General features: G+C 41.1%; 53 protein-coding genes and 1 other RNA gene. 14 read left to right on the plus strand and 40 right to left on the minus strand.

Annotation, left to right across the window (positions count from 1 at the left end; translation table 11 throughout):
* Both FTT92_RS11495 and sbmA read right to left on the minus strand, forming a co-directional pair.
* Positions 1–1,334, minus strand: a 1,334-nt coding sequence (locus FTT92_RS11495) for an Ig-like domain-containing protein (protein ID WP_180172177.1), incomplete at its 3' end; no start/stop codon positions are given.
* A 718-nt stretch (positions 1,335–2,052) separates the two neighbouring features.
* Complete coding sequence (gene sbmA, locus FTT92_RS11500; RefSeq protein WP_180172178.1) at positions 2,053–3,249, minus strand: peptide antibiotic transporter SbmA; 1,197 nt, start codon at positions 3,247–3,249, stop codon at positions 2,053–2,055.
* Between the two features lie 459 nt (positions 3,250–3,708).
* Between sbmA and FTT92_RS11505 the strand changes: the two genes are divergently transcribed.
* Positions 3,709–3,903 (plus strand): hypothetical protein, encoded by a 195-nt coding sequence (locus tag FTT92_RS11505; RefSeq protein ID WP_078193067.1) that lies wholly within the window; start codon positions 3,709–3,711, stop codon positions 3,901–3,903.
* Between the two features lie 294 nt (positions 3,904–4,197).
* On the opposite strand, the gene FTT92_RS11510 is transcribed toward FTT92_RS11505, so the two are convergent.
* From FTT92_RS11510 to FTT92_RS11570, 14 genes are all read right to left on the minus strand, one after another.
* The gene (locus tag FTT92_RS11510; RefSeq protein ID WP_180172179.1) at positions 4,198–5,250 is read right to left on the minus strand and encodes an AbrB family transcriptional regulator; all 1,053 of its coding nucleotides are present in this window, start codon (positions 5,248–5,250) and stop codon (positions 4,198–4,200) included.
* 46 nt (positions 5,251–5,296) lie between these two features.
* Entirely contained in the window at positions 5,297–6,796 is a 1,500-nt protein-coding gene (locus FTT92_RS11515) for a tripartite tricarboxylate transporter permease (protein ID WP_180024037.1), read from the minus strand.
* A 13-nt stretch (positions 6,797–6,809) separates the two neighbouring features.
* Complete coding sequence (locus tag FTT92_RS11520; protein WP_180172180.1) at positions 6,810–7,256, minus strand: tripartite tricarboxylate transporter TctB family protein; 447 nt, start codon at positions 7,254–7,256, stop codon at positions 6,810–6,812.
* A 54-nt stretch (positions 7,257–7,310) separates the two neighbouring features.
* Positions 7,311–8,366, minus strand: a complete 1,056-nt coding sequence (locus FTT92_RS11525; RefSeq protein WP_180172181.1) for a tripartite tricarboxylate transporter substrate binding protein — start codon at positions 8,364–8,366, stop codon at positions 7,311–7,313.
* A gap of 35 nt (positions 8,367–8,401) precedes the next feature.
* On the minus strand, positions 8,402–9,553 hold the full coding sequence (gene tcuB / locus FTT92_RS11530; RefSeq protein ID WP_180172182.1) for a tricarballylate utilization 4Fe-4S protein TcuB: 1,152 nt from the start codon (positions 9,551–9,553) through the stop codon (positions 8,402–8,404).
* Between the two features lie 3 nt (positions 9,554–9,556).
* The gene (tcuA, locus tag FTT92_RS11535) at positions 9,557–10,951 is read right to left on the minus strand and encodes an FAD-dependent tricarballylate dehydrogenase TcuA (protein ID WP_180024033.1); all 1,395 of its coding nucleotides are present in this window, start codon (positions 10,949–10,951) and stop codon (positions 9,557–9,559) included.
* Positions 10,952–11,050: 99 nt separating this feature from the next.
* Positions 11,051–11,983 carry a LysR family transcriptional regulator gene (locus FTT92_RS11540; protein WP_180172183.1) on the minus strand — a complete coding sequence of 311 codons (933 nt, stop codon included), beginning with the start codon at positions 11,981–11,983 and terminating at the stop codon, positions 11,051–11,053.
* Positions 11,984–12,208: 225 nt separating this feature from the next.
* Positions 12,209–12,316: a DUF2474 family protein gene (locus tag FTT92_RS11545; RefSeq protein ID WP_111886050.1), complete on the minus strand. Its 108-nt coding sequence runs from the start codon at positions 12,314–12,316 to the stop codon at positions 12,209–12,211.
* An 11-nt stretch (positions 12,317–12,327) separates the two neighbouring features.
* Positions 12,328–13,332, minus strand: coding sequence for a cytochrome d ubiquinol oxidase subunit II (cydB, locus tag FTT92_RS11550; protein ID WP_180172184.1), 1,005 nt, complete (start codon positions 13,330–13,332; stop codon positions 12,328–12,330).
* A complete protein-coding gene (locus tag FTT92_RS11555; protein ID WP_180172185.1) occupies positions 13,325–14,755 on the minus strand; it encodes a cytochrome ubiquinol oxidase subunit I in 1,431 nt (476 codons plus the stop codon). Before FTT92_RS11555 ends, cydB begins: the two co-directional genes overlap by 8 nt.
* Before the next feature lie 259 nt (positions 14,756–15,014).
* Positions 15,015–15,428, minus strand: a complete 414-nt coding sequence (locus tag FTT92_RS16765; protein ID WP_257231703.1) for a DUF2946 domain-containing protein — start codon at positions 15,426–15,428, stop codon at positions 15,015–15,017.
* Between the two features lie 207 nt (positions 15,429–15,635).
* Complete coding sequence (locus FTT92_RS11560; protein ID WP_180172186.1) at positions 15,636–16,508, minus strand: MBL fold metallo-hydrolase; 873 nt, start codon at positions 16,506–16,508, stop codon at positions 15,636–15,638.
* A 2-nt stretch (positions 16,509–16,510) separates the two neighbouring features.
* On the minus strand, positions 16,511–16,927 hold the full coding sequence (locus FTT92_RS11565) for a DUF6691 family protein (protein WP_180121190.1): 417 nt from the start codon (positions 16,925–16,927) through the stop codon (positions 16,511–16,513).
* A 1-nt stretch (position 16,928) separates the two neighbouring features.
* On the minus strand, positions 16,929–17,345 hold the full coding sequence (locus FTT92_RS11570; RefSeq protein WP_180108036.1) for a YeeE/YedE family protein: 417 nt from the start codon (positions 17,343–17,345) through the stop codon (positions 16,929–16,931).
* 125 nt (positions 17,346–17,470) lie between these two features.
* Here FTT92_RS11570 and FTT92_RS11575 point away from each other — a divergent pair, with 125 nt between their 5' ends.
* Positions 17,471–17,782 (plus strand): metalloregulator ArsR/SmtB family transcription factor, encoded by a 312-nt coding sequence (locus FTT92_RS11575; RefSeq protein WP_120367942.1) that lies wholly within the window; start codon positions 17,471–17,473, stop codon positions 17,780–17,782.
* Positions 17,783–17,822: 40 nt separating this feature from the next.
* On the opposite strand, the gene FTT92_RS11580 is transcribed toward FTT92_RS11575, so the two are convergent.
* The 4 genes from FTT92_RS11580 to dsbD form a co-directional block, all read right to left on the minus strand.
* Complete coding sequence (locus FTT92_RS11580) at positions 17,823–18,185, minus strand: YidH family protein (RefSeq protein ID WP_180172187.1); 363 nt, start codon at positions 18,183–18,185, stop codon at positions 17,823–17,825.
* 88 nt (positions 18,186–18,273) lie between these two features.
* Complete coding sequence (gene dsbG / locus FTT92_RS11585; RefSeq protein ID WP_180172188.1) at positions 18,274–19,026, minus strand: thiol:disulfide interchange protein DsbG; 753 nt, start codon at positions 19,024–19,026, stop codon at positions 18,274–18,276.
* A gap of 21 nt (positions 19,027–19,047) precedes the next feature.
* Positions 19,048–19,890, minus strand: coding sequence for a TlpA disulfide reductase family protein (locus tag FTT92_RS11590; protein ID WP_180172189.1), 843 nt, complete (start codon positions 19,888–19,890; stop codon positions 19,048–19,050).
* Entirely contained in the window at positions 19,887–21,818 is a 1,932-nt protein-coding gene (dsbD, locus tag FTT92_RS11595) for a protein-disulfide reductase DsbD (RefSeq protein WP_257231698.1), read from the minus strand. Before dsbD ends, FTT92_RS11590 begins: the two co-directional genes overlap by 4 nt.
* Positions 21,819–21,984: 166 nt before the next feature.
* Between dsbD and FTT92_RS11600 the strand changes: the two genes are divergently transcribed.
* Both FTT92_RS11600 and FTT92_RS11605 read left to right on the plus strand, forming a co-directional pair.
* Entirely contained in the window at positions 21,985–22,674 is a 690-nt protein-coding gene (locus FTT92_RS11600; RefSeq protein ID WP_078193085.1) for a response regulator transcription factor, read from the plus strand.
* The gene (locus FTT92_RS11605) at positions 22,653–24,014 is read left to right on the plus strand and encodes an ATP-binding protein (protein ID WP_180172191.1); all 1,362 of its coding nucleotides are present in this window, start codon (positions 22,653–22,655) and stop codon (positions 24,012–24,014) included. The genes FTT92_RS11600 and FTT92_RS11605 overlap by 22 nt, the downstream gene beginning before the upstream one ends.
* Before the next feature lie 128 nt (positions 24,015–24,142).
* Here the strand turns inward: FTT92_RS11605 and FTT92_RS11610 are convergent, their stop codons facing one another.
* On the minus strand, positions 24,143–24,352 hold the full coding sequence (locus FTT92_RS11610) for an Arm DNA-binding domain-containing protein (protein WP_257223732.1): 210 nt from the start codon (positions 24,350–24,352) through the stop codon (positions 24,143–24,145).
* A gap of 159 nt (positions 24,353–24,511) precedes the next feature.
* Positions 24,512–24,871: a transfer-messenger RNA gene (gene ssrA / locus FTT92_RS11615) on the minus strand.
* A 128-nt stretch (positions 24,872–24,999) separates the two neighbouring features.
* Between ssrA and glpK the strand changes: the two genes are divergently transcribed.
* The gene (gene glpK, locus FTT92_RS11620) at positions 25,000–26,484 is read left to right on the plus strand and encodes a glycerol kinase GlpK (protein WP_180172192.1); all 1,485 of its coding nucleotides are present in this window, start codon (positions 25,000–25,002) and stop codon (positions 26,482–26,484) included.
* 69 nt (positions 26,485–26,553) lie between these two features.
* On the opposite strand, the gene FTT92_RS11625 is transcribed toward glpK, so the two are convergent.
* The 3 genes from FTT92_RS11625 to FTT92_RS11635 all read right to left on the minus strand — a co-directional run bounded on the left by FTT92_RS11625 (position 26,554) and on the right by FTT92_RS11635 (position 29,998).
* Entirely contained in the window at positions 26,554–28,080 is a 1,527-nt protein-coding gene (locus tag FTT92_RS11625; protein ID WP_180102393.1) for a DHA2 family efflux MFS transporter permease subunit, read from the minus strand.
* Positions 28,081–28,086: 6 nt separating this feature from the next.
* Positions 28,087–29,238: an efflux RND transporter periplasmic adaptor subunit gene (locus FTT92_RS11630; RefSeq protein ID WP_180172193.1), complete on the minus strand. Its 1,152-nt coding sequence runs from the start codon at positions 29,236–29,238 to the stop codon at positions 28,087–28,089.
* Positions 29,239–29,500: 262 nt separating this feature from the next.
* Entirely contained in the window at positions 29,501–29,998 is a 498-nt protein-coding gene (locus tag FTT92_RS11635; protein WP_111885257.1) for a thioesterase family protein, read from the minus strand.
* Between the two features lie 107 nt (positions 29,999–30,105).
* Here FTT92_RS11635 and hemB point away from each other — a divergent pair, with 107 nt between their 5' ends.
* Both hemB and thiO read left to right on the plus strand, forming a co-directional pair.
* Entirely contained in the window at positions 30,106–31,119 is a 1,014-nt protein-coding gene (gene hemB, locus FTT92_RS11640) for a porphobilinogen synthase (RefSeq protein ID WP_180010032.1), read from the plus strand.
* Positions 31,120–31,256: 137 nt separating this feature from the next.
* On the plus strand, positions 31,257–32,381 hold the full coding sequence (gene thiO, locus FTT92_RS11645) for a glycine oxidase ThiO (protein WP_180172194.1): 1,125 nt from the start codon (positions 31,257–31,259) through the stop codon (positions 32,379–32,381).
* 21 nt (positions 32,382–32,402) lie between these two features.
* On the opposite strand, the gene FTT92_RS11650 is transcribed toward thiO, so the two are convergent.
* The 3 genes from FTT92_RS11650 to FTT92_RS11660 all read right to left on the minus strand — a co-directional run bounded on the left by FTT92_RS11650 (position 32,403) and on the right by FTT92_RS11660 (position 35,193).
* The gene (locus FTT92_RS11650; protein WP_180172195.1) at positions 32,403–33,338 is read right to left on the minus strand and encodes a TIGR01777 family oxidoreductase; all 936 of its coding nucleotides are present in this window, start codon (positions 33,336–33,338) and stop codon (positions 32,403–32,405) included.
* A gap of 66 nt (positions 33,339–33,404) precedes the next feature.
* Positions 33,405–33,854: an ABZJ_00895 family protein gene (locus FTT92_RS11655; protein ID WP_180172196.1), complete on the minus strand. Its 450-nt coding sequence runs from the start codon at positions 33,852–33,854 to the stop codon at positions 33,405–33,407.
* Between the two features lie 394 nt (positions 33,855–34,248).
* Complete coding sequence (locus tag FTT92_RS11660) at positions 34,249–35,193, minus strand: GGDEF domain-containing protein (protein WP_078193095.1); 945 nt, start codon at positions 35,191–35,193, stop codon at positions 34,249–34,251.
* Between the two features lie 671 nt (positions 35,194–35,864).
* On the opposite strand from FTT92_RS11660, the gene FTT92_RS11665 reads away from it, so the two are divergent.
* Both FTT92_RS11665 and FTT92_RS11670 read left to right on the plus strand, forming a co-directional pair.
* Positions 35,865–37,118: an exonuclease SbcCD subunit D gene (locus FTT92_RS11665; protein WP_180172197.1), complete on the plus strand. Its 1,254-nt coding sequence runs from the start codon at positions 35,865–35,867 to the stop codon at positions 37,116–37,118.
* Positions 37,119–37,127: 9 nt separating this feature from the next.
* Positions 37,128–40,724, plus strand: coding sequence for an AAA family ATPase (locus FTT92_RS11670; protein ID WP_180172198.1), 3,597 nt, complete (start codon positions 37,128–37,130; stop codon positions 40,722–40,724).
* A 48-nt stretch (positions 40,725–40,772) separates the two neighbouring features.
* On the opposite strand, the gene FTT92_RS11675 is transcribed toward FTT92_RS11670, so the two are convergent.
* Both FTT92_RS11675 and FTT92_RS11680 read right to left on the minus strand, forming a co-directional pair.
* Complete coding sequence (locus FTT92_RS11675; protein ID WP_078193098.1) at positions 40,773–41,573, minus strand: thioesterase family protein; 801 nt, start codon at positions 41,571–41,573, stop codon at positions 40,773–40,775.
* Positions 41,574–41,765: 192 nt separating this feature from the next.
* Positions 41,766–42,452: a YggS family pyridoxal phosphate-dependent enzyme gene (locus tag FTT92_RS11680; RefSeq protein ID WP_180172199.1), complete on the minus strand. Its 687-nt coding sequence runs from the start codon at positions 42,450–42,452 to the stop codon at positions 41,766–41,768.
* A 125-nt stretch (positions 42,453–42,577) separates the two neighbouring features.
* Between FTT92_RS11680 and FTT92_RS11685 the strand changes: the two genes are divergently transcribed.
* Positions 42,578–43,615 (plus strand): type IV pilus twitching motility protein PilT, encoded by a 1,038-nt coding sequence (locus tag FTT92_RS11685; protein ID WP_078190026.1) that lies wholly within the window; start codon positions 42,578–42,580, stop codon positions 43,613–43,615.
* Positions 43,616–43,642: 27 nt separating this feature from the next.
* Positions 43,643–44,764: a PilT/PilU family type 4a pilus ATPase gene (locus tag FTT92_RS11690; RefSeq protein ID WP_168379063.1), complete on the plus strand. Its 1,122-nt coding sequence runs from the start codon at positions 43,643–43,645 to the stop codon at positions 44,762–44,764.
* A 77-nt stretch (positions 44,765–44,841) separates the two neighbouring features.
* Here FTT92_RS11690 and fur read toward each other — a convergent pair whose 3' ends face one another.
* Complete coding sequence (gene fur / locus FTT92_RS11695) at positions 44,842–45,279, minus strand: ferric iron uptake transcriptional regulator (protein WP_078193101.1); 438 nt, start codon at positions 45,277–45,279, stop codon at positions 44,842–44,844.
* 112 nt (positions 45,280–45,391) lie between these two features.
* Here fur and FTT92_RS11700 point away from each other — a divergent pair, with 112 nt between their 5' ends.
* Positions 45,392–45,790, plus strand: a complete 399-nt coding sequence (locus FTT92_RS11700) for an outer membrane protein assembly factor BamE (RefSeq protein WP_078193102.1) — start codon at positions 45,392–45,394, stop codon at positions 45,788–45,790.
* 43 nt (positions 45,791–45,833) lie between these two features.
* Here the strand turns inward: FTT92_RS11700 and FTT92_RS11705 are convergent, their stop codons facing one another.
* The 9 genes from FTT92_RS11705 to FTT92_RS11745 all read right to left on the minus strand — a co-directional run bounded on the left by FTT92_RS11705 (position 45,834) and on the right by FTT92_RS11745 (position 55,394).
* A complete protein-coding gene (locus FTT92_RS11705; RefSeq protein ID WP_111885267.1) occupies positions 45,834–46,160 on the minus strand; it encodes an RnfH family protein in 327 nt (108 codons plus the stop codon).
* A complete protein-coding gene (locus tag FTT92_RS11710) occupies positions 46,160–47,242 on the minus strand; it encodes a hypothetical protein (RefSeq protein WP_180172200.1) in 1,083 nt (360 codons plus the stop codon). Before FTT92_RS11710 ends, FTT92_RS11705 begins: the two co-directional genes overlap by 1 nt.
* 142 nt (positions 47,243–47,384) lie before the next feature.
* Positions 47,385–47,840 (minus strand): bacteriohemerythrin, encoded by a 456-nt coding sequence (locus FTT92_RS11715; RefSeq protein WP_078190032.1) that lies wholly within the window; start codon positions 47,838–47,840, stop codon positions 47,385–47,387.
* A 263-nt stretch (positions 47,841–48,103) separates the two neighbouring features.
* The gene (locus FTT92_RS11720) at positions 48,104–48,952 is read right to left on the minus strand and encodes a class II glutamine amidotransferase (protein WP_111885279.1); all 849 of its coding nucleotides are present in this window, start codon (positions 48,950–48,952) and stop codon (positions 48,104–48,106) included.
* A gap of 209 nt (positions 48,953–49,161) precedes the next feature.
* Positions 49,162–50,070 carry an acetylglutamate kinase gene (gene argB, locus FTT92_RS11725; protein ID WP_078190033.1) on the minus strand — a complete coding sequence of 303 codons (909 nt, stop codon included), beginning with the start codon at positions 50,068–50,070 and terminating at the stop codon, positions 49,162–49,164.
* 10 nt (positions 50,071–50,080) lie between these two features.
* On the minus strand, positions 50,081–51,505 hold the full coding sequence (locus FTT92_RS11730) for a phosphomannomutase/phosphoglucomutase (RefSeq protein ID WP_180172201.1): 1,425 nt from the start codon (positions 51,503–51,505) through the stop codon (positions 50,081–50,083).
* Between the two features lie 562 nt (positions 51,506–52,067).
* Positions 52,068–52,520, minus strand: coding sequence for a dUTP diphosphatase (dut, locus tag FTT92_RS11735; protein ID WP_111885270.1), 453 nt, complete (start codon positions 52,518–52,520; stop codon positions 52,068–52,070).
* Positions 52,521–52,584: 64 nt separating this feature from the next.
* Positions 52,585–54,624 carry a UvrD-helicase domain-containing protein gene (locus FTT92_RS11740; protein WP_078193107.1) on the minus strand — a complete coding sequence of 680 codons (2,040 nt, stop codon included), beginning with the start codon at positions 54,622–54,624 and terminating at the stop codon, positions 52,585–52,587.
* A gap of 137 nt (positions 54,625–54,761) precedes the next feature.
* Positions 54,762–55,394 (minus strand): OmpA family protein, encoded by a 633-nt coding sequence (locus FTT92_RS11745; protein WP_078190036.1) that lies wholly within the window; start codon positions 55,392–55,394, stop codon positions 54,762–54,764.
* Between the two features lie 247 nt (positions 55,395–55,641).
* Here FTT92_RS11745 and FTT92_RS11750 point away from each other — a divergent pair, with 247 nt between their 5' ends.
* Positions 55,642–56,565, plus strand: coding sequence for an acyltransferase (locus FTT92_RS11750; RefSeq protein ID WP_180036149.1), 924 nt, complete (start codon positions 55,642–55,644; stop codon positions 56,563–56,565).
* 15 nt (positions 56,566–56,580) lie between these two features.
* Entirely contained in the window at positions 56,581–57,645 is a 1,065-nt protein-coding gene (locus FTT92_RS11755) for a preprotein translocase subunit SecA (RefSeq protein ID WP_373684117.1), read from the plus strand.
* The last annotated feature ends 26 nt before the right edge of the window (positions 57,646–57,671 follow it).

Raw genomic sequence — 57,671 nt, forward strand, 5'->3', positions numbered from 1 at the left:
TCTGCAGTACCAGTACCAATCACATTACCATCTGCATCTTTTACTTCGACTGTTGCTCCAGGTTCAGTTCGACCGATCACGCTTGTGCCATCTTCGCTGACTGTTGCTTCTGGTGCTTCTGGTGCAACATTGTCATCAAGCGTAGCTGTGCCTGTGCCTGTGTTTCCAGCAGGGTCCGTTGCTTCTACGGTATATGCACCCTCTGGGGCTGGTGCTGGGACAGTTGCTGTGAAGGTGCCATCTGGATTAACCGTCACTGGAACTGGATTACCCGCTGGATCTTTAATGACTACTGTTGCACCTGGTTCAGTTTTACCTGTTACAGTCGCTGTGCCATCTTCATTTGGCGCCGCGACAACATCACTGACTACAGGGGCTGTTGTATCTGGCGCAGTTGCTTCTGTTGGTTCAGATTCATTGCCAGCTGGATCCGTTACTGTCGCTTCAATGGTTTCACCATTGGTTAACGGTTCTTCAAGTTCAACACTGAAATCACCATTGCTATCCACTGGGCCTGTGCCAATCACGTTGCCGTCTTGGTCTTTGATTTCTACCGTGGAGCCGGGCTCACCTTTACCTGTAACTGTTGTACCGTCTTCTGATACCGCTACATCGGTTGGTGCTTCTGGTGCTGTTGTATCTGGCGCAGTTGCTTCTGTTGGTTCAGATTCATTGCCAGCCGGATCCGTTACTGTCGCTTCAATGGTTTCACCATTGGTTAACGGTTCTTCAAGTTCAACACTGAAATCACCATTGCTATCCACAGATCCTGTACCAATCACGTTGCCGTCTTGGTCTTTGATTTCTACCGTGGAGCCGGGCTCACCTTTACCTGTAACTGTTGTACCGTCTTCCGATATCACTACATCGGTTGGTGCTGATGGTGCAGTGGTATCTTTAGGTTTTGAAGAACTTCCTGAATCATGACCAGCCCAAAGTGCAATTCCAGCTGCTGTCACCACTGGTGCAAGCCAAGCCCATAAACCAGCCGAACTATCGTCATATAATAATGGGTCTATTTCATCTATTGGATTATAATTTACCGTTAATTGCCCAACTGAATCATTTGCAGTTTCAAGTAAATATAATCTGTCATTCTCCTCCAAAACAACATCATTTAAATCAAGATTATCTGAAAAATAGTTTTCAATAACTAATTGCTGACCATCGTGGGTTTTAATAATTAATGAATTACCCACTCGCTCAACGCTTGCAACATTTTCTCTGGATGTGTGAATAACAACAACAGAAGCCTCTTTCAACACAACATTACTTGTTTGCAAATTCTCAAGTATTGTGTGGTGCTCTTTTGATACTATTTGCACCTGCAACATGGAATTTCTCCTTATTGGGCTTAATTTTTGAAAGCTTTTTTTAATCTATAAATTGTTTTAATAACACTTAAGAAAGGCATTTTCACCGTTCCTAGATTTCACTAATTATGTATATAAAAAACACACATTAGTGCCAAACAGTTCACCAAATTTTGCAAAAAATCTCTGTTTTTTTTTATTACGACTCAAATATTAAAGCTAATGTTAATTAACATAAGAAAAAATGTATTTTTTTTGACAATATTTGTTATTTTTGTGACTTAATTTGCAATTTAACTAAACAAAATGCCAATAAAATGTTATTAAAGGTATCCAAATTGTGCTTAAACATTAATAAAAACAAACCTAACGAACAATAAATATACATAAAATGCACAATATTTACACAAGTAAACAATTATTGGTTTTTCTTGAAAGATTTGTTTTGATCAAAGATTTGATACATACAACCTAGGTATATGACTCAAAATTAAATAGCAACTTGGGCATAAGTTTGAACTCATTTTATAAATTTATTTAAGGCCACTTCAGGGGCATAAATCTCATTGACTTGACTGTTAAAATTCCAAGTACTGAAGGTATACCCTAATAATTTAATTCAATACATATTGATTATGCGGTAAATTCTAGCTAGAGGCCTCTTCATTTGGAAATTAGATCGCTAAAGAAGCCCTTAGGAATTACTTTGTGCAACTAGGCCTATTTTAAATTTATAAACTCAATTTCTAATTTTTTCTTCAAATGCTCTTAAACGTTTATAAATAGAAATCAGTTCAATAATGGTTGTCCACGAGGAAATCAGGTATTGGAAAGAATCACGTACACGCCCAAAGACATTTAAAATTTGCATTAATATACCGAGCGTGATTGTTCCCGCTGCAATACTTGGAAACAATACAAAGAACCCATAAATATTATCAAGCTGCATATACCAAATACGAACGAGGTTGAAATAAGCATAGTGAAAATACAGTCTAAAATAATTAAATCGGACTTTACCAAATAATTCTTTTAATGTGAGAGGGTCTGCTCGATCGGCATAATCTTCACCATAAACTAATTCTTTACGATATGCTGCTTCGACTTTTTGATTATTAAACTCCAAACCCGGTAGTTTATAACCCACAAGCATTAAAATAACCGTCCCTAATACTGCCCAAAGGACTGCCGCCCAAACCAATGCATAGGTGATTTCCCCCACGACAGGTAATTTCTTTACATGTGTTGATAAAGTTAACAACACAGGTAGAAATGCAATTAAGGTCATCACCGATTCAACCAAGCTAACCCCAAGTCCTTCTGTGGTTCTCGCAAAACGCATCGTGTCTTCTTGAATACGCTGTGAGGCACCTTCGATGGTTCTCAGTTTTTTCCAATGCGCTGTATAAAAGTCATTCATCGCGGTACGCCAACGAAAAACATAATGACTGACGAAAAACAGGTTCAATACCGCCAGTGTGACATACACCATGGCCACATAGAGAAAAGTCAGCGTCTCTGAATATAGCGTCGCCACTTCGCCCCCACCACCTGAAAGCATCTTCTGGATCAGATCATAGAATGGGTTATACCAAGCATTGATTACGACATTACATTCCACACTAAACCAAACATTAAACAGGATAAATGCGGTTCCCCACACAGACCATCGTTGCCAAGGATTATCTGATTTAATCTTCCAAAAGGCTGCAAAGAGTGCCGTTGCTACAAAAAACCAAGCATAGAACCATAAAAATTTGGGGCTCCAAAATCGGCTAATACCAATAGGCAGCTCTGCTTGATGATAATTTGCAGGTAAACCAAACATCGTACCCCAACTATTGCCACCGCTATACCACAAGACAATATTGATCACGAACCATATAAGGAATGATCCAAAAAACCATTTTGGATTTGGAAAAAAAGATTTAAACATTGGTCCTACATTTCCCTGAATCTTTGTTTTTAGATTGAGTTGCTGATAATAAGTTTTATTTCATTAATTTTCTTGTTCAGATTGAATATTTAACGCTGTTTAATCTGAAATTTAACAATCAAATACAAGACGACACATCTTTCGGTTAGCTTAAGGATGAAAACTGAAGTTCACCTTAAATTCATTATTGATCATGCCCTTTTGATGATCTGGTCATTATTTGTGGAACAAAAAACACATCTTAGGACATATAATTAGAGTTAAAAAGTTTGTCATATTTTAAAATTTTTTTTGATATCAACAGATTAAAAAACTATAATTTATTTAACCATTATTTAAACTTAAGTTATGGAAATCTCTAAAATATTTTCTGCGATGGAGCTCACGTCATTTACAAAACATGTTTCTTCACCAATAATATGCTAAGTTCAATTAACAACCTATGCTTGGGGAAGTAAAATGGAAAGTGCAATTGTTGAATTACTCAAACCAATTACATTAAATAAAGAAAATTGCAGTCCTTTGGTTTTTGAAACTGGTACCGTTCTGAAAGTGATTATGCAAACGCCAGAAGGCCTTTTGGTAAGTAATGATGATAAATTTAACTTTATGATTTCATTCAAAGATAAGAATGATGTTTGGCGCGAAATTTAATTTTGACGTTAAATCTTTAAATCTTTAAATCTTCGAATTTTGCATAATAATGAAATTTAAAATTTACTGATCTAAAACGGCATTAAAATAATAAGGGACTGACGAGAGCAGTCCTGAATCAAATTGATCCCTCTTGCTCATCTTCAATTTCAAACCATCATTTAAGACCCTTTTCTCAACTATCTTTCATTAATCTCATTTTTTTCTAACTTCTACTCCACTTTATTTCAAATGCAATCTATAGAAAGTGTTCTATTTAATTCATCTGAATCAAAGATCGAATTGAGTGGACGATTAAGGCTTATCTGTTGTTTTAAAAAATATTTTTTTGCTTAATTGATAGAAATAATTGGTGGTCAATATCACAAAAATCAGCCGTGATAGTTGAAACGCAACCACGATAGGCACAGCTAATCCAAGGGCTTTTGCCATTAAAGACATTTCTGCAATGCCGCCGGGAGATAAGCCTAAAACTAAAATCTTCCCATTAGCATGACTGATATACATCAAGAACAATGCAAACAGGATGGATAATCCTAATGCCAACAAATTCAAAATGGTCGTGATGGCGATGAATTTTTTATGGCTTTTTAAAAAGCCAAAAGGAAACTTTGTGCCTAATGACCAGCCTATACATATTTGTCCAAAGGCCGTAAACCACGTCGGAAATTTTAATTCCAATGCTCCGAAAAATGAAAGTAATCCCACTATAACTAATGGTCCGAGAACCCATGCATTTAATACGTTGAATTTTTGAAATATTTTCGCTATCAAACAGGCCAAAGCAAATAAAAGAAAAATTTGGACAATTCCAAAGTGATCAATGATGTGTGGGTCTAGACTCACCCAATGAATATCAAATAATGCTGCTAAAACGATTGGTACAAGCACCACAAGTGCCACGATTCTCAAACTATGCGCAGCAACAACTTTATCCACTTGCGCATGATGATGTTCTGCGATATTCACCATTTCACTGGCACTGCCGATTGCAGAAGAAAACCACGCCGTTGCCCAATCTAAACCATTGATACGATATTGTAATCCTGCGATAAGTGTTCCCAAAATCAATGACCATAAGATGCCGAGTACGATAAATATCCAATAGGCAGAAATAGCATGGACTAGCGCTGGGGTAAAATATAGTCCCAAAACCATACCAATAATGACTTGTCCCACTTTACGCCAATGCGGTGAACATGTGAGTGGTTGGCCTATACAACCAAACAATAAAGCCGCGAGTAATGGCCCGAGCAACCACGGTAAAGGGAGATGAAGTAAATTTGCGATGAGCGCACCGATCAGTGCGCATACCAATCCTTTGGCATTTAATTTTATTATTTCCATATGATCTAACAGCAATGGTCAGACTCGCTGACCATTGCTTCTCCATTTAAGCTTTTTGCTTCTTAATGAATAGATATTTACGGACGATTGGCAAGATCAACAACAGTGCTGACATGACCCATAGTCCCATACTGATGTTACTGCTCCACAGAATACTGAGCTCACCTTGAGAAATGGAGAGTGCACGTCGTAGATTTGACTCCATCAATTCACCCAGTACAAAACCAAGAATCAGAGGTGCCAATGGAAAATCAAATTTTCGAAGGATATATCCAACAATACCGAGCCCCATACAAAGCACAAGATCGAAAACAGTGCTATGAATTGCAAATACCCCAACAAAGCTGACGGTTGCAATAATAGGAATCAAAATATAACTTGGAATCGAAAGTAAACGCGCAAAGAAGCCAACTAAGGGTAAGTTCAATACCAATAAGATAATATTCCCCACCATTAAGGATGCAATCAATGCCCAAACCAATACAGGCTGCTCTGTAAATAACTGCGGACCTGGGGTAATGTTATACATGGTCAAAGCACCCATCATGACTGCAGTTGTTCCAGAACCCGGCACACCTAAAGTCAACATTGGGACAAAAGAACCACATGCTGCTGCATTATTAGCACTTTCTGGCGCGGCCAAACCACGTAGATCACCTTTACCAAATTGACTACTGTCACCCGCCATTTTCCGTTCAGTGGTATACGCCATGGCACTCGCCACACTAGCACCTGCGCCCGGTAAAATCCCTGAGAAAAACCCAATCAAAGATCCACGAATCATGGTGGCTAAGGCACTCAGAAACTCTTTGACATTAAATAATGAGCGTTTTCCTTGTTCTAATACCACTTTGCCCATCGTGGTACGTTCAAGCAGCAGTAGAATTTCACTGATACTAAATAAACCAATCACCACTGTTGTAAAGGCAATGCCGTCACTTAAACCCACACTATCAAATGTAAAACGATAAACACCGGTAATCGCATCCATACCCACGGTCGAAATTGCCAGACCGATCAGCGCCATGATTAACGTTTTAAATGGTTGCGTACTCACTAAACCGGTCAGGCAGACAATTGCAAAAACCATCAAGGCAAAGTATTCCGCTGGTCCAAAGGAAACCGCCCATCGCGCCAAAATCGGAGCAAATAAAACAATCCCTATAAAAGCAATTGTGCTACCTATAAATGAGCTAACAGATGAAAGGGATAAAGCAATACCTGCCTTACCTTGCTGAGCCAAAGGATAACCATCTAAAGTGGTCATAATTGCACCCGCATCGCCCGGTACATTCAGCAAAATTGCGGAAATTCGTCCACCGTATTCACAACCGAGATAAACAGCTGCCAATAAAATTAAGGCACTATCAACGGGTAATCCTAAGGCATAGGCAAAAGGTAATAAGATGGCAACACCATTGATTGGACCCAATCCCGGCAACAGTCCGACAATCGTTCCAATAAATGCACCAATAAAAGCAATGAGTAAATTTTGTGGTTGTAAGGCAACTTCAAAACCTGTCATTAAGAAATTAAATATGTCCATGTCGTTGTCATCCCTAACCCAAGAAGCCTAGTGGCAATGGCACATCCAAAACACGGTCAAACAGATAATAGGTACTCATACTCAGCACCAAACCCGTAATAATCACTGACACTGTTTTACCGTTAAAAAGTTTCCCAACCGCGATGGTCATCAGTAGCGTTGCCGCGATAAATCCCAACCATTCAAAGCAAAGTGCATACAGTGATAATGCCAATGTGCATAAAACCAGTTTGCCGATTAAATGCTTAGTCCAACCTAGTTCAACAGGTTCAAACATCATGGCTGGGCGCACAGTCAAATAAATGGCACTCACTGTAATTAAACCCATCAGTAAAATTGGAAAGGCTTTCGGTCCTACAGGATCGTAGGAAATAGGCGCTTTAAAATTGCATGCGTAAATTAATAAGAAAAAGCCGCAGACCGCAATGATGGCCGTAAGAATCCGTTCAGATTTCATCATCTATCCTCGAAAACAAAAAACTGAGTTAAAAATGCATTCAACTCAGCATCTTTGTTATTTTGATAATTTATATTCTTCTGATAATTGGCGCATTTCAGCCGTTTGCTTATAGACATAAGCACTGATTTCTTCACCCGTTAATTCAAATGGCAACAGGTCCTGATTTTCTCGAACTGCATCGAATTTTTGATTGGTCATCATTTTATCAAATGCATTTTTCCACCAAGCATATGCCTCATCACTGACCTTTGGTCCCATGTAGAAACCACGAATCACAGGCCATTCCAAGTCATAACCTTGTTCCTTCGCAGTTAATAACTTAGAAAATTTACCCGCTAAACGTTTATCAGAAAACACTGCTAGAACACGGATATTACCCGCTTCGAGATGCGAGCCAATTTCACTCACATTCCCCACGCCCACTTGAATATGTTTACCTAACAAGGCTGTTAATACTTCGCCACCGCCTTCGAGAGCTACAAAACTCATGTTGGCAGGATTTACCCCAGCCTTTTTAGCCAAAATTGCCGTTTGCATCCAATCTTGACCACCCACACTGCCAGCACCACCAAAACTGATCCCTTTGGGATTTTCTTTTAGCGCCTTCATCAGATCATCCAGTGTTTTTAATGGCGAATCCTTATGCACTGCCACTAAACCGTAATCAACAGCTACACCCGAAAGCCACTTCACATCCTTTTCAGTAAAATTACCAAATTTACCTTGAGCCAAATTCAGTAAAGAACCAGTTGAAAATGCGATGACCGCATTGTTATTTGCTGGATCATTATTCACGATTTTATTGTAAGCTACGGCCCCAACGCCGCCTGGCATATACGTCACACGCATGGGGTCTTTTAATACTTCTGTTTCTTTAAAGCCGGATTGGATCAGCTTACAGGTCATATCAAAACCACCACCCGGCTTTGCAGGGGCAATACATTCTGCACGTTTTGGATGACCAGGATCTTTTGAGGCATTGCCTGTGCCACAGCCAACGACAGCAATACTGGTGCAAGCGACGGCTAACCATTTTAATTTCTTCATTGTTAAAATATCCTTATAACGTTGTAGTCCATTTAAAAATTCAATTTTCTTACCTATAGCCATCATCGACCTCCATGGTCCAGTTGTGGTTTGGGTGCTTACTTGGTTTTTGAATTTGTTTTAAGTTTTGCAACACGTTCTTCGACGGCAAATTTTAGTAATGCGGCACTTCGGTAAAAGCCGTGCGCAAACTTACCAAAAGGGATCGTCAAGAAGAAAGTCATAACGGTTGCAAGATGAACAATCAGCAAGAGTGCCATTGCGGAACTATCGCGAAATGCCAATAACGCCAGACCAGTAATGCTGATCAGCAATAAAAGGAAGATAAAACCACGGTCCATTGGTTTTTGATTTGCATCGCCATGCATCGGATGTCGTTTAATATTGAGATGAAGTAGCCCGATCGGTCCAATGATCAGACCAATACCGCCCAATGTACCTAAAATCACCGGTAAACTGGTGTAGGCATACGGTGCTTCTAAGCCTAAAAAGTAGTGATACATCGTCGCGACACTGGTTGCCATAAAGCAAAGTAAAAATCCATACATCGTAAAGTGATGGAAAACTCGGCGAATTTGCGTATAACGATCATCTTCCTCATTACAACCTTTACCATGTCCACCATCTAAATATTTTAAGGTCAGGACATTTTTTGACGCTTGAAAAATATCAGGTTGTGCAACGCCCTCTGGAATAATTTTTGAGGTTTGTTTCCAAAATTTTGCAATTCCCAAACCCAAAAGTACAAAAGCCAAAATAAACACAGAGCCAAACAACACGGCAAGAAAGTTATGCGGAAAAATTGCATAAAAATCCCCTTGATATTGACCAAAGATATTGGTGCCATTGAGCCAAACACCCAAGAGCATCAGTAATGCAAAAAATACTGACATCGCCGAAACCAAAGGAATTCCGGTCTTTTTATAAATCGCACCAAAAGATGCAGGAACTGCAAATTCTTGATAGGTTTCTAGGCGAACTTGTGCCATGGCTTGAGGAATATTGACGCCAAATTCATGCGGAGGCGCATACTGACAGGCATGTAAGCATGCGCCACAGTTGTGACATAAATTTGCCATGTAATGAATATCGGCTTGAGTAAACTCTAGTCTTTTGGTCATTGCAGGGAAAACCGCACAGAATGTTTCGCAGTAACGACATGCATTACAAATCTGTAAAGCCTGTTTTACTTGCTGTTCATGATCCGTGAGCTGTACAACTGGAATTAAGTTTTTAACATTTGCATTCATTCTTTAAACTCCCAGTTTAAACGCAGCTTGAGCCGCATTTTTTCCTGCAATTCGACCAAATGTCGTTCCAATCGACATACCTACACCGGCTGTATAGCCTTGCCCAAGTACATTGCCAGCCATCATTTCGCCAGCAACAAATAGATTTGGACTCGCGACATTTTCAAAGCGTACAGCGGCATCATCTTCGACTTTTAAGCCTAGATAGGTGAAAGTAATGCCTGGACGTAAAGCGTAGGCATAATATGGCGGTTGGTTTAAAGGAACAGCCCAATGTGTTTTTGCGGGCGTTAAATTCTCAGTATGGCAATTATCCAGTACAGTGTGATTAAACTCACCCGCCACACAGGCTTGGTTATAGTCCTTCACGGTTTGAACTAAAGTTGCAACATCTAGATTTAATTTTTCTGCCAATTCTTCGATCGTATCTGCCTTAGTACCTTCAAAAACAGGTGGCATAAAACGCCCAACTGATTTTGAATCAATAATTGAATACGCAATCTGACTGGGCTGTTTTGCAACTAAACGCCCCCAAATGGCATAACGTTTCGGCCAGAAATCTTCGCCTTCATCATAAAAACGTTGCGCATTTTTATTAACCACGATGCCAAGCGAAACACAGTCAATACGGGTGCAAATGCCACCATCGTAGAGCGGTGCGCGGGCATCAACTGCGACACAATGTGATTGAGATGGGTCGCCAATAATATCTGCACCTTGATCAATCATGAACTTTAATAAGTTGCCTTGGTTAAAACGTGTGCCTCGTATAATGAAATGATCTGCAGGCCATTCTCCATTTTCATTTTGTCCCCACGCTTCTTTTAACCATTCGCGATTGGATTCAAATCCACCTGCAGCTAATACACATGAAGCGCCGTCAAAACGCGTGCCATCTTCAGCAATTGCAGCAATAAATGTCCCATCTTCAATAATCAGTTCATTGATTTTTGTGTTGTAGCGAATCTCGACCCCTAAATCTTTTGCACTTCTAAAATAGGCATTCACCAAAGCTTTACCACCGCCCATAAAAAATGCATTGGTCCGTGCTACATGTAAGGCACCTGATAACGGTGGTTGAAAATTTACCCCATGTTGACGCATCCAATTACGGCAAGTTGCCGTGGTGCGAATCACTAAACGCGCTAAATGCTCATTGGTTTTACCTGCAGTTACTTTGAGTAAGTCCTGCCAATATTCTTCTTCTGGATAGGCATCGACTAACACATCTTGAGGTTCATCATGCATACAACGCAGGTTACGGGTATGTTGTGAATTTCCACCGCGCCATTCCTTTGGTGCTGCTTCTAACAATAAAACTGAAGCGCCAGCCTCCCTTGCTGTCAATGCTGCACATAAAGCGGCATTCCCACCGCCAATTACAATTACATCATGCATTCGATGTCTTCCCTTTCGAATTTGATGTAATTTAAGACCAAAACTGCCTAGCGCTGTGATAGGCAACTTTTAAATAGGTGTTTAGTAAAATTAAATAGGCTAAAAGTCTAATAGCTCTGCACTTGACCATAATCCTTTATTGATCAGCTGCTTAACACAAATTTTAATTGCTACTTTGGTGGCGAGACTTGCAGGAGAAAGCTCTTCTTCTGCAATACTAATAAGATAATTAATTCGATCCAGCACTGGTTCAACTACTTTGAGTAAACAAATATCTGATTTGAGATAATCAAAATGTGCACTGACAGGTTGAATGGTCGCCATATTTAAGTTGCTGACACAGTTCATGAGTAAGTGTAAACCATCAACTTCATAATTTACGTCCAGCCCCTCAACCTTTTGATCTATGAATTTACGTAGACCATGTCGTTGGCTTGGTAATACCAGAGGCAAACGATTCACATTTTCTAAATCAATTTTTCCATTTTCAATGCAGTGTTCAAAGCCATACTCTTTCAGTAAAGAACGATTTGCCATAAGAAACATTTGTTCTTTTAATAACGGTTGTACTGCCCAATTGGCATCGACATCTTGGGTGAAAATGATCGCGATATCTAATTGTCTCGAATTTACTAAATTGGTGAGGTTGCCAGATAAACTCTCTACAAGGTGGATTTTTATATCTGGATAACGCTGTGACATCAGCTGCATAAAGGGAATACCCAATACAGATGCGATGCTTGGAGAAAATCCTACACTCACATGACCTGTCAATCGTGAAGAATGCGCCGCCTCCACTGCATATTGGATATGTCTCAAAGATAACTGCGCTTGTTTAAAAAATGCCAAACCTGATGGCGTAGGTGTCACACCTGTTGAGTTTCGCTGTAATAAGCGTGTACAGAGTTCATCTTCAAGCTTGGCAATCTGTTGACTGAGTGCCGATGTGCCAACCTCAAGTTTTTGTGCAGCTTTGCCTAAACTTCCAGACTCTACAATGGTGATGAAATATTTGAGCTGTTTAAGTTCCACTCACGCTCCTTAAGATTTTTTCAATGCTTCATGTTAGTTTTAACAATATAGAAGCAAAAAAAACAGAAAAATCATTCAAAAGAAGTATTGAATATAAAAAATATATTTTATGTATTTCGACACTTTAACTTGTCATATTCTACCTACTCAATTCACCTTTAGTCCCTCAAAAAAATCCACTATCTTACCCGGCAAGATAGTGGATTCAGATTTAAGGAATAGGTTCTAGTAAGCCCACTGCACCAGCAGTCTAAAGAACCCTGCAACAAGCGCCAAACTCAAGACACCACCAAGCCATAGCACAATAAACCAGCCTGCTTGATTCAGTTTCATGATGATTCTCCTTAATGATAGCCATCATCGCCGACACGAACTTTGTCACGGAACACCCAATACGACAGTGCGGTATAGAACAAAATAATCGGTATCAGCACCAATGCTCCAATCAAGGCGAACAATTGACTGCTTTGCGGTGCTGCTGCCTGCCAAATGGTGACGGATGGTGGGATGATATTTGGCCATAGACTGATTAAGAACCCTGTATATGCCAGCACAACTAAGACAAGTGTATAAATAAATGGCGCAAATTCCTGACGTCTTTTACAGGCACGTAAAGCCAATAATTTGAAGATCAATACTAAAATCGGCACAGGACTAAAATAGTACAGTTGCGGCAAGCTAAACCAACGATTTGCAATCTCTGCATGTACCAATGGGGTGTAAATACTCACTGCAGCAAAAATCACAAATAAGGCGATAATCAGTTTTGGCATGAGGCTAAACATATGATTTTGAACACGTGCATCCGTTTTAAAAATCAGCCAACCACAGCCCAAGGTGGCATACAGCACCACTACAGCAATCCCAGTAAAAATTGAAAATGGGGTCAGCCAATCCAATCCGCCACCACTATAAATACCATTGGTGGTTTCAATCCCTTGGATATAAGCACCTAAAATCATACCTTGGAAGAATGATGCTAAGATCGAGCCCCAAATAAACGCTTGATCCCATAAATGTTTAGTGCGGTTCGCTTTAAAACGAAACTCAAAGGCGACACCACGGAAAATCAGTGAGATGACCATTAAGATAATCGGCATATACAGCGCAGAAAGCACAGTCGAATACACCAATGGAAATGCCGCAAATAAGCCTGCACCACCTAAAACCATCCAAGTTTCATTGCCATCCCAAACTGGTGCAACGGTATTCATCATCACATCGCGTTCTTGGCGATCTTTTACTAAAGGAAAAAGGATACCAATCCCTAAATCAAAGCCATCGAGTACCACATAAATCAGCACACCTACAGCAATGATTACTACCCAAATTAAGGATAAATCAATCATGGTTTTTCTCCTGTGGTTGTACTTCAAGCGACTCATCAATCGTACTCATTGGACGATTTGATGCACGAATGACCTCACCATCGCTATGGGCTTGAGAATGAATGAACTGTGGTCCTTTAACCATCAATTTGAGCATGTAATAAATCCCAATACCAAATACGATGCAGTACACGATCACAAAGATTATTAAGGTTAAACCGACTTGTTCTGCCGATACTGGTGACAAGGCGTCTTTGGTACGCAGTACGCCATACACGATCCAAGGTTGACGACCGACTTCTGTGGTAAACCAACCAGCAAGCAGGGCAATAAAGCCTGAAGGTCCCATACATAAGGCAAATTTGTGTAGCCATTTTGACTCATAAAATTTCCCAGTTTTACGCAACCATGCACCCATCAGAGCAAGCAAAATCATCAAGACTCCCATACCGACCATAATGCGGAAGCTCCAAAATACTATGAGCGAGTTTGGTCGATCTTCAGGGGCAAAGTCTTTTAAGCCTTTCACCTCTCCCTCTAAGGTGTGCGTCATGATCAGACTACCAAGGTTCGGAATGCCAATTGCATACTTGGTTTCTTCCACCTCCATATCAGGAATACCAAACAAATATAACGGCATGCCATGATCTTTATTAGTTTCCCAATGTCCTTCAATTGCAGCAAGTTTCGCAGGTTGATGTTCTAATGTATTTAGACCATGCATATCCCCCACAAATACCTGTAAAGGTGCAAGTGCGAGAATCATCCACATCGCCATAGAAAATGATTTTTTTACTAAGGCATCACGGCGACCTTTGAGTAAGTGCCATGCTGCAGTAGCAGCGACCAATAAGCCAGATACAAGGAATGCTGCTAGAGCCATATGCGCTAAGCGATAAGGGAATGATGGGTTAAAAACGATAGCAAACCAATCTTGCGGCACTATAATGCCATTTTCAAAGCTAAAGCCTTGTGGAGTTTGCATCCAGCTATTGGAAGATAAAATCCAAAACATGGAAATACAGGTGCCAATTGCCACCATCAGCGTGGCAAAGAAATGGGTTTTAGGACCCACTCTTCCCCACCCAAACAGCATAATGCCTAGGAAACCCGCTTCTAAGAAGAAGGCACTCAAGACCTCATAACTGAGTAAGGGGCCAGTGACACTACCCGCAATACGAGAGAATTCACTCCAGTTGGTGCCAAATTGGTAGCTCATGACTACCCCTGAAACTACTCCCATTCCGAAAGACAATGCAAACACCTTGATCCAAAATTGGAACAGATCTCGGTAAACGGGATCTTGTGTTTTTAGCCAACGCCATTCTAAGACCGCAAGAAAACTTGCTAGCCCAATGGAAATTGCAGGGAAAATAATATGAAAAGAAACTGTAAAAGCGAATTGAATTCGCGCCAATTCAAGTGCTGTCAAACCTAAATCCATGTCTATCACCTTATTGTGGAATTATGCGGTGAACCACAAACGGCCCATAATTTCGGGACTGCTTTAGGAAAGATAAATCAGTACGATGACGCAGACTGTTGTGAATCTGTTGGGATTTGATCAATTGTTTTAGCCTAATGATATAGGCGAATCGATTCTGTTCGCATCCGCTAAACGGTGCAAAAATATAAAGTTTCATAAAATCACTCTTTAAATACCGAGGTAAATCAACAATTCAAATTGTTGGTCTGATTAGGATTTAAAGTGTGTGTGGAGGTGCCCTACCTTGTGGAAGTAAGTAAAGCCTTTGCAGTGAGAAATATACGTGTCGGAAAGCATCTTTATAGAAACTTAGACGGACTTGAATCTTATCGATGATTTCAACTATCTCAAAATCAAAAGGTAGGACAACATCACCATAGACGGTACAGTATTGGCATTGATGGTTATGTCCATTGTGATCGTCGTGATTATGATCGTGGGTCAGATGATGAACAAGTTCGTTATACGTCTCATGTACGTGTTTGTGCTTTTCTGGGGACAGTAAATTATGTGTAATAGAGAGACATACCGGAGCAATTTGAAATTCTTCGGGTAATAGCGGTTGTAAATATACTGCGATTTGCAAAACTAAAGTTAAAATTGCAAAAAACATTCCACTCTGTCTTAGCAACATATTCTCTCAACAGATGCCAACGAAAGCAAAAATACTTAAAAAAATCAGTGCTTCCTTGAAATCCGATCATACAGGTCAGCTTTATAGAATAAATATACCTAAAATACCAAGATCTTTAAAGTGAATATTCACTTTAAAGATATAAATATGAATTTTTAAGATAAAGACATAAATAAGTCTTTAATAATTTGAAATACAATATTTTTAGGTTTTAAAAAAATTAAGCGGTAACTTTAAATACGACACCCCATTTTCTTCAGGTTCGGGAAATTGACCCGCTTTCATATTGATTTGAATCGACGGCAAAATCAGTTTAGGCATACTTAATGTTGCATCCCGCTCATGACGCATCTGCACAAATTCAGATTTTGTAGTTCCCTCATGAATATGAATATTGTGCTCTTTTTGCGTTTGAATATCGGTTTGGCAGTGATATTCATCACGCGTTTTTGGCAAATAGTCATGGCACAAGAACACCCGGGTGGAGGCTGGCAATTGATACAGTTTTTGCACCGAATCAAATAAAGTATCTGCACTACCACGCGGAAAATCACAACGTGCTGTGCCATAATCTGGCATAAATAAAGTATCACCGACAAAGACTGCATCACCCACTACATAACTTAAACATGCAGGCGTATGACCTGGTGTCGGAATGTTATAGGCCTCTAGCTCACCAATATGAAAATGCTCATGATCATCAAATAAATAATCAAATGGTTGTTGAGCATTAAACTGCTTGATATCTAAATTATAAATGGCACTAAAGGTTTCTTGCACCAAGGCAATGTGATGACTCATGGCAATTTTGCCACCGAGTACAGATTTTAAATACTGTGCTGCAGTCAAATGATCGGCATGCACATGGGTTTCCAAAATCCAATCTACTTTTAAATCTTGTACTTTGACATATGCAATGATTGCATCAGCATGGTTGGTCGAGGTGGTTGCCGAAGCCGCATCATAGTCCAAAACACTGTCAATGATAGCGCAGCGCTTGGTTACCGGATCACTCACCACATAACTAAATGTATTGGTCGCTTGATCAAAAAAATCCTGAACAATCGGTTGTTGCATAGTTAAGCTCCTGACCATTTACGGTGAATCAACACGCCTGCAAGCATCGCCACTATAAAATATAAAACTTGATAATGCCCTAAGCCAATTAAGGTGAAACTTGGCGCTGGGCAAATGCCGGCAATCCCCCATCCTGCACCAAATATTAAGGCACCTATAATAAGCTTTGAATCAATTTTATTGTTACTTGGTAAGTCAATCTGCTCATTAAATACTGTGGTTGGTGCACTGCTACGTAGCGCTTTTTGGAATGGAATAAATGCCACAGCAATTGCCCCCATCATGACAAAGGCAAGGCTTGCATCCCAATTACCAAATATGTCTAAAAAATCGATCACTTTTTGCGGATTAGACATGCCAGAGAACATCAAACCTACTGAAAAAAGCGAACCAAATACAAAAGCTAAAAAGTTTTTCATTTTAGAATGCTCCAATCAAGTGACGAACAACATATACAGCAATAAAGCCTGCAAACATAAAGGTCATAGTTGCAATGATGGAACGTTTAGATAATCGGCTGATTCCACAGATACCGTGGCCACTGGTACAACCAGAACCTAAGCGGGTACCAAAACCCACCAGTAAACCAGCAATAATCATCATTAATGGGCTAGCAGACACGATAATCTCTGGTTGTACAAAAAGACCATAAATAAATGGCGTGATGATCAAGCCTGAAAGAAACCACACTGCAGGCGTTTTAAAAATCGTCTGTGGATTCAGTACCTGCGCAATCAAGCCACTGATGCCTGCAATACGCCCATGGACATACAAATAACCCACCACTGCAATACCCAACAGAGCACCACCAAGAAACGCTGTCACAAAATCATGCATAGTTAACGCGCCACAAACAATATTTAAACTTATATTATATATTTTTATATATTAATCAAGCCATTTTATGTTATTATCTCGACATACTTTGCTCTTTTTGCTTTTTATGATTCGGGTTAGACGTTATGAACATCGCAATCGATAACTTAAAAATTGAATTTACGCAGGTTGATACCGTTTCCAATTGTTTGAAAGTGTTATCAAATCCGGACCGTTTAAAAATTTTATGTGTGTTGATCAATGGCGAATTAAATGTTCAGCAAATTGAGGAATGTACTGATATTCATCAGCCGACCCTATCACAACAATTGACCGTTTTACGGAACAATAAAATTGTTTCGACACGTCGTGAAGGCAAACAAATTTTTTATCAATTGGCAGACCCTAAAGTGCTGGGTATTATGCAAACGCTGTATCAATTGTACTGTCAGGAATAAACATTTTTGTGCATGCTTTTGTATGGAAGCTCAGCCAAGCTTAGTAAATCCAAAATGAGATGATCAGTAAAAACCCAGTCAGCATGGTCAATAAATTCAGCCACACGGGATGTTGGCTCTGATAATCCTCAATAAATTCCTGTTCGGTTAATGAGCTCAATCCTCGACGATATTGCAAAATTGAGGCAAAGTTCACCAATAAACCAAACACAATCACGGCAATGCCAAGCCACTGTCCATAGATAATTTTGTGCTGATATTGCTCAGGGTGCAGTAGTTGTAGCAATACATTTGATTTTTCAATCACAAAACCAAAGGCTATCAGGGCTAAACCACTGCGGTTCCATGCCAATGCTGTACGTTCCAAAGCGAACAATACGCGTGGATCTTGTAAATTTGACATTGCGCCCCCTGATGTTTAAGTCGTTGACGTTGAGCTTAGCATGATCTTAGACGCGCTGTTGTGCTGGCTTGGTGAGCATCCATTTTCCTTATTTTTCAAAGATTTCTTTGAGATCACTCGGCATCCCTTGTGCAGACTGGAAGTTACCCTTGCTATCACGCCAAGCAATGGATGGTGTTGAGAAGAAACCATATTTGCCCATTAAGCTTTGGTTAAAATCAATTTTTTCTGCAATCTCTAAAGGAATATTTTCAGCTGGTTTAAGACGATTTTTGCCACGATTGATATTAATGTCATTAAATACGGCTGTTGGATTTTTTGACATCAGTAAAGTTGCCACCTGAGCACGGCTTTCTTCACGAATCACACCCACTTGAATATGACGTAATTGAACCTTGCCTGACTCTACCCAAGGACGTGCTTCTTGCCAAAATTTATGACAATACGGGCAATTGGGATCTGAGAATACATAGACAATACGTGGCGCATCGGTTTTGCCATCTTGAATCCAGGTTGAATCTTCTAATGTTTTCCACACATCATCCAAAATGGCTTTTTTCATATGGGTTTCAATTTGGGTGTTTGAAAGATTATTGCCTTGGGCATCAAACAACTCACCTTTTATATAATATTTACCATCTTTAGAAATAAAAATGGTATTGGAATATTGGTCTTCATGCCCCACCCAACCTGTTAAACCTTCGGGTGCAGGAATTGGTTTTACAAATTGAAAGCCTTCTTTTTCGAGTTGTTTTTTAAGGGCATTCGGATTAGCACTGACACCACATGCCACTGTCAACAGTGTTCCGATAACTAAACTGGTTTTAAGTAAAGTATTCATGACAAATATCCTATGATCAATTTATGGATTCATTTTCTTTAAGTATTGTTGCAACATCGCTTGACTGAGTTCGCCTTGATGACGCGCAATCAACTGACCTTGTGCATTAAAAAATAAGGTAGTGGGTAAACCTAAACTGTTCACTGCTTGTGGCATTTCACCCTGCACATCTAGCAGAACATATTGAAAACTGAAGTGATGTTTTGTGAGATAAGCACGGACGGTATCGACCTCTTCACCTTGATTGAGCATGACAAAATGCACCTCAGGATATTGATCCTGCGCACGCTGTAATACAGGCATTTCACGATGACACGGCGGACACCAACTCGCCCATAAATTCACAACCGTGGGCTGACCTTGAAATTGTTTTAGCGCAATCATTTCTGACCGACCTTGACTGGCTAGGTTCAGACTTGGAAAACTCAAACTTGGATAATGGCTGTCTTGATGCGTGATTTTTTGTGCTGTCCATCCTGCCCCCACGAGCATGACAAAGATCAGCAATAATGTGGCCTTTGCTTTGTTCGCAATGGCCGAATTTCGCCACCAAAACCATGCACTTCCAATAATTATCCCGCCAATCAGATGAAACCCTTTGTCTTGAATTTTCAGCATATCAATTGGCGATGCGAGATAAGATTCCAGATTTAATCCAATAAAGACTAGGCGTGCACCTATTAATCCGATCCAAACACTGTTCCAAATCGAATCTTGGAAACGCTGTTGAATCTCGGCTGACCACTGTGCTTTTTGCCCGACTTTTCGTCCAATCATGGCAGTGACCAGCAAAGCCAACACAAAACACAACAGTCCCCAAGGCAACATGAATGGTCCAAGATGCAAGGCTTCATTCGAAATCATCGCTGTGCTCCTACCTTAAGTCGGTTCAAGAGTTGCTCTGCACTAAAGGTACCCGTCAAACGTAGATTGCGCTGTTCCTGATGCTCTGTATCTAAGAAAATTAAGGTCGGTGGCCCTAAAATTTGCCATTGTTTTAGTATGGCATCCTGACTTGCTTCGTATTCTGTTAAGTCGAGTTTGATCCGAGCAACATGTGCTAAACCAGCTTGTACATCGAAACGAGGCATCACCTCTTTTTCAATCGGCTGACAAGCCACACACCAATCAGCATACACATCTATGAGCACTGCTTGTCCTTTGACTTGATTGAGTGCCTGTTCAAGCTCGGTTTGGGTACGTACTTTTTGCCATGCGACTAATGATGTGGCTTGTGTTGTACTCAGTTGTGACCATGCTTGCGTGATATACCATCCACCCGATATTGCAGTAGCTAAGCTCATTGCAATGAACAGTAGTTGCGTCGGCATTTGTGAAATATGCGGACGAATCTTCCATAAAATGTAAACCGTGATACTGATGAATAAGAGTCCCATCAACGTCAAATAAACCACACTCAGCAGTAAAGGACGCAGGAAATACACCGCCAACAACAGCATGACAAAACCGAAAGTGAATTTCAGACGATCCATCCACACGCCCGGTTTGGGTAAGTACTGTGCACCAAACACACAGGCAATCAACAATGGTAAGCCCACACCTAGACCTAGAATAAACAGGTAACTAGCCCCCATCCACGGTTCAGGCAATTGCGCAACAAACAGCAAAGCCCCTGCCAATGGCGCACTCATACAGGGTCCGACAATTAGCGCAGAGATCATACCCATAATGAATGAACCCCATAAGGTTCCACCTTTTTGTCGTTGTTGCCATTGATCTAAACGCTGTAATACACCTTGTGGTAAAGACAACTGGAATACGCCAAATAAATTCAATGCAAACAGCACGAACATCACGGCAAATAACCCAATAAAGATGGGACTTTGTAACCAACGTTGGAAGTTATAGCCAAGTCCAGCCACAGCTAAACCCATCAAGGCATAAATCAATGCCATTCCGACCACAAAGACACCTGCAATCATGCCAGCACGATAGCCACGATGACGTTGTACCAAAATACTGGATAAGATCGGAATCAGTGGTAAGGAACATGGTAAGAATGCGAGCAATACACCTAAACCTAAAAAAATGATCAGATTCAGTGCAATATTGTCTGTTGAAAGTAAATAAAAGAAGTACTGGTCGTTGTTCCAATCGACCTGCTTCGTACGCTGTTCAGCATTTGTTGTAGTCACAGATTCAGAACTTGCCTGCATCATCAAGGCATCGTCTAGCTCTGGCGTACTGGCTTCGCTAGGTTCTGTTAAAGTAGTCACTTCAGAAGAGGGACTTAAACCATTTTCATCCTCTTTGACTTCTGCTTTATTTTTTTTGGCTTGAGTTTCAAATGTTGCAGTTTCAGTGTTTTTCGCCTGTGGTTCTACAGGTACTGCAGTATTGGGTAATGACGACGATGTGACTACATCTAATAATTTCTTTTGCGTTGTACTTTGCTGATTCAGCTTGCTTGCAGGGAGTAATCCATCTGCATCGGTTTGAATGGTGGTGCGCTGTACTGGATAACATAAGCCACTTTCGGCACAGCCTTGCCATTCAATTTTATAGCTTTGATTTGGTTGCATGGCGACAGTTGCTTGCACTTGTTCATAATGCACTTCGGTCATGCCGAAATTGGGGTCATCTTTTTGCTGTGGACGAGGCAGTTGCAGTAATAATGCTTTGCCATTTTCAATGACTTTAAACTGATCATGATACAGATAATAGCCATCAGCAATACGCCACGTGAAGCTGGCTTGGTCTTGCGCTGTCGATACAGCCTGAAAAGCAAATGCTTGATCAGGGGGTAAAAAATCAGCGGATGCTCTTTGCATACTCAAAATGCTGAATATTCCACACAACCCTACTAACCCTATACGCATAGATGACTTTAATACCCGACATAAATCTATTTTGGTTGATTATGCAAAAGCATAAATTAAGGGAGCATTAACAAGATAAATCATTTATAAAATACAGGCAGGAAGTCAGGAAAACGCTATGTTTGTTGTTTTGGTTGAAGATGATCCATATATTGCCTCAAGTATTTGTGCCACATTGGATTTTTTAAATATTTCAGTAGAACATGTGAGTCATGCGCGTGATGCAGATTATTTTATCCGCCACAGTGCAGTCGATTTATGTTTGCTGGATTTAGGCCTACCGGATCAAGATGGTTTAGACTTACTGCGATCATGGCGCAGAGATCAGATTCATGTCCCTGTTTTGGTTTTAACTGCACGGTTACAGACCCAACAATGTGTTGAGGCATTAAATGTCGGTGCCGATGACTATTTAACCAAGCCTTTTGAACTGGATGAACTAATTGCACGGGTTCATGCACTCACCCGACGTCACCGCGGTTTTTCATCGAATGTCATTCAATTTGACCACTTAAAGCTCAATAAAGACACTCAAGAAGTCCATTATCAAGATCAAATGATTCAGCTTTCACGCCGTGAATACAGTTTGCTTGAAACTTTGATGAGCCATCCAAATCAAGTACTCAAAAATGAAGTTTTGCTAGATAAGTTATACGGCTTCCAAGACAGTATCGAAAGCAATGCTCTGAATGTCCATATTTATCACTTAAGACAAAAATTGAATGCGGACTATATTCAAACCATTCGTGGCGTCGGTTATATGTTTAAAATTCCTGAGTCAATGCCATGCAAAAATCACACAGCTTAAAATGGCGCTTGGTCAGCAGTCTTCTGGCTGTGATGATCGGCTTATGGAGTGTGGTGTTTGTTTGGCTGTATATCGACTTACAAAAGCGTCTTCAGGACACCTTAGATCAACGTTTGCATGCCTCCGCACAAATGGTCGCACGACTGATTCAACAATTACCACTGCAAAGTTTGGATAAGTCTGCCTTAGTCCAACAACTTCATTCCACAGATCAAGAACAATTGATCGCTTGCGAAGTATCTTTATTTAGCTCTGACATCAGTGTAGGACAGCATGTCATTGCCAAAACACGCGGTGCACCGAAAGATTTAAGTCAGCAAGCAGTTGGTTTTAGTACTTGGCAACAAGGTGAGACGCAATGGCGCAGTTATGTGTTACGCCGTGGTGAGATTCAAGTGGTGGCTGCAGAGCGTATGTTTTTGCGGGAGTCTTTGCTAAAACAGATTTTGCAATCGGTCTTAATTCCGCTGATCTTGTCATTATTGTTGTGTATCGGCTTAATTGTTTTGATTATTCGTCGGGAATTTAAAGCCTTGGATCAGGTTGTAAGCGATTTAAGTCAGTCAAATTTATCGCTCAATGAAGCAAGCCAATATTTAACGAGCTTAGATGCCAATACCATGCCCTCAGAGGTCTACCCTTTTGTGCAAAATTCGAATCGCTTAGTCCATAAACTGCATCAAAGTCTTGAAAATGAAAAAGTCTTTAGTGCATACGCGGCGCATGAATTACGGAGTCCTTTAACCGCAATTAAAACCAATGTGCAATTGGCACAACTGATAGCGAAAACGGACGGCAATATGAAATTGCAATATAGCTTGGATCAAGCAAATCAAAGTGTCCGTCGCTATGCTGATTTACTTGAGCAATTACTGATGTTATCGAATACCGATCAATCTATTGAACAGATCAAAGCAAGCACTCAGATAAAGCCCGTTATTGCAAAAGTACTTGATGATTTAGCACTGATTTATCCTAAAGTAATAGCTAAAATTCAGGTCGATTGGCACAGTCTTGGTAATTTGGCATTACCTCAATTTGTCTTGTATTCTGTTCTTAAAAACCTGCTTGAAAATGCCTTATTGCATGCAAATGCTGATGTGATTGAGGTGAAAATGCAGGAAAATACGTTACGCATTCAAGATAACGGCCGACATTTAAATGCCGAAGACATTCGTTACTTAGGGCAACGTTTTTGGCGTAAATCGGCTCAGCAGAAAGGTCATGGACTGGGCTTATCTTTGGTCAAAATAATGCTGCAACAATATGCTTATACCATCCAATTTGAACCGAATTTTCCTAAGGGATTAAAGATTACACTGTTGTCTCAAAAGAGTTGAATAAAGCAGATTATCATTTTTAGATCATGACTATTTATTCTTTAACTCTCAAACCAATTCTCAACGACCAATTTAAAAATAGCTTGATATGTTTGTATTAGACTGACCTGTAATACAAGTATTTCAGTTCAAGGGCAAGCTCTCTTGCTTTCTTTAAACTCCCCCTCAGGATATAGACTGAATGACTCAGAATTGCGTTCACCATGAACGGTATAACGTACATTCCAGTATTTTTGTCCTGCTGGCGTCACAAGAAGTGAAAGACCATTCTCATCTGACAGACGGTAACGCTTATCTTGTGGCTGTGCTTTTCTGCATTCTGTATCTGTGAGTTTCATGTGTATTTACCCGTTATCAATCCTAAAATTATTGGGTAAATTTTCCCAAAAATTACCCACTCAAGGCAAAAATTGGGTCACACAGCTTAGGACAAGGTCGGACAATACAGCCAATAAAAAAGCCTTTAAACATTGAGTTTAAAGGCTTTTTTAGGAATTTGGTGGAGATGGCGGGAGTTGAACCCGCGTCCGCCAGCACTACGCTCGAGAATACTACATGCTTAGATATCGTCTATTGATTTAGCTCTTTGTGACCCGACGAACAGGGTACAAATCGCGATCCTTTAAGATTTAGTATAAGACCCCAAGGCTTGATCTTATACGGACTTGTGTGCGTTCGCTTCAGTCGGGACCCCTAACCACAAGTATTCAGGGATGCGGACAAGCTGCCCTTAGGCAGCTAGAGCGTAAGTTTCGTCGTTTGCGACTAAAATATGCAAATTTGATTTACGAGAGAAAATGCGCTCTCGACATGCATCTATGAGTTTCATCACCAGCGTCGAAGCCAGAAACATCCCCAAAGTAGCGTCATCATAGCATAACTTCAAAAAATTGCGATGCAATTTCGAAACAATTACACATTGATCTGCGCTTAATTACATAATTGCGTTAATATTTTATTTTTCAAGACCGCAAAAGAAAAATATATGAGCTTTTTATTGGCACTCGATCAAGGAACGACTTCAAGTCGCGCGATCATTTTTAACGAACATGGACAAGTTCAAGCTACAGCTCAACGGGAAACCCATATTCAAACTCCTCATTCGGGCTGGGTGGAGCAAGATGCTCAAGAAATTTGGAGTACACAAATTGCCGTCGTGCAACAAGCCCTCGCTTCTGCTCGTATCCTCGCCAAAGACATCAAAGCCATTGGCCTGACCAATCAGCGTGAAACCACTGTGGTTTGGGATAAACGCACAGGTCAACCCCTTGCTCCTGCAATTGTTTGGCAAGACCGCCGTGCAACCGAGTGGTGTGGACAACTGACCCAACAAAACCTCAATGACCTCATTCACAAAAAGACCGGTTTACGTATCGATCCCTATTTTAGTGCTGGCAAATTGGTTTGGTTATTAGAGCACACTCAAGGTCTACGTGAACTCGCAGAGCAAGGTCATGTGGCTTTTGGCACGATTGACAGTTGGTTGGTGTGGAACCTGACGCAAGGTGCAGAGCATGTGATTGAAGCCAGCAATGCCTCACGAACCATGCTAATGAACTTACAGCAACAAGCTTGGGATGAAGAACTCTTAGAATTATTCGATATTCCCCTGTCGGTCCTCCCTAAAATCATCAGTTCAGATGAATATATTGCAGATACCGCTACAGGTTTACTTGGCGCAAACATTCCCATTACCGGCATTTTAGGTGATCAGCAATCTGCGTTATTTGGACAGTCATGCTTTGACGTAGGAACAGCAAAAAATACCTATGGTACCGGCTGTTTCATGCTCTTTAACACCGGCACTGAAGTTCAATATAGCCACAATAAATTACTCTCAACCCTTGCATGGCAAGCTCAAGGTCAAGCCCATTATGCACTTGAAGGTAGTGTGTTTATGGCTGGCGCAATCGTGCAATGGCTGCGAGACGGTTTAGGGATTATTCAAAAAAGCAGTGATGTTGAAAAACTCGCGTGCCAAGTTGAACACACCGATGGCGTGGTTCTGGTTCCTGCCTTTACTGGGCTAGGCGCTCCGCATTGGGACAGTGATGCCCGTGCCCTCCTCTGCGGCATGTCACGTGGTACCAATAAATTCCACATAGCTCGTGCTGCCCTTGAGTCCATCGCCTTTCAAGTGTCGGATGTATTGACCGCCATGCAGTCAGACCTGTCTAGTCCACTTAAAGAACTCAGGGTCGATGGCGGTGCCAGTAGCAATGATATGCTGATGCAATTTCAGGCCGATATTTTAAATGTGCCTGTACTGCGTCCTAAACTTTTAGAATCAACAGCATGGGGCGCTGCCGCAATGGCCGGACTCAAAGCAGGTGTGTTTTCAAACCTTGATGAAATTGCTGCATCATGGCAATTAGAACGTGCTTTTGAACCAAAAATGAATGCAGATCAACGTGAATTTCATTTGGCTCAGTGGCAATCTGCACTCAAACGGGCGCGCTCGGATCTTTGATTTTTTTCAATCAACGCCGTATGCAATATAAAACCGCTCGAATGAGCGGTTTTTTATACTTGATGTTATTTAGTGTGCATGACCACCACCCACACCTGCTTTAGGCCGTGGGCAGAGCCAAATGATGAGTGCAGCGAATATAAAGACACCCGCCAGTACTAAAAACACATGATTGGCTGAAAGCGTTAAGGCTTCTTTATCCACCAAACTGGAGATGTAACCCAATGCGGCTTCTGAACTCATTCCATGATTCACCAAGGTATTTTGTACCTCGGTAACATGTAAATTACTGACCATTTCACTGCGTGCGACTTTGGTGTGATCATCCCAAATGGTTACTGCAATCGACGCTCCAATTGCCCCTGCCATGGTTCTTAAGAAGTTCATCAAACCTGCCGCAGATGCCATATCTTGTGGCAGTACAGATGCTAAGGCCATATTAGACAAGGGAATAAAGAAAAATGGCACGGCAAAACCTTGTAATATTTGCGGTAAAGCCAAAGCCATAAAGTCCGCATCCGTAGTCCAAAAGGCGCGCATAAGGGTTACACCGCCCAAGATACTTAAACCAAAACTCGCCAAAGCACGTTGATCGTACTTAGTTGCAAGCTTCGCAACAATTGGCGACATGGTCAGACTACCGACGCCCATCGTTGCCGTGAGATAACCGGCCCACGTTGCGGTATAGCCCAAGTTGATCTGTAACCACTGCGGAATGAGGACAATACTGCCAAAAAAGGCACCAAAACCAAAGGCCAAAGCCAAGACCGAAATGGTAAAGCTTCTGTACTTAAACAGCAGTATATTCACCACTGGATGCCGCTCAGTCAGCTCCCAAATCGTGAAAACGATCAACCCGACAAATGCCGTCAGTGCCAGCACCACGATAAATGGATTATTAAACCAATCTCGCTCATGGCCTAAGTCCAACATCAATTGCAAGGCACCAATCCACAACACCAACAGCAGTAAACCACCGCGGTCAATTTTCAATTTCTGTGTTGGAGTTTCAGCCGTTTTCAGTAAGCGCATCGCTGCGATTGCACAACCTATTCCGACAGGAATATTGATAAAGAAAATCCAATGCCAAGATAAATTATCACTGATCGTACCACCCAAAATTGGACCTAAAATAGGGCCAACTACAGTGGTCATTGCCCACATGCCCATGGCTTGGGATTGCTTTTCAGGAGGGAAAATGCGCATTAACAACGTTTGGCTCAGTGGCATAATCGGGCCACCAAACAAGCCTTGCCCAATTCGACAAAACACCAACATTTCCAAACTGGTCGATAAACCACACAGTATCGAAAATACAGTAAAGCCAAATAGGCTGATCACAAAAACCCGTACAGAACCAAAGCGCCCAGCGAGCCAACCGGTCAATGGCACGCAAATCGCTTCTGCCACAGCATAGGAGGTAATGACCCATGTCCCTTGGGATGCCGACACTGCAAGACTACCGGTGATATGCGGCACAGATACATTGGCAATGGTCATGTCGAGCACAACCATAAAGTTCGCCAATGCCAAGACTAAGGCAGCGAGAATCAGACGACCACCTTTTAGGTCAGTCATTTGCATTTGCTGATTCATAGGCAATTACTTCGATTTCAGGTCAATCGTCGCTTCCATAGACAGCCCCACACGTAGTGGGTGTTCTGCCAACTCTTTTGGATCTAAACGTATCCTCACAGGTAAACGCTGAACCACTTTAATCCAGTTTCCTGTGGCATTTTGTGCTGGAATCAAGGCAAATGCTGAACCTGTGCCACCAGAAAAACCAGTGACTATGCCATTAAATTTAACTTTGTCACCATACAGATCAGATGTCAGTTCAACTTTTTGACCCGCTTGCACCCCTGCCAATTGACTTTCTTTAAAGTTGGCATCGACATATAACTGAGTGACAGGCACCACCATCATTAATGACGTTCCCGGTGCAATGCGTTGCCCAACTTGAATATTACGACGTGTCACTACACCATCAAAGGGCGCTTTGATTTGTGTACGTTCTAAGTCCAACTGGGCTTGTTGTAGACGTGCTTGCGCAACTAAAACATCTGGGGTTGAGTTTTCATTGCTGTCTTGAATTAATGCATCATTCGCAGCTTTATTACTTTGCGCCGCTTTTTGACTAGATTTGGCTTGAGCGAGCCCTGCTTGAGCCACATCAAAACTGGCTTTAGCGGTATTCACAGCACTTTGCGCTGTGCTTAATTCTTCTTTAGAAATCGCACCCGAAGCAGCCAATTGTTGACGACGTTGTAATTCATCTTGTGCTTTATTCAGATCGGCTTGTGCTTTGGCCACTTGTGCGCTTGCACTATGAATTGCATCATCACTGACAAAGATTTGTGAGTTTAAAGAACTACTATTCGCCGCAGTTTGTTTGTATTGGCGTTTTGCTTTAAGTAATTCAGCCTGTGCCTGAGCTAAGGCAATTTCAGCATCACGAGCATCAATGCGAACAAGCACATCGCCTTTTTTCACTTGCTGCGTATCACTCACCAAAACCTCTGCCACTTGCCCCGTGACCATCGAGGTAATCGACGCTGTTTCTGCACCGACATAGGCATTATCGGTACTGACGGAATGATTTAGAAATATTGACCAAATCAAATACATCACCAAAGCAATCACGATCAATACAGCCACTATACCAAGGCCTTTTTTTCTGCGTGCTTTTAATTCCTGATCGGTGGGCTGCTCTGTAGATGGGGTTTCTGGCAGGTTACTAACGGTATCTGTCATAGATTTGTCCTAAATCTAGCAGACTTGGTCATGGCATCATGAGCTTTGCAAAGCATGTCAACTTTGCTGTCAGATAATGGTGTCGTGAGAAAGTCTATCTTCTTCAATTTTCCGGCATTTTAAAGCTAAAAAATCATATCCTGAGAATAGAAAATGTAACTCGTCAGTCTTTTTTTCGTTGGCAACAGGATAAAATCATGCCCTGCTGCCAATACTGGACTTTATTTTTTCATCATTTTGAATGTGTTAACTTAAAAATGGCTTAATAAGCATACGATGCAATCGCCGTTGCAATCGCTTTACCTTCATCATTGACCATGGTCATACGCATAGTGCAACCCTTACGGCCTAAACGTAAGGTTTCTGCTCGTGCAACGAAATACTGTCCACGTCCTGGCGCCAAATAATCCACACGCATATCGACGGTCGCTAAGCGAGATACCTTTTTACTCGTTTCTACTAGATCTTCAGCTGTGGCCTTTTTATACAATTCTGCCATCGCAGAGATACCACCGATACTGTCGAGTAGGGTTGCCGCGACGCCACCATGTAAAATTTGGAATGCGACATTTCCAATTAGATTACTGGCCATGTCGACACGTGCTTCGATCTGACCATCAATCACCGTCATTTTCATGGCATTGTGTACAAAAAATGGGGAGCTGTTAAATGCTTGAGCAATGTTATTTAATAAAGTATCGATTTCATTCTTCGAGTTTAGGTCAATATTACCGGTCCAACTCTTATTTACATCTGTCATAGCCTACTCGAATCGCTGTCATTGAATAAAAAAATAATACGGGGTGCGCCAAACCCTCATTATGCGTCTACAATAGTCAAAGTTTAATACTGATCAATGAGATTGTTATGACCTATACGTTCAATCGTCCAGCTTTTCCTGCTACCCGCATGCGTCGCATTCGTAAAAATGACCAGCTTCGCGCTATGGTGCGTGAAACTCAACTGACGACTGATCATCTCATTTATCCAGTATTTGTGTTGCCAGGCCAGCAACAAACTCAAGATATTCCAAGCATGCCAAACGTACAGCGTCTATCTGCTGACTTGTTACTAAAAAAGGCAGAACGTTTACTCGAATTGGGTGTTTCAAAATTAGCTTTGTTCCCAGTTACACCACAGGAAGATAAAAGTTTAACGGCTGAAGCAGCTTGGCATGAAGATGGCTTAGTCCAAAGCACCATCCGCTTATTAAAAAAAGAACTACCAGAAATGGTTCTCATCACTGATGGTGCGCTCGACCCATACACCACACATGGTCAAGACGGTATCATTGATGATACCGGCTATGTACTGAATGATGAAACCGTTGAATGCTTAATTAAACAAGCACTCAGCCATGCCGAAGCGGGTGCAGATGTGGTTGCACCCAGTGACATGATGGATGGTCGTATCGGTGCGATTCGCCAAGCGCTTGAAGCCAATGGCCATATCTATACCAACATCATGGCCTATTCTGCAAAATATGCGTCGAGCTTTTACGGGCCATTCCGTGATGCGGTAGGTTCTTCAAGCAACCTCAAAGGTGGCAATAAATACAATTACCAAATGGACATCGGTAACCGTGCTGAAGCTTTACATGAAATCGCACTCGATATTCAAGAAGGCGCCGACATGGTGATTGTAAAACCGGGTATGCCGTATTTAGATATCGTCCGTGAAGTCAAAGATAATTTCGGTGTTCCAACATTTGTCTATCAAGTGAGTGGCGAATACGCCATGTTGGCAGGTGCCATTCAAAATGGTTGGCTATCTGAAAACGTGATTATCGAATCGCTTATGAGCTGCCGCCGTGCAGGTGCAGATGGGATCTGGACTTACTTTGCTGAAGATGCAGCACTCATGTTGAAAGACATGAAATAACCTGCAAAGCCTTCCTGAAATGGTAACGTTCAGGAAGGCTTTTTTATATCTGTAAAATTTAAAAAACAGTCTTGGAAGAAAAACTTCGGCGTTGCTGAAGTTAAGATCAAACTCATACATTCATCGGTTAAAAGAACATGAATATTGCCATTATTGGGGCGGGTATTAGTGGTTTACTCAGCGCATTGGAACTCGTTGAACGCGGTTGTACGGTGACGATTTTCGACCAACAACGCACAGGTTCTGCCGCATCTTGGGCTGGTGGTGGCATCCTCTCCCCGATGTATCCTTGGCGATATCCCAATGAAGTCAATGCGCTCGCACGTTATGGCAAGCAGAGCTACCAAAAATGGAATGAAAAATTAAAACCTATGACTGGGATTGATTTTGAAATTCATGAAACTGGCATGTTGATTTTTGATGAAGATGATTTTGAAATCGGCTTAGATTATGCCCGTTTGCATCAAGACCCGATGCAACAGGCGGAATATTTACAATCCGAGCAAATTGAGCAGATTAATCCTCACATTTCAGCACGCTTTGCACATGGCATTTATTTTTCACAATTAGCCAACATCCGTAATCCACGACTTTTACAGTCTTTAACGGCTTATTTACAGCAGCATCCTAAAGTTCAGATTTATGAACATTGCCCGATCAGCCAATTAAACCGTTCGGATAATCGTATCCATTCCATCACTACAGCAGATGGTACGCAACATACAGCAGATCAATTCGTTATTGCCACGGGCGCTTGGTCAGCCGCATGGAGTGAACAACTAGACATTGAGATACCCGTACAACCCGTGCAGGGACAAATGCTTCTCTTTAAAACTCCGCAGAACTGGTTGCCGACCATGTGCATGAATAAAGTTATGTACTTGATTCCACGCCAAGACGGTCATGTGGTTTGTGGCTCAAGTATGCGCCAGTGTGGCTTTGATATTCAGACCACAGATGCAACCTTACAGCATATTCAAGAATCGTGCTTTGACATGGTGCCAGAGCTTGCCAACTTTCCAATTGTGAAATCTTGGGCTGGCCTGCGCCCATCTTCCCCTGAAGGGATTCCGTATATTGGACAGATGCCAAATTTCGACAATCTTTGGGCAAACTTTGGGCATTTTAGAAATGGTTTATGCATGGGACCAGCTTCAGCTCAGTTATTGGCTGAACTGATGACTGGGGAAACTCCTTCATTCAATGCAGACCACTATAGTCCGACTCGCCTGTTTCAAGATGCGTTATTAAGCGTCGACTAATGGTCAATAGGCCAATTTCAACTAAGCCAATAAATCCTGTAAGGCTTCTTTTAACGTCGGAAATTTAAACTCAAAGCCTTGCTGTAATAAAGCAACTGGCTGAACCAATTGACCATTTAAAATTAATTGCGATTGCTCACCCAATAAAATTTTAAAGACAGTTGCAGGCACATTGAGCCACGGCTTTTTGGCTAATTGACGTGCTGCAATCTGCGCAAACTGAGCCTGCGTCGTTTTTTCCGGCGCAACTAAATTAAAAATATGAGGATCAATTGGCGTAGGTTCAAGCAACCCATATTTTTTCTCTGCTTGTTTCATTAAAAACAGCATACTTCGGATCACATCTTGTATATGTATCCACACAAAAGGCTGCCGACCGGAACCTATTTTGTTGACCAAATTGAGCTGAATCGGTCGCAGCATTTGCGGTAAGATCCCGCCACCTTCAGCCAAGACCACACCTAGTCGTGTGATAATGGTATTTTGTTCAGGAAATTGGCGTGTGACTTGCTCCCAACTTTGGCAAAGCTCTGACATAAAAATGGCTTGTGGTGCAGCATTTTCATCGCACACTTTTGTCCATTGTTCTTCAATATCAATACCATAATAGCCAACAGCCGAACCTGAAATAATGCATTTCGGAAAAATTTTACGTTTACGTAAATATTGATACAGCGCTTCCGTGGTTTTGACCCGACTTTCTAATAATTGCTGTTTACGCGTCTCTGTCCAGCGACCTTTGCCGATACTTTCACCTGCAAGATTAATCACATAATCAATTCTGTCATGAGGAATTTGATCGAGCTGCTGTACCCAAGTTAAATGAGGTGATTTAGAAATACGCCCAGCCTTACGACTGAGCCCAATCACTTTATAATCCGCAGCTAAAAGTGCCTTGATGAGATGTGTGCCAATAAAACCGCTGCCACCTGTCATCAGTACTGTGGGCTGATGCATAATTTGTTCTTATCTATATGAAATAATACTATTATCTATAGAACAAGATCACCAAACGATCAAGCTTTATGCACCAAACTTTTGAGCAGCCATCCGCTGTGCTTGCGGACCATAAAACCAATAGGTGATTAAATACAAAGGGATAGCCATCAGTAACAACATGATCACCATTAAACTCATAAACTGAGGATGTTGAATATAGAGCATTAAATTTTGCCAAATTTCAGGATCTTTTCTTGAAAAAATTGCGATACCCAAAAGTACAAAAGCTAAATTATATAACCAAAAAATCAGGCTAAAACCTAAGGTAAATTTTTTACGCTCTGCCTGTGTCGGTGCTCTCTGATTTTTGTTTAAAAACCGAAATAACACCACGATCATGGCAATCAGGTAGGGTACGACCGTTAAAATACCACCTACACCCTGTGGCAATAATGCAGCGATCACACCGCAAATACAGGTCATGATTAAACAAATGAAAAAAAACAATAAAAAATAACGTGTTAAAGACACCATGACCCTAACCCAAGAAGAAGTTGACACCTAGTATAAAAAAAAATGTATTTTTTTTCATTTTCATGTCAACCAATCTGTAATCGGCTACGTTATATAGGGTACAAGGTCTGTAGCAACCGATGATTTGGACGGCATCCACAATGTTTCGGTGACCTTTTTAAAAGCAATAAGTTTCATTTTGAATTTAAGTATGAACAGCAGCCATCACTTAAATTTAAAATCGATTTTTTGACCGACGATTTCATCATCACTCGAATCGTCGGTCTTTTATTTTGTGCCTTATGTATTCAGCATTTAATTTTTATATTCTACACCAAAAAAAATCAGCCGATAAAATATCGACTGACTGAAAATTTTATGCACCTTTAAAATAAGTCACAACTGCAAATCTATGTTATGCAGCACAGTAGCGATTACGCCCCTGTCTTTTGGCTACATATAGGTTTTTATCAACTTGATCCAGAAATTGCATTGGATTATCCAGATCTGAAGGAATAATGGTTTTTACCCCCATGCTGAGTGTGACGAGTTCCGAAACTGCTGAGGCTTTATGCGGTAATCGTGCAGCACGCACGGCATCCATAATTCTATCGGCCATCACTGCTGCTGCGGCTTCATTGGTCTCTGGTAAAATCCAAGCAAATTCCTCGCCACCAAAACGCGCAACTAAATCACGAGGTCGTGTACAACAAGATTCCAAACTTTTAGCAATTTGACGCAGACAGGTATCCCCAATCACATGACCATTCAAGTCATTGTATTGTTTAAAATAATCTAAATCGATCAAAATTAAACTCAGCGGCTTTTGCGTGCGGATTGCGTTTAACCATTCACGCTGGTAAAAGTCATCAAACAAACGTCGATTTGCAATACCAGTTAAGCCATCTTTATATGAATATTCTTCGAGCTGACGTTGCAATTTTTGTAGTTGTTCCTCTTGTTTTTTCCGCTCGGAAATATCAAACATAAAGCCGACAAGACAATCTACATCACCATTTGGTTTACGCACGACATGAACAACATCACGTATCCAAAGATATGAACCATCTTCTTTAAGTGCACGATAATCTGCTTCATGATCTATACCAGCCATCGACTGTGAAACACAATAATTCAGTACATAATTACGGTCTTCCTCGTGCATACGTGATGCCCAATCATCTACCGTTTTCCAACTACTTTGTTTCCAACCGAGTAACTTTTCAATTTGCGGTCCAATATAACTAAATGTTTTACTGTCCCAATCAATACACCAAGGAATGGCTAATGTAGACTCTAATAAAGTCTTATACACCATACTATTTGCAAGTTTTTCTTCGTCAAAAGGATTATTTGGCATGTTGCATCTCCTGCTACCCCAAATGCAGGTAATACACCTGCTGTACAATAATTCACCTATATACAGGATTAGAACAACATTTTATATTCCTAGTTCTTGGTATTTTTTAACCTAATTTCAGATCTCTACTATTTGAAACGTGTAATCCATCAAAGAAAATATAACAACAGTGAACCAGCTCTACTATTTTGATATTCAAAGTTCTGATACCAAGCGTTAAGTTGTGTATTATTCTGCCGTTTTTGGTTGGTCGTTTACACGAGTTATAGGATTGCCTAATCAGTAACCCCAGACTTCATGGTGACCTCTTAGAATGCTCTGTACAGACTCCACCGATGCATTGCATTACCAATACATTTACTCGTAGTTTTGAAGTTAAAGATTTCGACCAAATCACTAAGAAAAATCTGGTACAAGATGGCCAAATTGCTATAGAAAAATTTGTGATACTTGGATAATACTGGCAAGGCTATTTCATAGATCCAACCCATAATACTTTTTGCCTCCTGCAAGTGGATGCAAATGCACAGTAAACACTTGGTTTTTGATTGGGGAGCTTCTACTTGTCGAGAACGACTTAGTTTGACGTATGAATGATTAATCGCCCTCGAAAACGTGACCATCTGTGATACTTTAGAGCCCAATCAATTTTTTTGATTTTTGGGGCTTGCATGACTGTTCGTTTTTTTCATACTTCTGATTGGCATTTAGGACAATTTTTCTATAACCACTCACGTGACTACGAACATGAACAGTTTCTCAATTGGCTGCTTGAACAAATAGCACAAAAACAGCCACATGCCCTGCTCATTGCAGGCGATGTTTTTGATGTGATCAACCCCGCTTCCAGAGCGCAAAAACAGTTGTATCAGTTTCTAGCAGATGCACATGAGCGGGCTCCGCACATGCAAACCCTGATGATCGCAGGCAACCATGACTCAGGCTACCGTATTGAACAAGTTGAGCCTTTATTAGAAAAATACTATGCCAAAGCTGTAGGCGTGGTCCATAAAAATACCGAAGGTCAGCTCGATTTAGACCGACTGCTGGTACCTATTTATGATGAACACAAAAATGTAGTGGCATGGTGCCTGACTTTACCTTTTCTACGTGCTGCCGAGATCACCGGTTTCAATGATCAAACAACCAATAGTCAAAATGCCATTGCCTATGTACATCAACAATTAATTGCTGAAGCCAATGCACGTAAAACTCCAGATCAAGCCTTAATTTTAATGTCCCATGCCCACATGCAAGGCGGTGAAACGTCAGACTCAGAGCGCCCGATTATTATGGGCAATGAAGAAGCAATTTCAACCGCCCTGTTTGATGATGTAATTGACTACGTGGCTCTTGGGCATTTGCATAAACCGCAAAAAGTTGGACAAACTCATATCCGTTATAGCGGCTCACCGATTCCCCTGTCATTTAGTGAAATCAATTATAAGCATCAAGTGCTTGATATCAGTATTGACCCGACTCAAATCGATGAATCACGCTTTCAAATAGAGTCCTTAGCGATTCCGCGCAGCGTGCAATTGCATCGCATCAAAGGCACAATTCCAGAAGTTTTGGCACAATTATCCGCTTTGCCGAGCGGTGAAATTGAAGATATTGATCAGCGTGAATATGTCGAAATTGAATATCATACCGACACTCCGCCTGCACCGAATTTACGACAGCAATTTGAAGAAGCGCTAGCGCCAAACCGTTATCGTTTGGTGCGCATCAGCCGCCGTTATTTAAATTCAGATCAAAATAATCCGCAGCAAGCCGCAATCAACCTTGATCCGCCTACGCCTGAAAAATTATTCCAAAACCTTTGGGAAAAACAGGGCTACGGTGCTGATGACACCGTAATGAAAGATTTTTTAAGTTTGGTCGATGAAGCACAAAAATCACTTGAAGATGATGCGAACACTTAAGGAATTTCCATGAAAATTTTATCTATACGCATTAAAAACTTGGCATCTTTAGCGGGTGAGCATTTTATTGATTTTGAATCTGAACCCTTAGCAAGTGCAGGCTTAGTGGCAATTATTGGTAAAACAGGTGCTGGTAAATCGACTATTTTAGATGCCATGTGTTTGGCGCTGTTTAACCGTGTGCCGCGCTTAAAAGACAGCGATGGCAAACTCATCGATGTAGATGGTTCAGAGCTGCCGACCAACTCACCGCAAACAGTCTTGCGCCGTGGTACAGGCCAAGGCTTTGCCGAGCTCAGTTTTATTGCTCAAGACCAAAAAGTCTATTCTGCACGTTGGGAAATTAAACGTGCCCGTGAAAACCCAAACGGTAAATTGCAAAGCGTACAGCGCTCACTGAAATGCTTAACAGATGGCACTGTTGTTGCGGATAAAACCAAAGCGGTTGAGAGCCAAATTTTACGCATTACTCAACTCAGTTTTGAACAGTTCACCCGTGCCGTTTTACTGGCTCAGTCAGAAGTGACCGCTTTTTTAAAAGCGCGTGATAATGAACGTGGCGAGCTATTGGAGTATCTAACCAATTCCAGTATTTTCGGGAAAATTGGTCAATTGGCCTTTGAAAAAACCAAGCAAATTGCCAATCAGCGTAAGGCTTTGGAAGTTCGACTCGGTGATATTGAAATTTTATCGGATGAAGATCTTGCCTTATACACGGCGAATTTTCAAAGTCATACAGAGTCTTACCAAAAATTCGAAAGTGAAAAGCAGCAATTGCTCAAACAGCAGCAATGGTTTCAACACAAAGATAAACTGATTGCGGATATTCAGCAACGTGAGCAATATTTGGCTGTTCAACAGCAGCAACTCGATGCACTGCAGCCGCAGAAGCAGCAATTGCAGCAACTGGAAAAATTCGCCTCAATCCGTCCAAGCATCATTCAACGCAAGAATTTAAGTACTGAAATAGCAACGCTGCAGCCTCAATTGGCTCAAGCACAGCAGCAGTTCAGCGCAATTGAAATTAAGTTTAATCATGAAAAAACTCAATTTAAACAACTTGATCTACAGCAAAAACAGCAGCACCAATTTGAAGTTGATCATCAAGATCAAATTGATTTAGTACGTGCGCGAATTGCCGACCGCCGAGTGCTAGGCGATCAGCTAATTGCTGTAAAAGATGAACTCAAAAAACTGCAAGATCAGCATGCCCCGCTGCTTCAAGCCGAACAGCAATTGTTACAAGTACAGCAGCAGTTAGAACAAAATATAGCGCAGCAAAATACCCTACTCTCGCAAACAGCACATTTTCAAATTTTGGATGAAGCACTGTCTGCACATCTCAGCCCTTTACAGCGTTTTATTCAAAGTTATGTGCAATTTGAGCAGCAATATGGTGATGTCGCTCAAGCCACGCAACAAGTGGCACAAAAACAACAGCAACTTGACCAGCTCATTCAGCAATTTGGGCAAGACCAAGCACTTAACTCGAAAATTACGGGCTTGCGTACAGCGCGTGAAGACTTATTAAATCGCATCAATCAATTAGATATCACCAAGAGTCATTGGCAGCATTACCACGCCATTCATGTTGAACATCAGCAAAAATTGCAAGACCAGCACCAACTACAAAATGATCTCACACAGAATCAGCAGCAATGCAGCATGGCTGAAACTGAATTTCATGCACAAAAAGCAGCTCGAGAGAATTTGCAAACTGTACTGCAGCAGCAGCGATTACTGCATGCAGAAAATATTGAACAGCTCAGAGCAAATCTGGTTGCAGGTGAAGCATGTTTGGTCTGCGGCAGCACCGAGCACCCTTATACATATAACCAAGATGTGCTTTCCCATGAACTATTGAAACTGCAAGTACAGCAGGAACAGCAAGCACTAGCGCAGGAAAAAATAACGTTTGATCTGTGGCAGCAACTGCAAAAAAAATGCACACAGCAGTCCACTGCCTTTGAAGCCAATGCACAGCAACTCACCGCAATCAGCACGCAACAGAGCAATGCCCAAACCCAGCTTGAGCAATCACTTAATGCACTGAATATTCCATACGATTTGCACTCAGATTTGAGCTTGCTTGAAACGGCTATAACGCATCATATTGCACAAACACAGCAATCTTTGCAGCAAACAGAAGCTGATTTAAAAACCCATGAACAGGCGCAGCAAAACAGCCATACTTTGACTCAATACATTCAGCACACGACAAAGCAGCTGACAGAAATACAGCATGCGGAACAAAATATTCAACCTATTTTGTCTTTATTGGATGACACTGAAAAATACGCATGGCAGCAGTCAACCCGCACCGCTGCTGAAGAAATTTATATTCAATTACAGCAACGTCTTAACACCTTAAAACAACGTAATGAACTAAATGCTCAGCTGAATCAAATAACACAGCAGCTGGAACAGGCAAAACAGCGCAGTAAATTCAGTCTAGAGAATATTGCTGCAACTGAAAAACGCATTTCGACACTGTTAGAAGAAGGTAAACAAAATAGCGATCTTGCAATCCAAGCTATTTTTACCATGACTCAAGTAACTGTTGAAAAACCGCATGAATGGTTATTACAGTTTGAGCAAAACCGACAACAGCTGCAGACTCAGTTTAATACGGTACGTCAACAATTTGAGCAGCGACGCCAAGCCTTTGATACGGCACAAGCAACACTGCAAAAATATCAGGCACAGCAACTACAGTTGCAAACTCAACAAAATGCAGCCGCGTTGAGTATTCAACAGTGGTTAGCGCTGCATATTGATTTTAATGACGCCTTGTTACAGCAGCTCAGTGAAATTACACATGAGCAAGAGCTGCAACTGAAACAGCAAATTAGCTCGGCTGAACGTGCATATAGCGATGCTCAGTCTGCTAAGAAAACATTGGATGAGCAACTACAGCAGCACTTAATGCTGCAGCCTGAAATCGAATTTGAAGCACTACTCTCACAATTACAAAGTTTGGTTGAACAAATAACCCAAGTGATGGAACAGCGTGATGAAGTGAAACTCAAACTCGAAGTACATCAACGCAATGTAGCAAAACAGCAGCAATTTACCGATCAGATTCAACAGATACAATCTGAGGAACATCGTTGGAATAAGATTTCTAGCTTAATGGGCGATGCAACGGGCAAGAAATTCCGTGATTTGGCACAGCAATATAACCTCGAAATTTTAATTGAATATGCCAATCAGCAATTGGCGATGCTTTCACAGCGCTATACCTTAAAGCGCCTTGAAAACTCATTAAGCCTAGCCATTGTCGATCATGATATGGATGGTGAAACCCGCTCGGTCTCTTCGCTTTCAGGCGGTGAGTCTTTCTTAACCGCGCTCGCTTTATCCTTAGCCATTGCGAGCATGGCATCAGGTACAACAAAAATTGAAAGCCTATTTATTGACGAAGGATTTGGTACGCTAGACGCTTCAAGTCTGCACATGGTGATGAATGCTCTGGATCAGCTACAAAACCAAGGGCGTAAAGTCGTGCTAATTTCTCACATTCAAGAAATGCACGAACGAATCCCTGTGCAAATTCAAGTCAATCCTGTCGGAGCAGGTGCAAGCACCATCCAAATCGTATCTTAAAAAAAGCCTGCTTAAAGCAGGCTTTATAATTTTTGATTCTCTAGATCATTACGTCCCGAGTGGACGTAGCGTTAAAATCTGTTCACTACGCCCAAATGGGCCATGGACATCATGCAATACAGAACTACTCAAACCAACACCATCCGCTCCATACTGCTGCACGGTTTCCAGACCTAACCACTGTCCCTGTGGTAAACGGTGCAAATGGATTTGTAGATCCAGATTTGGAAAGCCCCAGCCAAATGGCCAATCCTGACGCGGAACAATACCATTGGCGGTATCAACCATGCCCATTAAACGGACAAAATCAGCAGTCGGCTCACCTTCAACCATGTCATGCTGTGTTCTCAGCCACACAATGCCTTGACCTGCACGGCGCCCATGGCTTCTTGCTTCAATCGACTGAATATATCCCCCCGGCCACTGACGGATACCGTCCCAAATCGGCGCAGTTTCTGGCCCAGTCACATCAGCATCCTCCAAACCTTTCACGGACTGGCTATTTTGCGTCATCATGCGCCAAGTGCGTGCCACAATGCATGTTTTGCCCTGAGCCCGCATTTCAGATTCAATCAGTTCAATGGTTTTTCCCGGACGAATCACTTGCGTGATTATTTCAAACTCGCCAGCAGGAATTAAGCCCAAAATATCGAGGCTAATGCGCCCGATACGCATATCATGACGTGGTGAAAAACGGTCTAATTCAGCACAAATAATGCCTGTAGCTGGTGCCATGTGTTGCTCATGTGCATTCCATGCACCTTGTGCTAAATTGGTCGAATGGTAATGTGCCGTGACACAGCCTTGCGCATCTACGTCGCGTTGAATCAACTGATAATATGCCGTCATGAACTTCCCTATTTGTCCAAGTGTGAATTACTTCAATATCAAAAACATCCTGATTATTTTGTACTCAACTTTAATGGAAAGTTCAAATTAAAAGGCTCACTTTGAACCCATAGGTTTCATCTATTGTGAAAATTTATCTGCTGTGCTTACACTTTATAAGCCTAGTTTTGAAAGCAGGCTGAATCTTCTGTCCTATTTTGAATAATCACGTGCGCCAAACAATGCTGTCCCCACGCGAACCATCGTTGAACCCGCAGCAATCGCATCAGTCATATCGCCTGACATCCCCATACTTAATGTATCCCAATCTTCAGGTTTCGCATGCTGTGCTTTGACGTGTTCAAAGAGCATTTTGGCATCAGCAAACGCTTGCGGATTGTTTGGAGCAGGAATCACCATCAGTCCACGTAAGCGTAAATTCGGTAGCGTAGAAATCTGTGCGACCAAATCTGCTACTTCATTCGGCTGACAGCCATCCTTCGTATCTTGCGTATCAATATTGACTTGTAGGCAAATATTCAAAGGTGCTTGCGTCGCTTCTCGCTGGCTTGATAAACGCTCCGCAATAATCAAACGGTCTACCCCATGCACCCAAGCAAAGTTTGAAGCCAAATGTTTGGTTTTATTGCGCTGTACATGACCAATGAAATGCCAATCAATCTCTAAATCTGCCAAAGCCTCAATTTTTTCAAGCGCTTCTTGCAGATAATTTTCACCAAATGAGCGTTGCCCCGTTGCATACATTTCTCTTAGCATTTCAGCAGGATGCGTCTTAGATACAGCCAACAATTCAACCGATTGCTGTGGTCGACCCGCAAGTTGGCAAGCCTGCTCAATTTGCTGCAAGACTTGATTTCGTGCTTCTTGAAGTTTATTCATTGACGGGGTTCTCATTTCATTCATCTTTTTTTGCATTGCCCTGCAACTAAGTGTTGGTTAAGCTGTGGGAAAGCCTTATTATTCTATCAAAATAATTAAGATTTAATTTTTATCTCGGGGATTTTATGGACATTACAGAACTATTGGCCTTTGCTGCCAAAAATAACGCTTCGGATTTACATTTATCTTCTGGTATGCCACCAATGATTCGTGTGGATGGTGAAGTTCGTCGTATTAACCTTCCTGCTCTTGAACACAAAGAAGTGCACAAATTGGTTTACGACATCATGAACGATAAACAGCGTCGTGATTACGAAGAAAAATTAGAAACTGACTTTTCATTTGAAGTACCTGGTGTGGCTCGTTTCCGTGTGAACGCATTTAACCAAAACCGTGGTGCTGGTGCCGTATTCCGTACCATTCCTTCAAAAGTACTAACCATTGAAGATCTTGGCATGGGCCAAATTTTTAAAGATATTTGTGAATATCCACGTGGCATCGTATTGGTGACCGGTCCAACAGGTTCGGGTAAATCAACCACGCTTGCTGCGATGGTTGATTACATTAACGACAACCGTTATGACCATATTTTAACGGTCGAAGACCCGATCGAATTTGTACACGAATCAAAAAAATGCTTGGTCAACCAACGTGAAGTACACCGTGATACGCACGGCTTTAACGAAGCACTTCGTTCCGCACTGCGTGAAGACCCGGATATTATCTTAGTCGGTGAGATGCGTGACCTTGAAACCATTCGTTTGGCGCTGACAGCTGCTGAAACCGGTCACTTGGTCTTCGGTACACTACATACAACCTCTGCCGCAAAAACCATTGACCGTGTGATTGACGTATTCCCTGCTGAAGAAAAAGATATGGTTCGTGCAATGTTATCCGAATCACTTCAAGCCGTAATTTCACAAACCCTACTCAAGAAAAATGGCGGTGGTCGTGTGGCTGCCCATGAAATTATGATTGGTATTCCTGCGATCCGTAACTTGATTCGTGAAAACAAAGTCGCGCAAATGTATTCTGCGATTCAAACGGGTGCCAACTACGGTATGACCACACTCGATCAAAGCTTAAAAAATCTTGTCGCAAAAGGCATTATTAGTACGCAGACTGCACGGACTGCAGCGAAGCAACCCGAATCTTTCTTGTAATTTTTTTATTTTTCTGGGGCGATCGTTATGGATTTTAACGGCTTACTTGATTATATGGTGGAGAAAAAAGCATCGGATTTGTTTATTACAGCCGATGTTGAACCCTCGATTAAGATCAATGGGCAAATTTTGCCAATTGGCTCGACTAAGTTACCGGGCCCGACTGTCGGTCAAATCTTACATTCGATTATGTCTGACAAACAGCGTAAGGAATTTGCCGATACGCGCGAATGTAACTTTGCCATTAGCAATACCAGTAAATCTGCTCGTTTTCGTGTCAGCGCCTTTCAACAACGTGACCAGCCAGGTATGGTTCTGCGTCGTATCGAAACCGTTATTCCAACGATGGATGAGTTGAAATTACCGCCGATTTTAAAAGAATTAGCGATGACCAAGCGTGGCATTATCATTTTCGTAGGTGCAACGGGTACAGGTAAATCAACCTCTTTGGCATCTTTGATTGGCTATCGTAATGAAAATAGCAAAGGTCATATCATTACAATTGAAGACCCGATTGAATTTGTACACCAACACCGAGGCTGTATCATTACCCAACGTGAAGTGGGTATTGATACCGACTCTTTCGAAGTTGCCTTAAAGAATACGCTACGTCAGGCACCTGACGTGATTCTGATTGGTGAGATTCGTTCACGTGAAACCATGGACTATGCGATTGCCTTTGCTGAAACGGGTCACTTGGTTTTTGCTACTCTGCATGCCAACAACGCCAACCAGGCCATCGACCGTATCATTCACTTCTTTGAAGCGGATCGTCATAGTCAGCTGTTCATGGACTTGTCTTTGAACTTAAAAGCAATGGTTGCGCAGCAGTTGATTCCAACCATTGATGGTAATTCACGTCGTGCTGCCATTGAGATTTTGATCAACTCACCTTTAATTTCAGACTTAATCCGTAAGGGTGAAGTGCACGAAATTAAAGACCTGATGAAGCGTTCTCGTGAACTGGGTATGCAAACCTTTGACCAAGCTTTATATGACCTTTATAAAGCCAAGCAAATTAGCTACAAAGATGCGCTCAAACATGCCGATTCACCGAATGACCTGCGTCTACAGATTAAATTGTCTGAAGAAGGCGGCGAGCATTTACTGCGTGCAAATTCAAATATTACCTTTGATGGTCAACATTAATTCTGCATGATGCTTTCGGAAATAAAAAACAGACTTCATATGAAGTCTGTTTTTTATTCATTCTCATCCGCATCCGATTATTTTTTACGATATGCTTCTTGGCATTCAGGCGCATCACAATAGCCATAAAGATTTAATGAGTGACCTGTAAGTTGGAAACCAAATTTTTCTGCCACTTGATGTTGCTCATGCTCAATTACATCATTTGTAAATTCCACCACTTTATTGCAGTTTTGACACACAATATGGTCATGGTGATCTTCTTGCATAATCTCAAAAACAGAATGATTGTTTTCAAAATGATGGCGTTGAATAATACCTGCAGCTTCAAACTGTGTTAACACGCGATACACAGTTGCTAAACCCACATCTTCACCCTGTTCAAGTAAAGTCTTATAAATATCTTCTGCGCTTAAGTGATGTTGTCTTGAATTTTCAAGCAATTCCAATATTTTAATTCGTGGAAGTGTAACTTTAAGTCCAGCTTTACGTAAATCTTGATTTGAAATAGGCATGAAAAAAGGTCTCTCAACAAAATTAAAGTTGGAATATGCAACAAAGTGTAGATGCAGTATGATCTATCCTTGGATCAAATGCATCATAATTAATTTGGGATAGTTTAGCAAAATGCAAAAAATCATGCTGACGTTATTCGTCACTTCATTGCTCGTAGGCTGTTCAACCTTGGGCGTTTATAAAGTTGATATTCCACAAGGTACACCTTTAACTCAAGCACAAGCGGCTAAAATTCAAGTGGGAATGAGCCACCAACAAGTTCGCTTTTTGCTAGGTAGTCCAACTGTTGCCGATCCAATGAATCCGTTACGTTGGGACTACATTTATAAGTATACCCCAGGAACATATGCTAAAAAAGCCAAGATTCCTGCTGCACATGGTCAACACTTAAAAATCTTCTTTGACCAAAACGGTATCGTTCAAAAAATTGAAGGCTTAGAAACCATTCCAGAGTCACAACCAGGCTTACCAGGTTCTAAAGAAGCGATTTTAACTGCGCCACCACTATAGTCGCTTTAAGATAAAAATAAACCCCTAAATTTAGGGGTTTTTTTTATAAGTACAATTGTTTGAAACGATTGCCTCGACAATAACGGCCAACGGGATTTTTCTTGGCGCGATTACGACGAATATCTTTCGGATTAATGGTTAATGCACGATAGATTTCGACACGATCACCTGCTTCAAGTAACTGAGATGAATCGCTTACACGCGCCCCGAAGATTCCTAGTGTTAATTCTTCGGGTAAATCCACTTGTTTTCGAATGCCACTTTGCACAATAGCATCTTCAACCGTCATACCGGGATTAAAGCTCAGCGGAATTAATATCTGCTGTTCCACGCTCGCATAAGCGACCCATACTTGTAACTGAGCTGTCATTAGAATAACTGCCCAATCACAGCCACCAATGCCAATATTATTGACAAGGGCACTACGATACGTACGGCAATACGCCAAATATTATAAAAGGTTTCATGACTGAAGTTCATTGACTTACGTAGATGACTAATCTTCATAATCCAACCTGCGAAAATCGCATAAATCAGACAAATAATTAAGCCCCAAACCAACAAGGCAATATTAAATACTGGAACAACAGTGCTCAGTGCCCATACGAAAACCGCAACCAATAAAATCGCCCATTGCACCACTACGGCCAATTGGCGTTGTTGTAATTGTTCACGTGCCATTTGAATCAGCAATGCTGAAGCAGCAACCAAACCCACAACCAATGCTAAAGCAGGTACTTGTGTTTTTGCTGCGAAAAAAGCAAAGGCAATCACTGCCAAGAGTTGAGCGATCCAAATTGGAAATACCGTTTTGCTTGCAATCTCTTGTTGCTTCACAGCTGGCAAACTTGACTGCCAGTACAAGCCCATCCCCAAACCACTTGCTACGAGCGCCAAGACGGTTGCATTGCCCCACTCACTAAATTCGAGCGCAGTCATTTTCCACTCTGGTAAGGCAGTTCCCATAACATTCGCTAAGACTACTGCAGCAATCACACCAATAGCCGTCAAGATCACTAAAAATTGGCGTGGTACAAACGACAATGCAAATGCAATGACCGCAAGGACAGCCAAAATAATGCTATAGGCAAAACCATTAGCTGTAAAAATTGCCACATATTGCGACGCGGCTGAAAGCATGGCACCTGCTAAAAATGGAATAAATACTACGGCAAGCCAACCGACTATACGCCATTTGGGTGAAGCATCCGCATCACGTGTTAGCGAAGACAGTGCTTGAACTGCTGTGGTTTTTGAACGTTTTGCTAAAGCAATTTCCAAATAACATAGCGGTAAAGCTAAAATAAGCATTGTACCTAGCCACAACAGCCAGAAATCTAGCTGACGTTCAATTTGAATACCTGTTACCGGTGCTAAAGTTGCAATAATGATAAAAGATAAACAGAACGCCATCAGTGGCGATAACCATTTCGACATCGCATTGTCCTGCATGACAAATTCCTTTGAAAATTCTAGCGCTATTTTGCCTTGCTGTGCCTTGAAAATCAAAAACAAAAAGCAAATCACCTTAAAGGTGATTTGCTGCGCAAATGATATTATTAGAATTTAATTGTTTTTATTTCATTTTTTGAGGTTATGAAAAGAAACGTGCAAACCAATTTTTGCCTTTTTTCTTTTCTTTTTCTTTGATGATACCCATCATATTTTCTTTAACCGCACCGACATAATCAGCATCATCGTGCTGAATATGGTTAATCAGCCATTTTGAAAGCACTTCATGTAATTCATTTTCAATCGCATGCCCCATTTCAAAACGGTCGCGGTAAGATTCAATTTTTTTAATAAATAAATCATGTACGCGTTTATGTGGCACACGATATTTATAACCCGCTTCTTCTTGTAAAGATTCTTCGAAGGTAAAATGTGATTGCGTGTAATCAATAATGTTTTCCAGAATTTGTTTTACACGATCACGATCTGTATTTGCGTCAATGCCATCAATTTCATTGATGTAGTCAAGAATCCGTTTGTGTTGATCGTCAATCACATCGATACCAGTATTGTATTCTGGAACCCATTTCATTTTCATTACGACCACCTATAAATATGAAGGACTTATCACGTAAATTTCATCATATAATTAAAGGACTTAAATAAAAATGAAGTAAAAAGGTTGGTTTTAATTAAAATACTGCCATTTATAATGTAATCAATTGTTTTTATTATGTTAATTTATTTAATCCCGAGCATAAAGCTAAGATATTTTTTAATCAATTCAATATCTTAGAAAATACCCTTAATTCAATAAAGTGTAAGATATTCATTTTTATAATGAATACCTTTCATTCAAAATTAATACTGATCTGCACGCGTGACGCGTTTTAAAGATGGGTCCAGCCGCTCACGTTCTAAACGTTCAACAACCGTCTTTGCAGCACGTATCGGACGGCCATGTTGAAATAAAATCATTTCACCCGGCTCAAATGCTGTCCAAACTTCGTTTTGCGTTAGGGGTTCAGTGGTAATCACGGCAACACGGTCTTCAGGCGTGGTGACTTCACTAAAATCGACTTCAACATCAATATCAATCAACTGTGCAGGTTGAAATGGGAACTCTCGAACCAACCAATGCAGCTTGGTAATCGCATAACTAAATAGCGCCTGCCCATTCGACAAACAAAAATTAAAGGTGCCATGTTCTGCAATTTTCGGAGAAATTTCTAATAACAGATCAAACACCTGATCGAGTGTAGGTTCGGTATAACCAAAACGTTTCACCATTTGCTCGAGCAAATAGCAAAAGGCCAATTCACTGTCGGTATTGCCGACGGGGCTGAAGCGCCCCGTGAGCTCAGGCTGAAAGCCATGTAGGTCGCCATTATGTGCAAAAATCCACTGTCTGCCCCACAATTCACGACTAAATGGATGTGAGTTTTCAAGATTAATTTTGCCTTGTGTCGCTTTACGAATGTGTGCAATCACATTGCGAGATTTAATTGGGTAGTTTCGGATCAGCTCAGCAATCGGAGACTCTACAGCAGATTGATTGTCGACAAATAAACGACATGCTTTATCTTCAAAAAAAGCGATACCAAAGCCATCACAATGATCTGAGGTAATTCCTGCTCGCTGCGAAAATCCCCGAAACGAAAAAGTAATATCGGTAGGAGTCGCACAATTCATTCCGAGCAGCTGGCACATATCGATCATTTCAGCAGTAAATCTATGATTTCTCTATTGTGCATGACAGTTTTAGTTGTTGTAAATCTAAAATCGGCGCCATTATAAGAGTTTTTATAATCCAACAGGGCAAATACTTTATTTGATCTATACAAATCTCACTTAGCCAACTGATAAATAATAAAAATGCCTCAAAAGAGGCTTTTTTATATCAAAAAATGCTAAGTATCTTAAGCTTTTTTCACATTGGTTCGATTGGTGATTAATGTACCCACACCATGATCCGTAAAGATTTCAAGTAATGTTGCATGAGGTACACGACCATCAACAATATGCGCGCTGATTACGCCACCTTTGACTGCATCTAATGCACAGCCAACTTTCGGAATCATGCCGCCGTAAATCACGCCAGTTTCAATCAAACGATCGACTTCTTGGGTTGTTAACCCAGTCAGCAGATTTTTATTTTCGTCTAAAACACCCGTGATATTGGTCAATAGAATTAGCTTTTCCGCACCCAATGCTTCAGCCACTTTACCTGCAACCAAGTCAGCATTGATGTTATAGGTATTGCCGTCTTCGTCTACACCTAATGGTGCAATCACAGGAATAAAATCGCTTTGGGTAAACATTTCAAGTACGTCAGTTTTCACACCAACCACTTCGCCAACGAGACCTAAATCAATCTGTTTTACTGAACCATCTTCGGCAGTTTTTTCCATCAATAATTTTTGCGCACGGATCAAATTACCATCTTTACCCGTTAAACCAATTGCACGGCCACCGTGTTTATTGATTAAGTTCACAATCGATTTGTTCACACTGCCGCCCAAGACCATCTCGACAACTTCCATCGTTGCAGGATCAGTCACGCGCATACCGTCGATACGATCAGACTCACGGCCTAATTGTTTGAGGAATGAATCCACTTGTGGACCACCGCCATGTACCACAATCGGATTTAAACCAACCGTTTTCAGCAGCACGATATCACGTGCAAATGAGCTCTCAAGCTCAGGATCGGTCATGGCATTACCACCATACTTCACTACCAGCGTCTTACCCGCAAAACGTTGAATATACGGCAAAGCTTCCGTCAGGATTTGTGCTTTGTCGATGCCAGTATGTTGATGTGGCATTTGCCTCTCCTTATTGAGCATCTGGAATGTCATGAGCAATGTCTGGATAGTGCTCAACTAACATGGAAACAAACAGATCTCGTATTTCTTTTAAGCGTGCTGATGAGTTGGCATCAAAGCGTAAAGTGAAATACTCACCTGTATTCGATGCTCGAATGATGCCAAATCCATCATCAAAATCAAGGCGTATTCCATCAATTTTACTGATTTGTGCCGGAATTCGCGTAGAATTGGCTTCAACCTGCTTTAAAACTTCCGCTGGATCATGCTGATGCGTACTGACATATAAATCTTCGGTACTAAAGCGCTCCGGATATTTCGCCAAAGCTTCTGACAATGTCAGTCCTTGAGCCTGAATATATTCTATAACTCTTAGTGCAGCATATAGACCATCGTCATAACCGCCGCCGCGGCCGTCATTAAAAACATAATGCCCTGCGTACTCTCCGCCAAAAACCGCTTTGCCTTTAGATTGGGAAATATATTTTCGCAAGAAACTACTGCCCGTTCGAATCATGACAGGCTGCGCATCTAAATCGCACACGGTATCTCGAATCATTGTTGAACATTTCACATCAAATACCACTTCTGCATGTGGTTTTTGAGTCAAACAAATTTCAGCAAATAAACACAATAATCGATCTGCAGAAACCACTTTGCCAGATTCATCAATCAGCACTAAACGATCACCATCACCATCTAAAGCAATGCCAATATCGGCTTTTTGTAGCTGTATGGCTTGGCGGAGATGGGTTAAATGTTTGAGCTGTGATGGATCTGGAGCATGATCAGGGAAATGTCCATCAGCTTGGCAACGTAATGCCAAAACTTCACAGCCTAATTTATTTAATAATAAGGCTGCACAATGCCCAGCTGAACCATGCATGCCATCGATCACCACTTTAAGCGGTTGCTGTAAATGAATGTCATCTAAAATAAATTTCTGATAAGCCAAACAATATTCAGGCTTGATTTCGTGTGGCTCAAGTTTAGTCATCAAATGCACACGTTCCGATGAAAAACAATTTTGTGCTTCGACTGCAACGTGTTGAATCATCTCTGGACAAGGTGGCTCACCTTTGATAATCCACTTGATACCATTATCTGATTTTGGATTATGGCTCGCCGTCACCATAATGCCATTGCCTTGAAATTTTCCCGCAATAAAATACAACATCGGGCTTGAGCAGCAGCCAATAATTTCCGCTTCAAGGCCAGCATCATGGCAGACTTTTTGAATTATTTTTGCATAGGTTGGACTGGTTAAACGCGCATCATAGCCAATGGCAAGTCTCTTTTGCCCTACATCTAAATATTGTTTGACTAAGCCACAAGCAATTGACTGAACTAAATCAGCATTTAAGAGCGATATTTTCCCGCGAATGTCATATGCACGAAAAATATGTTGCGGAAAGTGACTAAACAGTGAACCCATACTATGTTCTTCTAATTACATCTTTATTAATTAAAAAATCTAAAATTCTATTGAGAATTTAAGCTTTTAATTAAAGGATAAAATCCTGAAAAAAAGTGTAGCTTTTTTTATAACAAATTTAGTTAACAATCAATTAATAATATTTAAATACTGATCTAAAAATTACACTCACATTTATCCAATAATTTATTTTTAAAGTAAAATCAATATCTTAAATTAATAAAAATATCAAATTATCATTCAGTCTTAAATATTTTACTTTTCAAATATTTTTGATTATTTATTCAAATGTGTATAAATATAGTAAATCGATCAAATTTAAACCAATACACAAAATTCTAATTATTCTTTACCCTCACCCCTAAAATATAAACCAAGTAAACTCATCAGAATTAAAAATCCTGATAAGATCCAAAATACTCTAAATATAGATTTGAATTTGAATAAATTAAAATTTAAATAAAATGATATAAATAAAAACCATCACGAGGATGGTTTTTTATTCGCTACTTGATTGTAGGCATTTACTTGTCAACACACTGGATCAAAAGTCTCGCGCTGATTAGTTTTTACCTGTATGACCAAAACCGCCTGCACCACGTTCAGTGGCTTCAAACTCATCTACAATATCAAACTGAGCTTGTACAACTGGCACTAAAACATATTGTGCTAAACGCTCACCCGGCTCTAGGCTAAATGCCGTTTGGCTACGGTTCCAAACAGATACCATCAATTCACCTTGATAGTCTGAGTCAATCAAACCGACCAAGTTACCCAACACGATTCCGTGTTTATGACCTAAGCCTGAACGCGGCAAAATTAAACCTGCAAAGTTAGTGTCTTCGATATAAATCGATAAGCCTGTTTTTACCAGAACAGTTTGACCCGGTTCAATTACGGTGGTTTCTTCTACACATGCACGGAGATCAAGACCTGCCGAACCTGCTGTTGCATAAGTTGGCATTGGCCATTCCGTACCTAAACGTGTGTCGAGAACTTTAACTTGAACTTTCATGGTCCATTCCTGTTTCAATAAAACGAATTTCAAAAAATAAATAAAATATTCTACGCATTAAGCTTTAACGCTTAATCAGCGCGCGTAAATTTTCTAAATAATGCTGTGCTTGCTGTTTAGGATCGATATCCCCTGCCAGCTTTTTCTTGCGCCCTAACCACTCCAATTCATCTTGTGGCAGTTCGTCCAAGAAACGGCTTGGTGTCATTTGTCGCATTTGACCACCGGCTTTACGTTGCTCTGCTAGAGTCATGGTTAAGCCTTGACGTGCACGAGTAATCCCCACGTACATCAAACGTCGTTCTTCCTCGACCGTGTCGGCAGCAATGGAATTTTTATGCGGTAGAATTTCTTCTTCCAGACCAATCAAATAAACGAATGGAAATTCCAGACCTTTCGACGCATGAAGTGTTAACAAATTGACTTTATCGGTGTCTTCTTCTTCTTGTTGCTGTTCTAACATATCGAGCAGCACCATTTTACGAATCACACTTTCAATGTTCTTTTCATCTACATCTTCAGCGCGGTTTATCAAACTTTGAATACTGCTATATAGCACTTCAATATTATCCAGTTTGGTTTTTTCCTGCGCAGGAGTAGCTGCAGATTCTTTAACATAGTCGATATAACCTGCTTCAATCATCATGCGACGAATAATGGGAACAGGCTCATCATCTTCTAATAATTCACGGGTAAAGGTCGAAATAAAGTCTGCAAATTCAGCCAATTGGGTTGTAGCTTTTTTCGGAATCGCCATGCTCAAGCGCTGATCCCCTGCTGCACTGAGTAAGGATAAATTACTTTCCTGCGCAAATAAGCCAAGCTTTTCCAAAGTCACAGGACCAATCGCACGTTTTGGCGTATTGATAATTCGTAAAAATGCACTGTCATCTTCAGGGTTGATGATCAAACGTAAGTAGCTCATCAAGTCCTTAATTTCAGCACGAGCGAAGAAAGACTGACCACCCGATAATTTATACGGGATCTGCATTTGGCGTAGCTGTGTCTCTAGAGCACGCGCTTGGAAATTACCACGGTATAAAATGGCGTAGTCTTTCCAATTTTTACCGTTCATCAGCTTGTGCGTAATCAAGTCTTTTACAACGCGTTCTGATTCATCATCGTCATTACGACAAGTAATCACGCGGATCACTTCACCATGGCCTTTATCTGACCAAAGCTTTTTATCGAAAATATGTGGGTTATTGCCAATAACTGTATTGGCAGCTTTTAAAATACGACTGGTCGAGCGATAGTTTTGCTCAAGCTTAATCACTTTCAGATTACGGAAATCTTCCTTCAATAAAGCCATATTCTCAGGCTTAGCACCACGCCATGCATAAATCGATTGGTCATCATCACCTACCGCAGTGAATTGTCCCATGACACCCACGAGTAATTTCACCAAAATATATTGCGCCGTGTTGGTATCTTGATATTCGTCGACCAATAAATAGCGGATTCGATTTTGCCAACGATCACGCACTTCTGCATTTTCTTGTAATAAGCGCGTCGGCATGACAATCAAATCATCAAAATCCACAGCATTGTAGGCACGTAAATTACGCTCATACAGTTGATACAGATGCGCAAACTGAACGTCTTCTGCTGTTTCACAGGTGGTGTGCGCTTGCTCAGGTGGAATCAGATCGTTTTTCCAATCTGAAATCATTTTCATGGCTTTGGCAATCAGCTCTTTACTTTCTGCACCCGACAAATTGTCACGATGCATTAAATCCATCAAAATGCGTTTGCAGTCATCTGCATCTAAAATAGAAAAGTTATTTTTTAGTGGTGTATTTTTTAATTCCAAACGGAGCATGTTTAGCCCGAAGTTATGGAATGTAGAAACCGACAGCCCTTTTGCCTCTTCACGGCTCATCAGCTTCGTCACACGCTCTTTCATTTCACGCGCAGCTTTGTTGGTAAAGGTCATCGCGGTGATACGGTGCGCAGGAATACCACAATGCTTCACCAAATAGGCAATTTTACGGGTAATCACCGATGTTTTGCCTGAACCTGCCCCTGCAAGTACTAACAAGGGTCCTTGAGTGTATTTCATTGCTTCAAGTTGCTTGTCGTTCAACTGACTTGCCAGTGACATAGTCTTTCCTCTTATTAATTCGAGGATGATTATAGTCATCTGAAACGATCTTGCCTAATGCAAAATGTATTTTATCGGTCATTAAAAATGCCATAAAAAAAGCCACCCGAGGGTGGCCTTTCGTTTCGAACTAAAACTTATTTAGTTTCGTAAACTGAGATTTCTACGCGACGGTTTTGTTCACGACCTGCAGCAGTTGAGTTATCCGCTACTGGAGAAGTTGAACCGTAACCACGTGCAGTAATACGAGTTGAAGAAATACCTTGAGACGCTAGGTAGTTTTTCACTGAGTTTGCACGGTTTTGAGAAAGTGGGTTGTTGATCGCATCAGAACCTGTGTTATCTGTGTGACCGTGTACAACGATTGCAAGTTTGTTTGCAGTACCGTCTTCACGCAATACTTTAGCAACGTCATTCAACGCAGATTGGAACTGAGATTGAATAGTTGAAGAGTTAGTTGCGAAAGTTACTGATGGCATAACAAGGTTGATCGAACCATCTGGATTACGACCTACATCAACACCAGTACCAGCCAATTCTTGTTTAAGACGTTGTTCTTTCTTATCAAGAAGAAGACCAGCACCCGCGCCAACTACAGCACCAATTGCTGCTGCTTGACCCATTTTGTCTTTATCAGCATTAGAATAAGCAATACCAGCGCCTAAAAGAGCACCTAGACCAGTACCGATTGCTGCTTTGTCATATTCCATGTTTTGACAACCAGTAAGTGCCATTGCCCCAACTACTGCCGAAATTACTAGTGCACGCATTGCATGCCTCCTTCTTTGTGTTTTGTTGTATGGTTGAAATGATGAAGTAAAACAAATGGCTGAACCATTGATTTTTTGTTAATAATAAAACGTTTAGTTACAATTTGTAATATGAATACGAGATTTATTTGTTAATTCCATCACAATTTCTTCACAGTTCTGCAGATGCCCTTTTTTATTTAATCAACTCGAACTATATTTATTAGAATCAATCATTATTTGGACAATTTCCGCTAGGACTTTTTATATGTCATCTCAAACAAATAAGCAACCGACACTAAAAAAAATTAGCAAAGGACTTACCGTCGGTTCAGTTATGACAGGCAGTACTTTTTTCCATGGTCCTCCTGTACTAGCCCTTGGTCTAACCAAACTCTTTAAAAAATCAAAAAAGGTTGATGAAACCAACATAAAAATTACCAACAGTTGGCTCACGGTCAATAACTGGTTAATTGATCACGTTTTACCCAACACAAAATGGGATATCACCATCGATGAAGGCCTCGACTTAAATTTGCATGGTCGCTATCTCATGACCTGTAACCATCAGAGTTGGGTCGATACAACAGTTAACCAATATTTTGGTTTAACCCGTATGCCACTGACGCGTTTCTTCACCAAATGGGAACTCATTTTCATTCCATTTGTTGGACAAGCTTTTAAAATTTTAGGCTTTCCAATGATGAAACGACACAGCAAAGAACAAATCGCGAAAAATCCTGAACTTAAATATCGAGATATGGAAGAAGCGCGTAAATCTTGTGAACAGTTATTGAGCCAGCCTTTTACCCTGCTGAACTATTTGGAAGGCACTCGCTTTACCGCTGAAAAGCATGCGCAGCAGCAGTCGCCGTATCAAAACCTTCTTAAGCCAAAAGCGGGTGGTTTAGCACTAGCACTCAATATTTTAGGGGATCAAGTTGATGCTCTCGTAGATATGACCATCGTCTATCCAAATGGTGCACCAGGTTATGGCGAATTTTGGCTCGGTGAAGTTCCACGTATCGCCGTGGATTTACGTAAAATTGAAATTCCAACGTGGGTGCATGGTGGCAACTATGAAGATGATGCAGAATTCCGTGAAAAATTTCAGCATTGGGTAGATGAGCTGTGGACAGAGAAAGACCAACTCATTACTCGTATGAAAGCTAAATACTCAGTTACTGAATAATTAAGAAGAAGTTTTATGTCGCAGAACAGCATGCCGCAAAACAAGAAATCTAAATATCATCATGTCAATCCAGACAGTTGGTCATTCAAACTGTTTTTGATTTATGACATATTCATGGTGTTTATTATTGTTTTTAACTTGTTCTGCCTGTGCATGAACTTTTTCCTCATGAGCAATCTTGGCAGTTGGTTCTTTAACAGTATCCACCTGCCCGATGTGCTGAGTTTTTACCGTGAACATTTACATCCATGGGTGATTACTACCGAAGCGTGGTTCATTATCTTTTTGATTGTAGAATTGTTGGTGCGCTGGGCGATTGCCATCATCAACAAGCACCATCAGCGCTGGTTCTTCTTCCCGTTTATACATTGGTACGAAATTTTAGCTATTGTGCCGCATTTACGTTTCCTGCGTTTATTTCGTGCGGGCATTATTGCTTATCGACTGTATGAAATGGGCTATCAAATCGTGCCTTCTGCATGGCAGAAAAAGGCATTGTTCTACTATCGAGTCGTGATGGAAGAACTGTCAGATCGTGTGGTACTTACCGTGTTAGATGGTGTTAAGCATGAGCTCAATACCAGTACAACCCATAAAGACCTAATTAGTAATCTTGTGCAGCATCACCGTGAGATGTTCACCCAAGTTTTAGCTGAGATTCTGCAAGAAAATTTAAGCAAAGAGCTACGTACTGAACGTGAATTGATCGCCAAAAATGTCGGACAAATCGTCAGTCAGGCCATCGAAGACACTCCAGAACTCACGCAGCTATTGCGCTTAGTGCCAATCGTTGGCAGCCGCATTGAACAGCAGATTCAAAGTATCGGGCAACGTTTGGGTGAAAATATTACCCAAGGTTTAATTTCCCCGTTGGCTTATCCCAATACATCGACGGCTCAGAAACCCAATCTATATTTAGACATTTCACAGCGTGTTAGCCGTATTGAAATCGAAAATAATGCCCAGCTGGATGAGTTGGTTCGCTCTGCGGTTTTTGAAAGTCTAGAAGCTATTCGTAAGCAAGTGAAAGTAAAACAGTGGCAGCAGATTATGCAGGAGCAGGACCAAGCTACAGAATAAACACTTAGTCAAAAATAATTGCGAAC

The organism is Acinetobacter sp. YH12023 (assembly GCF_013420135.1).
GTDB classification, from domain to species: domain Bacteria; phylum Pseudomonadota; class Gammaproteobacteria; order Pseudomonadales; family Moraxellaceae; genus Acinetobacter; species Acinetobacter amyesii.

Bases quoted from the DNA above. Each gene is read 5' to 3' on its own strand.
- sbmA (WP_180172178.1), bottom strand. From the start codon at position 3,249: ATGTTTAAATCTTTTTTTCCAAATCCAAAATGGTTTTTTGGATCATTC.
- FTT92_RS11505 (WP_078193067.1), top strand. From the start codon at position 3,709: ATGGAAAGTGCAATTGTTGAATTACTCAAACCAATTACATTAAATAAA.
- FTT92_RS11510 (WP_180172179.1), bottom strand. From the start codon at position 5,250: ATGGAAATAATAAAATTAAATGCCAAAGGATTGGTATGCGCACTGATC.
- FTT92_RS11515 (WP_180024037.1), bottom strand. From the start codon at position 6,796: ATGGACATATTTAATTTCTTAATGACAGGTTTTGAAGTTGCCTTACAA.
- FTT92_RS11520 (WP_180172180.1), bottom strand. From the start codon at position 7,256: ATGATGAAATCTGAACGGATTCTTACGGCCATCATTGCGGTCTGCGGC.
- FTT92_RS11525 (WP_180172181.1), bottom strand. From the start codon at position 8,366: ATGGCTATAGGTAAGAAAATTGAATTTTTAAATGGACTACAACGTTAT.
- tcuB (WP_180172182.1), bottom strand. From the start codon at position 9,553: ATGAATGCAAATGTTAAAAACTTAATTCCAGTTGTACAGCTCACGGAT.
- tcuA (WP_180024033.1), bottom strand. From the start codon at position 10,951: ATGCATGATGTAATTGTAATTGGCGGTGGGAATGCCGCTTTATGTGCA.
- FTT92_RS11545 (WP_111886050.1), bottom strand. From the start codon at position 12,316: ATGAAACTGAATCAAGCAGGCTGGTTTATTGTGCTATGGCTTGGTGGT.
- cydB (WP_180172184.1), bottom strand. From the start codon at position 13,332: ATGATTGATTTATCCTTAATTTGGGTAGTAATCATTGCTGTAGGTGTG.
- FTT92_RS11555 (WP_180172185.1), bottom strand. From the start codon at position 14,755: ATGGATTTAGGTTTGACAGCACTTGAATTGGCGCGAATTCAATTCGCT.
- FTT92_RS11560 (WP_180172186.1), bottom strand. From the start codon at position 16,508: ATGCAACAACCGATTGTTCAGGATTTTTTTGATCAAGCGACCAATACA.
- FTT92_RS11565 (WP_180121190.1), bottom strand. From the start codon at position 16,927: ATGAAAAACTTTTTAGCTTTTGTATTTGGTTCGCTTTTTTCAGTAGGT.
- FTT92_RS11570 (WP_180108036.1), bottom strand. From the start codon at position 17,345: ATGCATGATTTTGTGACAGCGTTTCTTGGTGGTGCTCTGTTGGGTATT.
- FTT92_RS11575 (WP_120367942.1), top strand. From the start codon at position 17,471: ATGAACATCGCAATCGATAACTTAAAAATTGAATTTACGCAGGTTGAT.
- FTT92_RS11580 (WP_180172187.1), bottom strand. From the start codon at position 18,185: ATGTCAAATTTACAAGATCCACGCGTATTGTTCGCTTTGGAACGTACA.
- dsbG (WP_180172188.1), bottom strand. From the start codon at position 19,026: ATGAATACTTTACTTAAAACCAGTTTAGTTATCGGAACACTGTTGACA.
- FTT92_RS11590 (WP_180172189.1), bottom strand. From the start codon at position 19,890: ATGATTTCGAATGAAGCCTTGCATCTTGGACCATTCATGTTGCCTTGG.
- dsbD (WP_257231698.1), bottom strand. From the start codon at position 21,818: ATGCAAAGAGCATCCGCTGATTTTTTACCCCCTGATCAAGCATTTGCT.
- FTT92_RS11600 (WP_078193085.1), top strand. From the start codon at position 21,985: ATGTTTGTTGTTTTGGTTGAAGATGATCCATATATTGCCTCAAGTATT.
- FTT92_RS11605 (WP_180172191.1), top strand. From the start codon at position 22,653: ATGCAAAAATCACACAGCTTAAAATGGCGCTTGGTCAGCAGTCTTCTG.
- FTT92_RS11610 (WP_257223732.1), bottom strand. From the start codon at position 24,352: ATGAAACTCACAGATACAGAATGCAGAAAAGCACAGCCACAAGATAAG.
- glpK (WP_180172192.1), top strand. From the start codon at position 25,000: ATGAGCTTTTTATTGGCACTCGATCAAGGAACGACTTCAAGTCGCGCG.
- FTT92_RS11625 (WP_180102393.1), bottom strand. From the start codon at position 28,080: ATGAATCAGCAAATGCAAATGACTGACCTAAAAGGTGGTCGTCTGATT.
- FTT92_RS11630 (WP_180172193.1), bottom strand. From the start codon at position 29,238: ATGACAGATACCGTTAGTAACCTGCCAGAAACCCCATCTACAGAGCAG.
- FTT92_RS11635 (WP_111885257.1), bottom strand. From the start codon at position 29,998: ATGACAGATGTAAATAAGAGTTGGACCGGTAATATTGACCTAAACTCG.
- hemB (WP_180010032.1), top strand. From the start codon at position 30,106: ATGACCTATACGTTCAATCGTCCAGCTTTTCCTGCTACCCGCATGCGT.
- thiO (WP_180172194.1), top strand. From the start codon at position 31,257: ATGAATATTGCCATTATTGGGGCGGGTATTAGTGGTTTACTCAGCGCA.
- FTT92_RS11650 (WP_180172195.1), bottom strand. From the start codon at position 33,338: ATGCATCAGCCCACAGTACTGATGACAGGTGGCAGCGGTTTTATTGGC.
- FTT92_RS11655 (WP_180172196.1), bottom strand. From the start codon at position 33,854: ATGGTGTCTTTAACACGTTATTTTTTATTGTTTTTTTTCATTTGTTTA.
- FTT92_RS11660 (WP_078193095.1), bottom strand. From the start codon at position 35,193: ATGCCAAATAATCCTTTTGACGAAGAAAAACTTGCAAATAGTATGGTG.
- FTT92_RS11665 (WP_180172197.1), top strand. From the start codon at position 35,865: ATGACTGTTCGTTTTTTTCATACTTCTGATTGGCATTTAGGACAATTT.
- FTT92_RS11670 (WP_180172198.1), top strand. From the start codon at position 37,128: ATGAAAATTTTATCTATACGCATTAAAAACTTGGCATCTTTAGCGGGT.
- FTT92_RS11675 (WP_078193098.1), bottom strand. From the start codon at position 41,573: ATGACGGCATATTATCAGTTGATTCAACGCGACGTAGATGCGCAAGGC.
- FTT92_RS11680 (WP_180172199.1), bottom strand. From the start codon at position 42,452: ATGAATAAACTTCAAGAAGCACGAAATCAAGTCTTGCAGCAAATTGAG.
- FTT92_RS11685 (WP_078190026.1), top strand. From the start codon at position 42,578: ATGGACATTACAGAACTATTGGCCTTTGCTGCCAAAAATAACGCTTCG.
- FTT92_RS11690 (WP_168379063.1), top strand. From the start codon at position 43,643: ATGGATTTTAACGGCTTACTTGATTATATGGTGGAGAAAAAAGCATCG.
- fur (WP_078193101.1), bottom strand. From the start codon at position 45,279: ATGCCTATTTCAAATCAAGATTTACGTAAAGCTGGACTTAAAGTTACA.
- FTT92_RS11700 (WP_078193102.1), top strand. From the start codon at position 45,392: ATGCAAAAAATCATGCTGACGTTATTCGTCACTTCATTGCTCGTAGGC.
- FTT92_RS11705 (WP_111885267.1), bottom strand. From the start codon at position 46,160: ATGACAGCTCAGTTACAAGTATGGGTCGCTTATGCGAGCGTGGAACAG.
- FTT92_RS11710 (WP_180172200.1), bottom strand. From the start codon at position 47,242: ATGCAGGACAATGCGATGTCGAAATGGTTATCGCCACTGATGGCGTTC.
- FTT92_RS11715 (WP_078190032.1), bottom strand. From the start codon at position 47,840: ATGAAAATGAAATGGGTTCCAGAATACAATACTGGTATCGATGTGATT.
- FTT92_RS11720 (WP_111885279.1), bottom strand. From the start codon at position 48,952: ATGTGCCAGCTGCTCGGAATGAATTGTGCGACTCCTACCGATATTACT.
- argB (WP_078190033.1), bottom strand. From the start codon at position 50,070: ATGCCACATCAACATACTGGCATCGACAAAGCACAAATCCTGACGGAA.
- FTT92_RS11730 (WP_180172201.1), bottom strand. From the start codon at position 51,505: ATGGGTTCACTGTTTAGTCACTTTCCGCAACATATTTTTCGTGCATAT.
- dut (WP_111885270.1), bottom strand. From the start codon at position 52,520: ATGAAAGTTCAAGTTAAAGTTCTCGACACACGTTTAGGTACGGAATGG.
- FTT92_RS11740 (WP_078193107.1), bottom strand. From the start codon at position 54,624: ATGTCACTGGCAAGTCAGTTGAACGACAAGCAACTTGAAGCAATGAAA.
- FTT92_RS11745 (WP_078190036.1), bottom strand. From the start codon at position 55,394: ATGCGTGCACTAGTAATTTCGGCAGTAGTTGGGGCAATGGCACTTACT.
- FTT92_RS11750 (WP_180036149.1), top strand. From the start codon at position 55,642: ATGTCATCTCAAACAAATAAGCAACCGACACTAAAAAAAATTAGCAAA.
- FTT92_RS11755 (WP_373684117.1), top strand. From the start codon at position 56,581: ATGTCGCAGAACAGCATGCCGCAAAACAAGAAATCTAAATATCATCAT.